The following is a 45,467-nucleotide window of genomic DNA, read 5'->3' on the forward strand; positions in this document are numbered from 1 at the left end:
CTGCACGAAGCCCTCGGCTACGTCCCACCAGCCGAGTACGAGGCCGCCCTCACCGGCACCTCACAACCCGCGAGTCAGCCAACCCCGGCCCTCGCAACCGACTAGGAACTAAACCCGGGGTAGTTCATCTGTTTTAGGGTTCGGGTGTTTTGTTGGGGTGTGTTGGGTGCTGTGCGGGGTTGGTAGTCGCTCGTGGGGTCCAGGGTTAGCTGGCGGATGAGTTGGCCGGTGGCGGCGTTGATGATTCTGATGTTGAGGTCTTGGACGATGAGCAGGATGCGGGTGCCGGCGTGGGTAAACCACCCACGTTGAGATTGTCTAAACAGCCTTTGGGTTAGCGCCTCCACTGATGGCGAGCGAAGCGGCCGTATGACGCAGGTCGTGTCGCGTTACCTCGGGGAACTCCGCGCCAGAAGCCATCAGCCGGTCAAAGGCAGGACCCAACACTAAGGGACGGAAGCGGGAGAGGCGCAGCACGCCACCTTTGGGCGGGCGGTAGGCGACGCACCTGGCGGGCAGCATCCTCCTGACGGCCTGCATTACCTCCCATATTTCAGGTATGCCGACAGCGAAAGGAGAAGGAGAAACAATGCAAACCACGCCAAAGCTCTGATCATGGCGCGTTGGTTTCGTCGCGCTATGTTCCCGGACGCATAGTCGTCGACAATGCGGCGGCTCAAGCCGAATTTCTCAACGAGCGCAAGCCAATCCGCTTCCGTGACTACATATGCGGGTTGGTCCGCATATGCGGGATGCTCGGCGCCACCGTCGATGTCGCGCCAGCTATACCGATAACTGCCCTCCCGATACTCCATCGCATACTTCATCGGGCTGGGCCTAATCCTCAGGGGTTGCATACCCGGAACGGCCACGATCAGAAGGGGGTCAGTGTGTGACGGGTACTCCCCACCTCCGCGTCTGTGCTGAGCTGGTGTCGCCGTCACCTACGCAAGCGAAGTCGAGGCGATGAGCGCATTCGTCTTGGGATCGAGCACCTGGATCGCGTCTTTTGTTCCCATCTCAAGGACCAGGGGCGGCGGATCCGGCGGCGCTTTAGTCCAGAAGTTCCCTGAATAGCCTTGCGGAAGCGGAAAAAGTTCATAGCGGATCAGTTGCTGCGACGCACCCGATTCGTCGTCGACGTGAGCCGCGTCCATAGGCGCACGTTAGCACCGGAGGTTTAGCGCGTCTTGGCCGAACAGACTGCTGAAGGCGATTGAGAACATGCTGCGCCGCTCTCGCGTTGGACACGCGACTCGCGCAACTCAACCAGAGTGTTCGAGTTCTGTTCGGACCTGGTCGATTTGGTCGTATGCGAAGGTCACCATGGCGGCGGTGGTCATCGCCTCGCCCTCGCGGGCGAGCGATTCGTAGGTCGCCTCGCCGAGCACATCGCGGAGGTGGGTGATGGCGGTGGTGATTTGGGGGAATCCCGACGCGGTGAGGGGACTGAATGCGAAACCGGCGATGGTGGCTGCCGGTTCGAAGCGTCCGAGGCGGTCGAGGAACACCGCGAGAGTTGCCAGGGCGGAACGGATAACTGCGACGTTGCCAGAGTCGTAGCAGTTGCGGATGGCCAGAGTGATGTGATCGAGCGCCGCCAGCGGGTCGCCGTGTTCGGCCTCAAGCCGAGACAAAACGATCGCCAGGTTGGATTCGACCAAGCGGTTGCCGCTGTCTTGGGCGATCACCAGGCCCCGGCGCAGGGCTTCCAGCGCGCGGACGGGATCAGCATCGCGGTAAGCCCTGCCGTAGGCGTGAAGCGCGGACGAGAGCGCAAAGGGGTTGTGGGTGGCCTCGGCGGCTTCGATCAGTCCGTTCGCGGCGGCCCGCGCCTCCTCACCGGCCCCGGCGATCGTCAGTGCGACGACCAGGCACATCCGGGTGAGTGTATGGGTGTCTCGGCCGCGTGCGAGCTGGGCGCGACACCACTCGACGGCCCGTCCGGGCTGGCCGGTGGCCGTGTGCGTGATGCCGAGCGCGCCCTCGATACCGAATGGCACCTCGTCGCGGCCAGTGCCGATCACCGTCTGGCCGGCGTCGCTATAGCCGACAGCCTCCTCGATCCGTCCCCCGGCCCAGCACAGCGCCGCGATCACGTACAGGGTCGCGAGCCGGGGATGGTCGACGGCGCGGGCGGGCTCGATGAGCTCCTCGGCCCAGGCTATCGGCTCGGGATTTTCGACCAGATAGCCGAGCAACCCCGCGTAGGTGGCGATGGCGGCGGCATCGTCGAGGTCGCCCCGGTCGGCGGCCCACCGGAAGGCGGTGCGCAGGTTGGGCAGCTCCGTGGAGAACCAGGTGTACGCCTCGCGCTGCCGGGGGCTGTCCCAGAGCGCAAGCATGTCTGCTTCGCGCTCCGCGAAGTAGCGGGCGTGCGCTGCACGGGCCGAGTCAGCCTCACCACTGGCGACGAGCTGTTCTTCGGCGAACTGGCGGATCGTCTCCAGCATCGAAAACCGGGTCCGCCCCGAGGACCGGTCAGCGACTAGCAGCGACTTGCGCACCAGGGCGTCGAGCAGATCCAGGGTGGCGAAGTCATCCTCGGAACCCATGACGGCGCAGGCACTTTCGAGGTCAAATCCCCCCGCGAACACCGAACACCGCTCCAGCAACCGTTTTTCCGCGTCTTCGAGGTGGTCGTAGGACCACGCCACGGCGTGGCGCAGTGTTTGGTGGCGTGACAGGCCGCGCCGGGAGCCGACCAGCAGCCGGAACCGCTGATCGAGACGATCACGCACCTCGCCCGCAGTCATCGCCGCCATCCGCGAGGCCGCCAACTCGATGGCCAACGGGATGCCGTCGAGTCTGCGGCAGATTTCCACGACAGCGTCCGCCTCGCCGTGCTGGGCCAGCGAGAAGTCCGACACGACACTGTGGGCGCGGTCGAGGAAAAGGTTCACGGCGGCCGATTCGGTTCCGGCGTTGACGTCGAGCGAGGGGACACGCCATAACTGTTCGTCGCTGACCCCCAATCCTTCGCGGCTGGTCGCGAGAATCGTGACGGTCGCCGAGGCGACGAGAATCGCCTCGACCAGATCCGCGACGTTGTCGACCACGTGTTCGCAGTTGTCGAACACCAGCAGGCGGACTCGGCCCTCCAACGCGGCCGCGACACTGTCCGCCACGCTCTTCCCGGGCTGTTGGATGATGCCCAGCACCGCGGCCACCGCGTCGGGCACCGCCGCCGGATCGGCGACTGCGGCTAAGTCGAAAAACCAGACCCCGTCGGGGAATTCATCGGCGAGCCGCGCCGCGACTTCGGTGGCCAGGCGGGTCTTGCCGACCCCACCTACCCCGGTCAGCGTGACCAACCGATGCGCCTTCAGCGCGGCCTGCAGCTCGGCGACCTCGGACTCGCGCCCGATGAAGCTCGTGGTCGCAGGCCGCAGGTTCCCCGGACTCGCATCCAGCGCCCGCAACGGCGGAAAGTCCGCCTGCAGGCCCGCCGCTCGGACCTGAAATACCCCGACCGCGGTGGGCAGATCCCGCAACCGCCGCGGCCCCAAATCCACCAGATCAACTCCGGTCAGCAGACCCGCCGTCGACTCGGCCAACAGGATCTGCCCGCCATGCCCGGCGGCCATCACCCGCGCGGCACGGTTGAGCACCGCACCGAAGTAGTCCGCCCCCCGCAACTCGGCTTCGCCCGTCGCGATTCCCATCCGCACCGGCAACTCCAGCGCCCGCTGCGCGGCCACCGCAGCATCAACCGCCGACTTGGGCGAGGCGAACGCGGCACACACCCCGTCACCGGTGTGCTTGAACAACCAGCCCCCGTGCTCCTCGATCGCCGCACGCAACACCTCGTCATGGGCGGCCAGCGCCACCCGCATGCCCTCCGCATCGGCCTCCCACCGACGGGTCGAACCCTCAACGTCGGTGAACACGAACGTCACAACACCCGAAGGAGCGGGCACCTCAGCAGAATGTCACAACGAACCCTATTCCGCCCCGAACATCACAGGACGACCCCGACATCAGATCATGGGATCCACCAAGCCCGTCCGCAGTTAGTCCGCGGATAGCTCACCCCGACCAGCATTAAGACTGGTGACCCCTACGCACCGAGTGACCAATCGGGTTTCAACGTGCCAGCCAGCAGAAACGAGATAATCTAACTGCCGCCGCGTCAGCGTCAGGGGGCCGCACGAACGTAGCCGAGACCGAGGAGTCAACGAATGAAGAACACCGGACGATTCACCGGCCCGCTCGCTGCCGTTCTGGGCGCTATCGCAGTCATCACCACCCCGATCGCGAATGCCGACTCGACGGATGACGGTTACCTGCAAGCGCTCAAGGACAAGGGGATCACGTGGCCCAGCGGCTCGGACCAAACGATGGTCCAATCGGGCATGCGGTTTGTACGGACTGGTCTAGAGGAATGACGTTCGACCAAACCTTCGCCGATGCGAAATCGGGGCTTCCGCAGTTAGCCGACACCTCTATCGCCAAGATCCTGGGTATAGCGACGGGGGCTTACTGCCCGCAATACTCCAACAAATTTGATTGATGACCCCCGGAACCAGGCCAAGCGTCCGGCTCATTCGCTGGCAATCTTGTCCGGGCAGTAGGCCTCGACGCTTGCGCTGACGAAGTAGCCCGCTTCGTTGTAGTCCCAATCCTGGTTGCCGAGCCGGACGCCCTTTATGACATCGTCCGCGGACTTGCCCTGCTGCAACTCCGAGCAAATTTCGTGCGCCGAGGCTATGAGCGCCTGGGAGTCGGTGATCTGTCTGCCCATATTGTCGCGGATGTTTTTGAGGAACTGCGCGTCGTTCGGATCTGCGTGCGCGGTCGCGGCGAGGGCCGTGGCGCTCACCAGGACCGCCGCGATAGATAGAAGCACCTTCATTGCGGACCCCGACTCTGAATTGCTTGGCAAGGCTCACCAACTACAGCCATGCGGTCGGCTGGAGCCTACCGGGTAGGACGCGACACGGCTGCACTGGCGATTCCGATGGACGGCAAGAGCTTTAGCTCTTCTCGTCCGGTCATAACGGATCAAACCGGTTGATGAGCCAGGTTCCGTTTACCTTGGCCAGACCCACCCCTGCTGGAATCGCTCCGGGGCCAGGTAGGCCCAGGTGCCATTGGCCGCGATGCCGAAGTCGATGAGATACGCGAAGTCGTCGTCGGTCACCAAGATGTTCGACGGCTTGACGTCGCGATGCACCAGTCCGATTTGGTGGGCGGCATGCAGCGCCGAGGCGATCTGCTCAATGATCCCAACCGCGCGGGCCGGCGGCAGCGGTCCCGCGCCGAGGAGCTGGTGCAGATCGCGGCCTTGATCAGCCGCATCGTGACATACAGCCGTCCGTCGATCTCGCCGAAATCATGGATCGGGACGATATGCGGCTCGTCGAGCCCGGCCGCAGCGCGGACCTCCTGCCGAAACCGCGTCTGGAAGACCTCGTCACCAGTGCAATTCGCTGGCAGCACCTTCAGAGCCACCACCCGGTCGATGGCGGTGTCGAAGGCCCGCCACACGTCGCCCATGCTGCCGCGGCCCAGCAATTCCACCAATCGGTAGCGTCCGAATTGGGTTCCGTCCACGCAAGCCTCCCCGGGGTGCTTCACCGAAACGATAACTTTGGATACCCTTTTCCTCACTCGCCCGGCTGGTAGTTAGGGATGACGACCACCCTGACCAACTCCGCGATCCGGGGTGCCAGGTGGGGCAGCGTCGTTGGTTCGTGGTCAGCCAGGTATTCGATGATCAACTCGGTACCGGCGGCCACGACCAGGTAACACATTTCGTCGGTGAGCGGCGGCATTGCGGGATCAGTTCGGCTGCGCAGGTCGCACATGGCGGGCGCTATGGCATCGACGAATTCGCGGATGGCTTCGTTGCGGTGGATGCGCACCCGCCGCCCCGCACCGACCGCCTCGAGAAAGAACACGCGGGCAGCAGCGGGCGCCGCGGCGATCACCGCCAGGAGTCTCGCGGCGTAGTCGGCGATTTCACCCGGTTCGATGCGCGGCGCTCCGCCGTTCGGCACGTTGAGCCCCGACTCTCTGACGACCACCCCCACCGCCTGGTAGGCGTCGAGGAACAGATCCTCCTTGCTCGCGTACAGCTGGTAGAAGGTCTTGCTCGATACGCCGGCGCGTTTGGCGATGGTCAAAACGGAGGTCGCCGCGTACCCGTCGGCGGCGAAGAGTTCGATTGCCGCAGCTGTGATTCGAACCCGCTGGACTTCTCGGATGTCATCGCGCGACAGGCCATGGCGGTGGCGCGGCAGCGGTTCTGGGGAGCCACCCGCGAGCAGTCGAAAGACCGCGGTGGCGGTTTCCGGCTTGGTTTCTGCTACCTCGGCCACCGTTGCACCGCTAACGACGCGTCGTCGCGCGCCTGCTCGTATTGATAGTCGTCGAATGGGAATTGGCGATTGGCACGACTGGCCGCGAAGAAGCCCGTCGGGCGGACGTAGGTGCTATCTCCTTGCGAATTGCGGTAATACGTCGGAACGTGGCCGTTGAGATCGTTGAAGTAGTACCGCAGTGCGCGAGAGCGCTTCACGATCAGGTCGTGGTACGCGTGGTGAACCGCTTGCCGGACCTCCACGCGGGTCGCCCGACGGCGGCGAGCCTCGCTGATCGCACGAACCGCGTGATCGGCGGTCATTTCGACGAATGCGTGCCACCCGCTTCCGGTCCACGAGTACGGGCCGACAAGGGTCCATCGGTTGGGCAGTCCGGGCACGGCCACACTTTGGTAGGCCTGCAATCCGTGCTGGCGGTAATAATCAGCCAGGTCGAAGTTGTCGCGGCCCAGAATCGCTCCGGGCCGGTATGTTTCGGGGTCGGAGAAGACCTCGTAGCCGGTGGCCAGGACGATCGCGTCGAAGCCGTGGTCACGACCGTCGCGAGTGCGAATCCCGTGTGGAGTGATCTCGCTGATCGGTGTGGTGACGAGTTCGACGTTGGGCCGGTTGTAGACCTGTAGGTAGTGGTTTGACAACGTTGGCCGCTTCGCCGCGACACCGAAATTCGGCGCAAGCGCGGCAACGGTATGGGGGTCGGAGACGACCCGGTTGAGGTAGCGACGGTAGGCCGCGATGGTGGTCTGGTCGAAGCCGGACAGGACGGGACGGATGACTGGTTGCGGCAATCCGCTGACGGCGCGGAGCACGAGATCGACGACGCTCAAAGCGACGCCGTGCAGAGCAGGCTGGACACCACGAATAGCCAGCATGCGCTGCAAGGACTTTGAGATGCGGTAGTCGGGTTTGGGCAGCGCCCACACCGGCGTGCGCTGGAAGACCGTCAACGACGCCACCTCGGGGGCGATGGCCGGGATGATTTGCACGGCGCTTGCGCCGGTACCGATCACCGCGACCCGCTTGCCGCCCAGTTCATAATCATGGTCCCAACTTGCCGGCCGCTGGATCTTGCCTTCGAATGCTTCCCATCCGGGGATTCCGGGATCGGCTTTGGGCCGGATGAACGCGCCGACGGCGCTGATCAAGAACCGCGCCGTGATGAATTCGCCTGTCTGCGTGTGCAGCACCCACAAGGCGGCCGCGTCATCCCACTGTTCACACACGATGTCGGTGTTGAACAGTACCCGGCGGTAAAGGGCGAACCGTTTGGCCACGTCCACGTGGTAGCGCTTGACTTCCGCACCGCGCGGAAAGACGCGGCTCCAATTTGGGTTACGGGCGAACGAATACTGGTAGGCGATTGCCGGGATGTCGACGCTCAGTCCTGGGTAGTGGTTCTCGTGCCAGCTTCCGCCGATATCGTCAGCGCGTTCGATGATCACGAAGTCGTCGATGCCGGCCGCCGCAACCTTGACGGCAGCCGCGATGCCGCCCGGCCCGGCCCCGATGATGGCGACCTCGAAGTCCGGGTGTGTCTGTGTGTCAGGCATTTTCGCCTGCGCTTGGACGGAACCGCACTCTGGTGCCGCAGCGGGGCGCGAGCATGATCGAGCGCCGCACGATCTTCTCCGGCTTTTCGTCGACGGCGCTGAACTCGCCCTCGCGCAGTAGCACGTGCATGACGGTGATCAACTCCCGCATGGAAAAGCTCGCGCCCAGACACCGTTTGACGCCGCCGCCGAAGGGAATCCAAGCGTAGGTTTGGGGTCGGGTGTCGAGGAATCGCTCGGGACGGAATTCGTGCGGGTGTTCATAGGTGTCGGCGTTGCGGTTGATGGCGATGATATGAACGACGATTCGTGTGCCGGCATCGACGCGGTAGCCACCGATTTCAAAAGTTCGGGCGACGACGCGGGAGGTAAGGGGCGCGGGCGGACGCACCCGCAACGTCTCGTTGATCACCGCCGTCGTGAAGGCTTCATCACCACTGATGGCTTCGGCTTGCACGCGTCGCAGTGCATCGGGGTGGTGCAAAAGCAGATCGAAAACCCACGCCAACGTGGTCGCGGTGGTCTCATGGCCCGCCAGCATCAGGGTGATCAGGTCATCACGGATCTCGCTGTCCGACAACTGTTCTCCGTCGTCCCCGCGGGCACACACGAGCAACGCCAGAATGTCGGCCTGCTCGGCCAAGAGTGGATCGTGTCGCCGTTGAGCGATCAGCGGCATGACGACGTCGTCGATCTCCCTGTTGGCCTGGGCCCGCGCAGGCCATACCCGCAAGGTGCCGAAATGGCGCAGCGCGTAACGAATGGTCAATTGCTCTGAAACACCAAGGTTTAACAGGCGCTCGAATGGCCGGCCCAGCCGCCGGACCTCGTCGGGATCGTCGGCTCCGAAGATGACCTTGACGATCACGTCCAGCATCAGCGAGCGTGCCGCCTGCAACATCTCGAACGGACGGTCAACGGGCCAGCCGCGCATCGCCGCGCGGGTAGAGGCCTCGATGATCGGCACGTAACTGCTCAGCGCATCGCCGTGCAGCGGAGGCGTCAAGAGCTTGCGTCGTCGTAGGTGCTCGGGCTCCTCCTGCACAAACATCGATCCGGACCCGTAAATCGCCGCCGCGGGACCCACGCCCTCTCCCCCGAGTAACACGTCGGTCGGGGCAGTGAAAACCTGCTTCACCAGCTCCGGGCCGGACACGATCGCAACGTCGCCCAGGCTGAGGATGGGCATCGTCATGATCGGCCCGTATCGACGTATCAATCGCAGCATCCGGCGCTCGCCACCCACGAGGTAGGCAACCGCATACGCTGCGGCGAAGGCCGGACGAAGGATGCGGGGGGCGGGCAGACCCGGCGGAGGGCGCAACCCATCCGGCGCAACCTTCCGGCGAAGTGCCGATGCTGGCACGCTGAGGACCCCCATCCCACGAACCAGAAATGGCCCGTTTCTAGTTATAGGAGAGCATGCGTGCGCACATCGGTCAAGACACCGGAGTCGGAGCAGTTCGCGCCACGACCGCTCCGTGGATGAGGGCTAGTTCGGGAACTAGACGCAGTCCGCGCAGATCGGTGGTGCACCGCCGGCGGTGCGTAACCGGCTGCGGTGCTGCACCAGATGGCAGCTCGAGCAGGTGAACTCGTCGGCGCGCGCGGGAATCACCGTCACCAACAGTTCTTCACCCGACAGATCTGCGTCGGGCAACTCGAAAAACGCATCGCTCGCGTCGTCGTCGACGATTATCCCGGACGACTTGGGCAGAGCGGGCGCCAGCTCGCGGAGACCAGACCTGTCCATATTCTCGACGTCGGACACGCGGCGTGCGTCGTAGTCGCTAACGGTCGACATGGGTGTTCCTTTCCTACGCAGGGGCGGGTCGACCGACTTCCCTGTAGTCACCCGTAGGTCAGGCGGTACCCCATCGAGGTGCAATCCACACCCGAGGAAACAAAGAAATTGCAGACGAGACAATCAACGAAACCCGACCGAGCGCGGGTCAGCCAACGGTAAGCGGGACCCCGCCGCCAGCAAAGGGCAGTTGGACATCGTCGGCCCGGAGCCGGGCATGCAGATTCCACGCCAGCCCCAACCAGGGCGCGACCAGGGCCAAAACCACCGACACGGCCGCCACCACCGGATGCCCGACCACCGGCGCAGACACGCCCACCACCAGGCCGACCAGCCAGACCACGGCGGCAACCAGGCCGAGGACGGTGGGACGCTCAACGGGGCCGTTTTCGGTGTAAGCCATCGTCACTCCCAACGAGATAGGTTGCAGGGCAACGCCATTCGCATGGCAGAGATCCTGCCGGCAGCCAAGGTGCCGCCACCCCTGATATAGAGCATCAGTATTCTATAGATACTATTTCTACAAGCGCCAAATTGGCGAGCTCCGCTCGTGCCCGTGGCTAGAACTCGCGTCGCGCAGCAAAAGCGGCATCACCAGCCAGAACACGGTGAAAAGCGCTACCCCGCACACCCCGGCGACCACGCCCGCGGTGCGCCCGGACACCGCCGCGAAAACGATGACCGTCATCCCGGTCAGCGCGGCACCGAGCAGCGCCAGCCCGGCGTAGGCGCATCGGTGTGCCGCCGACACCAGCACCTGCAGCCGGTGCCGTCGGAACAGCAAGCGGTGGGTGGCCACCGGAGCGATCAGCAGCACCGTCGCGCTCACCGAACAGCCGACTGTCGCCAGATAGACCACCCACATGTGCCCGCTGAGCACGTCGAATCGCTGCTGAAACGGCAGCGTCAAGAGGAACCCGGTGAGTAGCTGCACTCCGGTCTGGACTACCCGCAGTTCCTGCAGCAGGCTGTTCCAGTTGCGGTCCAACCGTTCGATTTCGGTTTCGCCGCGCTCGCTTCGGTCCCACCGCTGATCGTCTTCAGGATGATCGACATCCATGGCCGTGATCATCGCACGGCCCAGTCTGTTCAGGTGGCGCTAAGCGCACGGATGAACCGCTCCATGTCGACGCCGGCTTCCCGGCGTGCGTGCGCGTGGTCCTCGGGCCCGCGCCACGTAGAGGGTCGCCTCACGCATCGCCCCCAGCAGCGTTAACGTCGTCGCCTCGACGGGCTGCGGCGGGATACGGGAGGCCTCGATGGTGCTCTTGAGCAGGTCCCGCACCGTCCCGATGTTGTAGCGGTTCCCGATCTCGGTCCACCGCGTCCAGCCCAACACCGCCGGGGCGTCCACCAGGACGATCCGCTGGACCTCCGGGTCGGAGCAGACATCAAGCCAGAAGTCCGCTCCCAGACGCATGACTTCGACGGGGTCCGTCTGGTTGGCGGCCACGATCGCCTCGCCCATGCGCAGGGCTACTTCGGCCTCCACCTGTTCGAAGACCGCCGCGAAGAGCTCGGTCTTGTCGGTGAAGTGGTGATACAGCGCGCCTCTGGTGACGCCCGCCGCGCGCACGATCGTCTCCAATGCGACATCGGCGAAGCCGTGCGCGGCAAAAAGCGGCCGGGCGGCCGCGACCAGCGCCTCGCGTGGGAAGCCTTGGGGGTACAGGCCGAAGGGGACCGATCAACCCTGGATATCGTTCGCCGGCTCAGGGTGTTCTGACTTCCCAGACTCCCTGAGCTTTTGGCAGGACTCGCGCTGATGCAAAGAACCCGGTGAATCGCGCTAGCGATTCAGCTTGCCGTCACGCACGCCGGTCAGGGCGTCGTCCAGGGTCGGATAGAGCGGGAAGGTCTTGTCCAGGCCCGTCAGGTGAATCGGCCTTCGAGTCGCCGGGCCCCGCGCCACCACCCCGAACTCAGCGGAATCACCGAGTTTCTCGTACGTCGCCGCCAGAATCTTGAGTCCCACCGAGCCGAGAAACTCCACCCCGGACAGGTCGATGACCAGCGCGGTCGGGCCTTCAGCCACTACTGCGCCGATGGCTTGTTCCAAGGCAGGAGCGGTAACCAGGTCGATTTCGCCGCTGACACTGACCACGGCGACCCCATCGTGGTCCGCAACCAACGTGGTGATCGAATCGGGAGCTGACAATGGCGATCCTTCGTCCGTGGCTCAAGTCCTTAAGTGTGGTGCAAGCCTAACCCGCCCGACCAACTGCGAGAAGGAGAAGCCCTCAACACGGCGCGCGCCGCCGCCAGGATAGTCTCCCCATAGGACCTGCACCCTGCGGAGCGCTGTACACACTTAGGTGCACTTGGAAGGCCTTGGGAGGCCACATGTCAGATTCTCCGACAGACTCCAACACCAGCGCGACGTCACAGACAGCCGGCATTTCCAGCGAGGGCCTGCTGCCACAGTTGGTCCAACACCTGCGGCGAAATCGAACGGTGCTGCGCGAAGAGTGGGCTCGCCGCATCACGGCGGCCGAACTGCTCACGGCAATGACGCCCGAGGAGATCTTCTCCGAGGCGACTGCCGTCTATGACAACTACGTGGAGGTGCTCGAGACCGGTAGCGTCGAGGCGCTGCAGGACTATGCGCGCGACCTGTCCGAACGCATCATTCCGCGGGGCGTGGAGACCGATGAGGTGCTTGGCATCGTGCTGCTGCTGCGCGACGTGCTGGCGCGCTCGCTGTTCGAGAAGTACCAGACCGAGTTCGACATGCTCAACCGGGTTCTGGACGCATACGAGCCGGCCGCCAACCGCATCGCCAACACCGTGGGCGTCAGCTTCGTCCAGGAACGCGAGCGCATCATCCGCCAGCAGCAGGAGGCGATCCGCGAGCTGTCGACGCCGGTGCTGCAGGTGCGCGAGCAGCTGCTGATTTTGCCGATCATCGGGGTGCTCGACAGTCAGCGCGCCCGCCAGGTCACCGAACAGCTGCTGCGCGCCATCCGGGCGAACCGCGCGAAGGTCGTGGTCATCGACATCACCGGTGTGCCCACCATCGACTCCACGGTGGCAAACCACCTGGTGCAGACCGTCGACGCGTCGGGGTTGATGGGTGCGAGCGTGATCATCACCGGTCTGTCCTCCGAAATCGCCCTGACGCTGGTCACGATCGGACTGGACCTGTCGAAGATGAATGCCGTCGGCGACCTGCAGGGTGGCATCGAAGAAGCCGAGCGCCTGCTCGGTTACGAGGTCACGCGCACCGGCGAGCAGCCCGGCTAAGCACAACTAACGCAACCAGGCTAATGCCAGTACCAATCCTGAAACAGGGCGCGATTCTGATCGCCACGGTGCAAGCCGCGCTCACCGACTCCGACACCGAGCGGCTGCGGTACGACCTCATGGAGCGAGTCAGCCGGTTCCGTGCGCAGGGGATCGTCGTCGACGTCACCGCCATCGACGTGATGGATTCCTTCGCTGCCCGATCGCTGCGCACGATTGCGCATATGACCCGGCTGCGCGGCGCCGTCACGGTGATCGTGGGCCTGCAGCCAGAGGTGGCTTTTGCGATGGTGCAGTTGGGCCTGGCGTTCGACGACATGAACACCGCGCTAGACCTCGAGGAAGGGATAGCGCTGCTGAATCGCAAACTGGGACTGGGCAAATCGACGATCGGGCGCGACGGTGGCGGGTGAGATCGTCGTCGCGATCAACAACCCCGACGACATCGTGGACGCCCGCAAAGCCGGGCACCAGCTAGCACTCCATCTTGGATTTTCCCTGACCGACGTCACGATGATCGCCACGGCGATCTCGGAAGTCGCACGCAATATCACCAGCTATGCCGGCCATGGCGCGGTTCGGGTGGAGGTGGCCGACCGGGAGGGCCGCAAAGCGCTGGTAATACGCGCCGAGGACGAGGGCCCCGGCATCGCTGACATCGAGCGGGCGATGGAAGACGGATATTCGACCGGACGCGGGCTAGGTCTCGGCTTGCCCGGTGCGCGCCGCCTGATGGACCGGTTGATCGTGGAATCCGCACTTGGGCGCGGAACGGTCATCGAGATGTGGAAATGGGTTCCGGCTCGTGCGTGACTTGTTTGGATCGGGAGGCCGATGGGGGCCGATCGAATGGGCGACGGCGGGACGTCCACGTCCCGGCGAGTATGTCTGTGGCGATCAGTCGATCGCGGTCGACATCGAGGGTCAGGGTGCCCTGTTCGGCGTAGTGGACGGCCTTGGTCACGGCCCGTCTGCCGCGAACGCGGCAATCGCCGCGGTGGAAGCGCTCAGGAACGCCCGCGGCGAACGGGTTGAAGTCTTGGTCCAGCTCTGTCACCGCGTGCTGGAGGGGACCAGAGGAGCTGCGATGACCCTGGCGCAGGTCGATTTCCAGGCCGGCCAGCTGCACTGGACCGGGGTGGGCAATGTCACGGCAAACCTGGTCGCCAAGGCGGCCACGGGTGTCAAGGTCCGTTCTTCAGCACGCCTGGCCGCCGGCATCGTCGGCTACCGGATACCGGAAATCTTTCCGGCGCAAGTGGTTCCGATACGCACCGGCGATCTGCTCATCATTGCCAGCGACGGAATCGCCGAAGATCACTTGGACCATATCGACTTCGCCGCCCCCGCCACGGCCATTGCCGAACAGATCTTGGCTAAACACGCGAAAGAATCCGACGACGCCATGGTGCTCGCCGCACGTCACCGGGGGGTCTCGACATGACCGAAACCGACGACTACCGCGCCCACTACCTCGCCGCGCTGCGGACGTACCTGGGCGCCCGCGACGAGGACAGCCTGTCCGTCGGCCATGAACTCGGCCGCCGCGCCCTGCAGGAACGGATAAGCATGCTCGACATCGTCGAGCACCACGTCCGGCTGATTCTCGAACTCTCGCAGGACGTCCGGGTCGACGCGCCGGTCGCATTGGAATTCCTGTTGCAGACGCTGGCCCCGCTCGATGTCGCAACCCGGGGCTTCCTGGACGGCACCAGGCGCTATGCCGAACAGCGGGCCCGCGCCGAGGATCTGGCCGATCGCGACAAGTTCCGCACCGCCCTGGTGAATTCCTTACAAGAGGGGTTCTTTGTCGCCGACCACGACGGCGCGGTGGTCGACATGAACAACGCCTTCGCCGAGATCCTCGGCTATCCCCCAGAGGGTTTGCCGTATCGATGGCCGCACCCGTGGCTGGTCGACACGAACACGGCCGCTCAACAGCAAGCCCGGGTCCGCAGCCACGGCCGTGCCGATTACGAGACACCCATTCGCCGTAAAGACGGCCATCTTGCATGGGTGACGGTGAGCATCAACGCCGTCCGGGGAACCGCAACCGACGAAGATGTCTACGTCGGAACCATTCGAGACATCACCGCGGAACGGGCATTTGCGGCCCGGGAAAGCGCGGTGCTTCGGCTGGCCACGGCCGTGGGGGTGGCCAAGAGCGTGGCCGAGGTGCTGTCGATCACGCTCAACGAATGCCGGTCGGCGGTCGACGTGCAGCGTGTAGTCGCGGTCATGTGGCCGCCTGGCGAGCATTCCCAGGGCGAACCGACCGTCCAGATCGCGGGCGAGCCACACGAATCGACTTGGCGCGAACTGGATCCGTGGTTGCGCATGATATTCGAGTTCGCACGACACCAGCTGCCGCTGACGGTCAAGACGGTCGACGGGCCCGGATCTCCGGGTAAGGCAAAGGGATTGGTCACGGTGCTGTCGGGTGCGGGAGACATCGCGTTGTGGTTGGAGCTTGGCGTGCCTCGGTGGGTCAGCGGCGAGGATCGGCTGCTGGTGACGGTGCTCATCGGCCACCTCAGTCTGGCCATGCGGCACGTCCGTCAGTTCGAGAGTGCGCGCGAAACGTCGCTGACATTGCAGCGGGCGATGTTGCCACCGCTGCAGCCGCCTGCGGGATTTGCGGTCCGCTACGAACCCGCGGTCCCGCCATTGGAGATCGGCGGTGACTGGTATGACGTGCTGCCCGTCGGCGATCACCGCATCGGCATCGTCGTCGGCGACTGCGTCGGCCGTGGTTTGCCGGCCGCCGCGATCATGGGTCAGCTGCGCAGCTCGGCACGCGCACTGTTGCTCACCGGTGCCGAGCCGGCGGTGTTGCTCGAGCAACTCGACGCGGCGGCATCGCTCATTCCAGACGCGTACTGCACCACTGTGTTCCTGGCGATCCTGGACACCGAATCCGGCGTCCTGCAGTACAGCAACGCCGGGCACATGCCCGCAGTACTCGCCGCGGCCGGGCCTGGGACGACCATGTTGACCGATGCACGATCAGTGCCGCTCGCGGTGCGCCGCGACGGACCTCGCCCGCAAGTCTCCCAGGTACTACCGCCCGGCTCGACGCTGATGTTGTTCACCGACGGCTTGGTCGAGCGCAAGCACGAGTCGATCGACGACGGAATCGCCCGTGCGGCAGATGTTTTGGTAGACACAATGAGTTTGCCGCTGGACGCGGTGGCGGATGCGATGCTTGGTGAGTTGGCTCCCACAGCGGGATATGACGACGATGTCGCGATGGTGATCTACCGGCACCAGCTGGTGCCGCTTCGGATCGAAAGCGAAGCCAGCGCTGACAATTTGGCCGGTATCCGGCGTCGGCTGGCCGGCTGGCTACGGGCTGCCGACGTCCCCGATGAGCTGGCCGCCGACATCGTGCTCGTCATCAGCGAGGCGTGCACCAACAGTGTCGAGCATGCATACCGCGGTCACAGCGTCGGGACAATGCTGATCGAGGTCGACGCCGTCGAAGGCGAAGTCCACGCGCGGGTCGGCGATTGCGGCTCGTGGAAAACACCGGCCGCCCAACCCCGCAACGGCGGGCGGGGCCTGCCGCTGATCAGGGCCATCAGCAACTCGGTCGAACTGCACTGCACCGCAGCCGGAACAACGATCGAAATCAGCTTTCAGCTGCCGGCAGCCGCCGAAGCGGTCAATCGCTGACCAGAGCGTTTGCGCGCGCCCTGAACGGGTATGCCCACCCGCGTGACCCGCGCATCGCTCAGCATCGAGCCCGCCCTGCCGTCGGCACACGGACCCCTGTCGATGGCCGTCCGTCGCACCCTGACCGGACCCGCGTCACGCAACCAACTCGCACGTATCACCGCGTCGGTGCGTGATTCGGATCCCTACGGTCTTGATCTGCAGCTCGCCTTATTCATGTGTTATGAGCTGCATTACCGAGGATTCGCGGGCGTGGACGCGACCTGGGAGTGGAACCCCGCACTGCTGCACCTACGCGCCGAACTCGAGCACGCCTTTTTGGCGGGGGTAAGCCGCGACGTCGGGCCGATCGAACCCGACCACACCGCGGCGATCGACATGGAGGCGATCTCTGTCGAGCCCATCGACGGAACCGGTCCTTCGTACTATTTACGCGATACCGGAAGCTGGCAGCAGACGCGTGAGTACTTCGCGCACAGATCGCTCTACCACCTCAAGGAAGGCGACCCACACGCCTGGGCGATTCCGCGCCTGACGGGTACTGCCAAGGCCGCCTTCGTGGCGATCGAATTCGACGAATACGGCGCCGGGCAGGGCCCGCGACTGCACCAGCAGCTCTTCGCCGATCTATTGACCGCGGCCGAACTGGACTCGACGTATCTGGGTTACCTCGACGCCGTCCCCGCCGAATCGCTGACCGTGGTGAACCTGATGTCGCTGTTCGGCTTGCACCGCTGGCTGCGCGGCGCCGCGATCGGACATTTCGCCGCGACGGAAATCACCTCGCCGCCGGGCTCCCGACGGATGGTCCAGGCCCTGCAGCGACTGGACGCACCACCGGCCTGCATCGCGTTCTACAGCGAACATGTCGAGGCCGACGCGGTGCACGAACAGGTGGTGCGCCACGACGTGGTCGGGGATCTGGTTGCCCGCGAACCGAACCTCGACCGCGACGTCGTGTTCGGGATACGTGCCCATGCCGTCGTGGAAAAACGCCTGGCGGACAACATGATGGCGTCATGGAGGCTGGGGCAGTCGTCGTTGCGGCGACCGCTCGCCTAAGAGCCGGCCTGAGCACCGGCCTGAGCGCCGCGCTGATCCGCTGAGATGGACCGGCACCGTCGGTGGCTGGTGTCGCACAACGGATACTCCTTGCTGCGCGCGCAGGTGCAGATCGCCACCATGAACCGGTCGGATTCCACGACACGGCCGCCGGGGACTTCGATCCGGACCGGGCCGGATATCAGCACGGGGCCCTTGGGTACCACCTGTACCCGCGTGACGGTCATGGCTTGTCCGCCCGGATCACCACCAGCTCCTCCTCCCGGCAGCCTCGCCGTACACGACCGGTGTCCTCCAACCACTTCGCTCGCGCCGACAGCACCGGGCCGAATGGAATCCACTGGGACGCAACCACGTCAGCGTCCAAACCACTCCCCCGTAACGAATCCAGCGTTTGTTGCACACCGGCAAACGCCGACTGTACCAACAGCAGGGACCCGTGCTTGCATAACAAGTTTGATGCCGATTCACACAGTGGGTCCAGCACCAGCCTTCCATCGGGACCGGCGTTCCACGCCCAAGACGGGCCGGCATCCGACGCGATGACGTCTCCGTCGTCAACCGGCGGAGTGGGCACGTAGGGCGGATTAGACACCACGACCTCGAAAGGAGCGCAGCCGAAAGCCCTTGTCCACGGACCCTGCCGGACGTCGATTTTCACCCCGGCGTCAAGGGCATTGTCGCGCGAGCATCGCACGGCGTTGGGGCAGATGTCGAAGGCGGTGACGCTGGCGCAGCCCAATTCGGCAGCTGCGATCGCGACATAACCACTCCCGGTGCACAAATCAAGCACCCGACGTCCCGCAACGATCGCGGTTCGTTGCATTGTTTCCACCAGCAGTCGCGAATCTTGTTGCGGCTGATACACCCCGGCGACTGCCGAGGCACCGACCGGGGCGGGATACGTGGTCGTCAAGCGCAGGCCTTTCAGTCAGTTCGCCGCGGCCGATCACGGCGTCACGTGACTAATGCCCGTAAACGACTGGTCTAAACCGAATGGTGTTCGCGACTAGCCCGTAGCGACGGGGGCCAATTGCTCTATCACCGCCGAGCAGAACGCCGGGAGGTCATCCGGCGACCTGCTTGAAATCAAATTGCCGTCGATGACGACCTCCTGATCCACAACGTGAGCGCCAGCGTTGCGCAGGTCGGTGCGAATGCTCGGATACGAGGTCAGCGTCCGCCCGGCCACCATGCCGGCCTCCACCAATGTCCAGGGACCGTGGCATATTGCGGCGACGGGCTTTCCCGAACTGACGAAGTCCTCGACGAATGCGACCGCCGAACTGTCCAGTCGCAGTTTGTCAGGATTCACCGTGCCGCCCGGCAATACCAGCCCGTCGAACTCGTCGACGGACGCATCCGGCACCACCCGATCGACGGGGAATGTGCCCGCCGGCTCCAGATCGTGGTTGCCGCCCGAATCTCACCGGATTTCAGTGACAGCAGCTGGACTTGCGCGCCTGCCTGCTCCAGTGCTGCGCGCGGTTGCTCGAGTTCCACCTTCTCCACCCCGTCCGCCGCCAGGATGGCGATTTTCTTGCCTTGCAATTGATTTGACATCTCAATCGGATGCCCGAGCAAACATCCGCCAAACGCGTTGTCACTTCGAGGCCGCGCGTAACTCCTGAAGCAACGGTTCGGCGGCTTCTTTGAGGAACAACTCCTGTGCGTCGCCGCCGATCTGGACTAGCGCGACATCGGTGAAACCGGCCTCCCAGTACGGCCGGACAGCGTCCACGATCGCGTCCAAGTCCGGCCCGCAGGGAATGCTCTCGGCGACGTCTTCGCGGCGCACAAACTGCGTCGCGCCGGCGAACCCGGCCGGCGTCGGTAGGTCGGCATTGACCTTCCAGCCGCCGGCGAACCAGCGGAACTGGTCGTGGGCGCGTTCGATGGCCGCGTCGCGGTCGGGGTCCCAACACACCGGTATCTGTCCGACCACCCGTCGGGCTCCTGCGCCATTGGTGGCTTGGCAAGCGGCGTGCCACGCGTCGACGAGTTCTCCGTTGGGCTCGACTGCCACCAGATGGTCGGCGAGTTTGGCGAATCTGTCGATCGCCTTTTTGCCCCCCATCGCCACGGCGATGCCGACCGGCACCTCGGGCACGTCCCACAACCGCGCGGAGTCCACCTGGAAGTAGTTGCCGCGCCAGTTCACCAGCCGGCCGCCGAACAACTCACGGATGATCTTGATGGCTTCGCGCAGCATGTCTTGCCGACGCTCGACGGCTGGCCAGCCCTTGCCGACCACGTGTTCGTTGAGGTTTTCACCGCTGCCCAATCCCAGAGTGAACCGTCCGTCGGCAAGGATCTGGACGGTGGCCGCCTGTTGCGCGACGATCGCCGGGTGATACCTCATCGTCGGGCAGGTCACATACGTGTACAGATCGACATGATCGGTCGCTTGCGCCACCGCGCCCAACACCGCCCACGCATTCGGTGCATGCCCCTGCGACGTCAGCCACGGTGAGAAGTGGTCGCTGCAGACCTCGAAGTCGAAGCCGTGCTCTTCAGCCGAAACCGCATACCGGACAAGGTCTTTCGGGCCGCTCTGCTCCGTCATCAGGGTATAGCCGAAGTTGGTCATACCTGCACGGATACCCCGGCGCACCGCGGGCAAACGACGCGGCCAGGGCTTGGGCCGTTACAGGCCGTTACAGGCCGTTACAGGCCGCTGCAGGCCGCTGCAGGCCGCTGCAGGCGGCTACAGGCCGCTGCGGGCGGCTACAGGCGGTCTTTGACCGCCGCGGACAGGCGCGCGCCATCGGCCTTCCCCGCGGCGATCGCGGTGGCCGCTTTCATCACCAGTCCCATCTGCTTCATGGTGGGCCGTTCCCCGAGCGTCTCGGCCACCTCGGCGATCGCGGTGTCGGCCACGTCGGCCAGTTCCGCCTCGGTGAGGGGTGTCGGCAGGTACTCGTCGATGATCCGCGCCTCGGCGTGCTCGTTGGCGGCGAGCTCACCCCGCCCGTTTTGGGTGTAGATCTCGGCCGCCTCACCGCGTTTGCGGGATTCCCTGGCCAGCACCTTGATCACCTCGTCGTCGGAGAGGGCTCTGGCCTGTTTGCCGGATACTTCCTCGGTCTGGATCGCCGCCAGGACCAAGCGAAGGGTCGCGGTTCGCAGCTTGTCCTGGGATTTCATCGCCTGGGTCAGATCCGCCCGAAGCCGGGCTTTCAGTTCTGCCATGGACCAGACGCTACGCGCCACGGGCACTCGAAACGGCCACCTGCGGCCAAGATTGTGAAAATGCCCCCACCACCGACAGGATGGGCAGGATGGACGCCATGACCAACGACGACGGCCGCTGCGCCGAGTGAGCACGCTTCCGCCTGGCTACCCGGTCGGCCCGCCAGCCGGGTCCCCTGGGTACGTGCCGCCGGGGTACAGCGCGCCACCCGGTTATGGCGGTCCGCCACCCGGTTATGGCGGTTGGCCGCCGGGCTCGCCAGGGTATGGGCCGCCACCTGGCTACGGCCCACCACCTGGCTACGGCCCGCCGTCCGGTTACGGCCCGCCGCCCGGTTACGGCCCGCCGCCGGGCTCCCCGTATGGCCCGCCACCGCCCGTCCCGGGAATGGTCCCTTGGGCGGTCAAACCCGGGATCATCCCGCTGCGGCCCCTGACGTTGAGCGACATCTTCAACGGCGCGGTTGGTTACATCCGGGCCAATCCGAAGGCGACGCTGGGTCTGACCGCGATGGTGGTCGTGCTCATGCAGATCATCTCGCTGGCCGCCACGCTGGGGCCATTGGCCGCCTACGGCCGGATCGCAACGCAACGTCCCGACGAGCCGAGCTGGGGGGCCATGGGCACGTTGATCACGTCCCTGGCCGCCGGCCTGCTCGTCACCTGGCTGGGCGGCATGCTGCTGTCCGGAATGCTCACCGTGATCGTCGGGCGGGCAGTGTTCGGGTCGCCGATCACCATCGGCGAAACGTGGACCAAGATTCGTGGGCGCATCCCCGCACTGCTCGGCCTGGCATTGCTGGAAGCCGCCGTGGTGGCGGCGCTCGTCGGGCTGGTCGTGGTTATCGTTGCCATGTTCGCGGCCGTCGGCAACCCGGCAGCGGCGTTCCTGTTGGGATTCCCGCTGGTGCTTCTGATGCTCGCGGTGATGGCCTATCTGTACACCGTGGTGTTGTTCGCGCCCGTGCTGATAGTACTGGAGAGGCTGCCGGTTATGGAAGCCATCACCAGGTCCTTTGCACTGGTCCGCAACAGCTTCTGGCGGGTGCTGGGCATCCGGCTGCTGACGTTTATCGTGGCAACCGTCGTGGCGGATGCGGTCGCCGCGCCGTTCAGCATCGGCGGCCAGCTCATGCTCGCCGGGGCGGCATCCACCAGTGCCATGCTCATCGGCACCACGATCGCGTCCATCGGATCGGCGATCGGCCAAATCATCACCGCGCCATTCAGCGCCGGAGTCATCGTGCTGCTCTATACCGACCGCCGAATGCGCGCCGAGGCATTCGACCTGGTGCTGCAGACCGGCGCCGCCGGCGGCCCCTACGCGACCGAGTCCACCGACCACCTCTGGCTAAGGCGGCCGGTATGAGGACCAGCTGACCGTGCCTTCCATCGACATCGACCGCGATGCCGCGCACCAGGCCGCACAGAACGAGCTGGACAAACCGATTTATTCGAGAGGATCTGCGGCGCAACAACTCGACGAATGGCTCAGCGACAAGTTGTACCGGCTGTTGGAGGCGACCTCCAAAATACCGGGCGGGTGGTTCACGGCGACGGTGCTGCTTGTCCTACTGGCCGTCGCAGTGGCAGTCGCCATCCACCTTGCGCGGCGCACCATGCGCACCAAACGCGGCGGCGACTACCAGTTGTTCGAAACCGCTCCGCTCACCGCGGCACAACACCGCGCTACCGCTGAAGGCTGTGCGGCGGAAGGAAATTGGACCGCAGCGATACGGCACCGGCTGCGCGCCGTCGCCCGCCAGCTGGAAGAGGCCGGCGTGCTCAATCCGAATCTCGGCCGCACCGCCAACGAGCTGGCCCTCGACGCGGGTGCGGTATTGCGGCATCTGGCGGGCGAATTATCCACGGCAGCAACGGCATTCAACGATGTCACCTACGGCGAGCGGCCCGGGACCCAGGCCGCCTACCAGATGATCGCCAAGCTCGACGACCACCTGCGGTCGCGATCACCAGCCAGTGCGCCCGCGGCCGGAGAGGCCGCCGCGGCCGAGTCATGGGCTCAGGTCCGGTGATGACGACCGCCTCAGTACGGCCTCCCGAGTCCGCGACTGTGACCACGCCCCGCCGATGGCGGGCGTGGCGGTGGCCATTGCTCACGCTGATCGTGCTCGCGGCCGTGGCGGCGATCAGCACTTACCTCACCGCACCACGACCCGGCCTCCCGATGGATCCGGAGTCAACCGAACCCGACGGTGCCCACGCGCTGGTGACGCTGTTGCGCGACAACGGCGTCGACGTTGTCGTGGCCGACGGCATCGCCGGCGTCGAGAAGTCGGCGCGCCCCGACACGCTGATACTGGTGGCGGAGAGCGAGTTCTTGACCGATAACACGCTGCTGGACCGGTTGGCGCGAGCCCCCGGCGACCTCCTCCTGGTGGAACCCACGGCACGCACCCGCGAGGCACTGGCCCCAGATCTGAGCAAGGGGACCACCAGCACTTTCGACAATAATCCGAATTGCACTCTGCGCGAGGCTAATCGAGCCGGGTCAGTTCGATTCGGGCCGAGCGACACCTATGAGGCCAAGGGCCGAGTGGTAACGCGGTGCTACGACGGGGTTCTGATTCGCTATCGCGACGGCGGCCGAACCGTCACGGTGGTCGGCAGTACCGACTTCATGACCAACGACGGCCTGCTGCATGCGGGCAATGCCGCGCTGGCGATGAACCTCGCGGGCGATCGGCCCCGCCTCATCTGGTACGCGCCGCACCGCGTCGAGGGTGAGAACTCGGCTCCAACATCGATTTACGACCTGATTCCGGCCAACGTGACCTGGATCGCCTGGCAACTGGCGCTGGTCGTGCTGCTGGTGGCCCTGTGGAAGGGACGACGGATCGGTCCGCTGGTGGCCGAGGAGTTGCCCGTCGTGGTGCGCGCATCGGAGACGGTCGAGGGGCGCGGCCGGCTCTACCGATCGCGCCGGGCACGTGACCGCGCCGCCGACGCGCTGCGCGCCGCGACGCTGCAACGGCTGCTGCCCCGGCTGGGCCTGGGCGCGCGCGCGGCGGCGCCGGTGGTGGTGACAACCGTGGCCCAGCGTAGCGGAGCCGACGCAAACTTCGTGTCCTACCACCTGTTTGGCCCACCACCGGCCACCGACAATGACCTACTACAACTTGCGCGTGCACTCGACGAAATCGAAAGGCAGGTCACCCGCTCGTGACACAGTCCCCTTCCACACCGCAAGCACATCCCGCCCAGACCCCGCACGCTGACTCAGCGCGAGAGGCGCTGCTGGCGTTACGCGCCGAGCTCGCCAAGGCCGTCGTCGGGCAGGACGGCGTCGTCAGCGGCCTGGTGATCGCGCTGCTGTGTCGTGGCCACGTGCTGCTCGAAGGTGTTCCGGGAGTGGCGAAGACGCTGTTGGTGCGGGCTATGGCCGCCGCCCTGCAATTGGAGTTCAAGCGGGTGCAGTTCACCCCCGACCTGATGCCCGGCGATGTGACGGGTTCGCTGGTCTACGACGCCCGCACCGCCGCGTTCGCATTCCGCCCGGGTCCGGTATTCACCAACCTGCTACTCGCCGACGAAATCAACCGCACCCCGCCCAAGACACAGGCCGCGCTGCTCGAGGCGATGGAGGAGCGTCAGGTCAGTGTGGACGGCGAACCCAAGTTGCTGCCCGACCCGTTCATCGTCGCCGCCACGCAGAACCCGATCGAATACGAGGGCACCTACCAATTGCCCGAGGCGCAACTGGACCGATTCCTGCTCAAGCTGAACGTGACGTTGCCGTCGCGCGACTCGGAGATCGCCATCCTGGCCCGGCACGCGCACGGCTTCGACCCGCGCGATCTGTCCGCGATCAAACCGGTGGCCGGGCCCGCCGAGCTGGCGGCCGGCCGCGACGCGGTGCGCCGGGTGCTCATCGCCGACGAGGTGCTTGGCTACATCGTCGACATCGTTGGGGCCACCCGGTCCTCCCCCGCACTTCAGCTGGGGGTGTCACCACGTGGGGCGACGGCACTGCTGGGCACCGCCCGCTCCTGGGCTTGGCTGTCCGGGCGTAACTACGTCACTCCCGACGATGTCAAGGCGATGGCCCGTCCGACGCTGCGCCACCGGATCATGCTGCGCCCAGAGGCTGAGCTCGAAGGCGCCACACCCGACGGCGTGCTCGACGGAATTCTGGCGTCGGCTCCGGTGCCCCGCTAGTGGTCCTGACCGGACGCACCGGCTTGGTGGCGTTGATCTGCATCGTGCCGATCGCGCTATCGCCCTGGCCGGCAAGGGCTTTCCTGGCGTTGCTGGTGGCGCTGGGTGCGGCGGTTGCCGTTGATATCGGGTTGGCGGCCAGCCCCCGCAGACTGCACTACACTCGCTCGCCGGACACGTCGGCCCGGCTCGGCCAGCAGGTGGACGCGGGGCTGCTGATCCACAACGACGGCCGACGCCGATTCCGCGGCCAGATCCGCGACGCCTGGCCCCCGAGCGCGCGCGCACAGCCGCGCACCCACACGATCAACGTCGCCGCCGGACAGCACCAGCACGTCGGCACCGTGCTGCGACCGGTTCGCCGCGGCGACCAGCACGCGGCGGCGGTCACCGCCCGATCGATCGGACCGCTGGGGTTGGCGGGGCGGCAGCGTTCGCAGCCGGTGCCCGGTCAGGTCAGGGTGCTGCCGCCGTTCCTGTCGCGCAAGCACCTGCCGTCGCGGCTGGCCAAGTTGCGCGAGATCGACGGGCTGCTGCCGACACTGATCCGCGGGCAGGGCACCGAATTCGATTCACTGCGTGAGTATGTCGTCGGCGACGACGTCCGCTCCATCGACTGGCGCGCCACCGCCCGTCGCGCCGACGTCATGGTCCGCACCTGGCGGCCGGAACGCGACCGGCGAGTCGTCATCGTGCTGGACACCGGTCGCATGGCGGCCGGTCGCGTCGGTGTCGACCCGACCTCACCCAATTTGGAGGCCGATCCCGCGGGGTGGCCCCGGCTGGACTGGTCGATGGATGCCGCACTGCTGCTGGCCGCCCTTGCGTCGCGGGCCGGTGACCATGTCGACTTCCTCGCCCACGACCGGGTCAGCCGGGCCGGCGTGTTCGGTGCGTCGCGCACCGAACTGCTCGCCCAGCTGGTCGATGCGATGGCCCCGCTGCAACCGACTCTTGTCGAATCCGACTGGCGCGCAATGGTTGCCACCATTTTGCGGCGCACCCGGCGGAGGTCGCTGGTGGTGCTGCTCACCGACCTCAACGCGACCGCTCTGGACGAGGGTCTGCTGCCGGTGCTGCCGCGGTTGTCGGCCAAACACCACGTGATGATCGCGGCGGTCACCGACCCGCGCGTCGACGAATTGGCCGCCGCGCGTTCCGACGCGGCCGCGGTGTACGACGCGGCGGCCGCCGAACGATCACGCAATGACCGGCATGCGATCGCGTCGCGACTGCGCCGCAGCGCGGTGGAGGTCGTCGACGCGGCCCCCGCGGAACTCGCGCCCGCCCTTGCCGACCACTACCTGGCGATGAAAGCGACCGGACGGCTCTAGTTTTCGGTCGTGGCTCAGCGGGTCGGCACGACGTCGGGTGCGTCGTCGATGTCGCCGGTCTCCCCGGCTTTCGCCGCGCGACGACCGAAATACGCGATGTACGACAAGAACGCCAGCTCGGCGACGATTCCAATGCCGACCCGAACCGCCGTCGGCAACGGTGACGGTGTCACCAGCGCTTCGATCAAGCCGGAGACCAGCAACACGCCCACCAACCCCACCGCGACCGACACGACGCCACGGCCGTGCTCGGCGAGCACCTGTCCGCGCGGACGGTCACCGGGCGAGATCACCGACCACCCCAGCCGCATCCCCATTGCCGCGGCGAGGAACACCGCCGTCAGCTCCAGCAATCCGTGCGGAGCCAGCAGCCCCAGCAGTATGTCGCCCTTGCCGGCATGAAACATCAGTCCGGCGATCACTCCCACGTTGGCGGCGTTTTGGAACAGCACCACAGGGATCGGCAGTCCCAGCACGACGGAGAACGCGATGCATTTTGCGGCCACCCACGAGTTGTTCACCCAGACCTGCAGGGCGAACGCCAGGGCGGGGTGTTCGCTGTAATACGACGAGACATCATGGTTGACCAATTCGTCGATATCAGTTGGTGTTCCGAGGGCGGACTGCACCTCCGGATTGCCGGCCACCCAGAAACCGATCACCGCCACGACGGCGAAGAACACGACGGCCGTCGCCAGCCACCACCGCCACGCGCGGTAGGCGACCACCGGGAAGGACACCGTCCAGAAGCGGGTGAACGCACTGCTCAGCGGGGCGTGCGCTCCCGTCACCGCGGCGCGAGCGCGCGCGATCAGGCTCGATAGCCGGCCGATCAGCAGCGAGTCCGACCCGATCGTGCTGGCCGACCGCAGCATCGACAGATGAGTGGACACCCGCTGGTAGAGCTCGACCAGTTCATCGACTTCGGCGCCCGTCAGCGACCGGCGTCGCTTGATCAGCTGGTCGAGCCGGTCCCAGGTGCCGCGATGGGTCAGCACGAACGCGTCGACATCCACCCTGCGCAGCCTAATTGAGCTCCCCCGGGTGTCGTCGCCTGCAGCCGTAAAGCCTGTACCGTTCGGTGGTATGTCCGAGGTGGTGACTGGCGACGCCGTCGTGCTCGACGTGCAGATCGCCCAGTTGCCGGTGCGGGCCGTGAGCGCGCTGATCGATATCACGGTGATATTCATCGCCTACGTGGTCGGGTTGTTGTTGTGGGCGGCCACCCTGACCCAATTCGACGAGGCGTTGACCACGGCAATCGTCATCCTCTTCACGATGCTCGTGATGGTCGGGTATCCCCTGGTGTTCGAGACCGCGACGCGGGGACGCTCATTGGGCAAGATCGCGATGGGTTTGCGGGTGGTGTCCGACGACGGCGGCCCGGAACGCTTCCGGCAGGCGCTGTTTCGCGCGCTGGCGTCGGTGGTGGAGATCTGGATGCTCGCCGGGAGTCCCGCGGTGATTTGCAGCATATTGTCGCCAAAGGCCAAACGTATCGGCGACATCTTCGCCGGCACTGTCGTCGTCAGCGAACGCGGTCCTCGGCTGACGCCTCCGCCGGCGATGCCGCCGGCGATGGCTTGGTGGGCGTCGTCGCTGCAACTGTCGGGACTAGATGCTGGCCAGGCCGAGGTCGCCCGCCAATTCCTCTCTCGCGCATCGCAACTCGATCCGCAACTGCGCCAACAGATGGCCTACCGGATCGCCGGTGATGTGGTGTCGCGGATCGCCCCGCCGCCCCCGCCCGGCGCACCGCCGGAGCTGGTGCTCGCCGCCGTGCTCGCCGAACGACACCGCCGCGAACTGGCGCGACTTCGACCGATGCCCCCTGGCCCATGGCCGCCAACCGGACCGGCACCGTCGCCGCCCATGGGCCCGCCTGCGGGCCCTGCTGGGCCCGCGCCGTGGCCCGCTGCTGTGCCGTCGCCATCTCCGCAAGCGCAGCCACAGACCGCGCCGCGTCCGGAGCCGGGCCCGACGACAGAGACCGGCGGTTTCGCAGCGCCGCACTAAGCTGTTGTAATCGGCGGTGGCATCGTCGGGCTCGCGGTGGCAAGCGGACTGCAGCGAGCCGGCTGGCACACTTGACCATTTGGAGCCGAGCATGTCACTGAGCGCCGCCAAGCGCGTGCCACCCCTCTCCGTGGCGATGAAAGAGGGTTCGACGACAGAGCACGACGCCGCCGAACAGTCGCCGTTTGTGTCGGAACTGCTTGCCGGGCGGATCAACGGACAGGGCTATGCCGATTACCTGCGACGGCTGCGCGTGGTCTACGGCGCGCTGGAAGACGCCGTGCGGGCCCGCCGCGACGACCCGCTGGTCGCCGCCGTGTACGACCCGGCCCTGGAGCGGCTGTCGGCCATCGACGCCGACCTGGAGCATTGGGCGCCCGGCGCCACGCATCAGGTCGAATCCCCCGCTGCCCAGGCCTACCGCGACCGCGTCGCGACCGCATCCTGGGGCGGCGCCCTGGTGGCGCACCACTACACCCGCTACCTCGGCGACCTCTCCGGCGGCCAGGCCATCGGCAAGATCCTCGACCGCACCTTCGATCTCGGCGGTGCCGGGTTGGCCTTTTACGAATTCCCGATGCGGCCGAAGCCGTATAAGGATTCCTACCGGGCCAAACTCGACGGGCTCAGCCTCGACGCCGAAGAGATCGATCGTGCGGTCGACGAGGTGAAGGTCGCCTTCTACCTAAACCGGGCAATGTTCGACGAGCTCGCCGACAATATGTCGGCCTATCGGCGCTGATCGTCGAACTCGTTACTGGGCGGCTTACTGCGCGACCGTCGCCGCCATGATGGCGACGTCAGCGACCAGGAGCGCCCATCCGCACAACGGAACCGCGAGGCCGCCTCGGCGCTTCGCGGTGAAGAACGAGACGAGGATGACGACCAGGGCCACCGCCGGCGCGCCGTAGAACGCGACGCCGAAGTCAAAGAAGTCCGAGCCCCCGCGGCCCAGGCCGGGACAACTGTGATCGCTGCAGGCACCGGTGCTCATTACAGCGCCGAGCGCGAAGAGCATCACGATCGCGGCGGCCGGCACCGTGGTCAGCGCCATCCCCCAGTTGACCCATGGCCAAATGTCCCCCCGGTGGCGGCTTTCGACCTGCGCGGGCTCGGTCGCGCTGCCGGCGCGGTGGTCGATTGCCAGGTTGTGATTATTGCCGTTCACCAGACAGGTGCTACCCGCCCACCGCTGGATGCAAACAGGCCGCCGTCGTTCTCGGTTCCGGGCCGGGATCTGTGCAGGGGGTTGCATCGCGATAGTTTACGATATATCGTGATACGCTTGCGATACACCGGAAGCGCATCACGGCGCTTCCCTGAGACCTAAGGACTACAAACATGACCAACCCATTCACTCCTGGCGGCGGAGAATTCCCCGGCCGACCAGGCTTCGGATTCGGCTTCGCGCCCGGCCCCGTGGACCGACGTGCTCTGCACGCCGCACGGAGGCAAGCCCGACACGAGTTCCGCGAACACCTCCGCGAACACGGCGGTGGCAGGGGCTTCGGACCCGGTTTCGGACCTGGCTTCGGACCCAGTTTCGGACCTGGCTTCGGCCCCGGATTCGGACCCGGTTTCGGACGAGGCGGTCGGCGCGGCGGCTGGGGCCGTGGTGGCCCCGGGCGTGGCAAGCGCGGCGACGTGCGGGCAGCCATCCTGAAGCTGCTGGCCGAGCGGCCGATGCACGGCTACGAGATGATCCAGCAGATCGCCGAACGCAGCAACGGGCTGTGGAAGCCGAGCCCCGGCTCGGTGTACCCGACGCTTCAGTTGCTGGACGACGAAGGCTTGATCACCGCGAGCGAAACCGATGGCAGCAAGAAGCTTTTCGAGCTGACCGACACGGGCCGCGCGGCCGCCGAGAAGGTCGAGACTCCGCCGTGGGAAGCGATCACGGAGGGCGCCGACCCGGGACAGGTGAACCTGCGGGCCGCCATTGGCCAGCTGTTCGGCGCGGTTGCGCAGTCCGCGCACACCGCCACCGAAGAACAGCAGCAGCGCATCGTCGAGCTACTCAACAATGTGCGACGCGAGGTCTACGGCATCCTCGGCGAGGACTGACCCGTAAGTGAAATGCCCGCCGGCGAAACTGCCGGCGGGCATTTTCACGTCGTCCCCGTGCCGCGAGCGTGCGCAAAATGCCAGCCAAACCGGTGTGTCGTTGTACCGACACGCACTCTCGCGGCACGAAAGCTTAGGACACGTCGACCCAATCCAGGGTCCGCTGTACGGCCTTGCGCCAGCCCGCATATCCCGCGGCGCGCTCGTCGTCGTCCCACGTCGGCGTCCAGCGCTTGTCCTCTTGCCAGTTCGCCCGCAGATCGGACGGGTCGGCCCAGAACCCGACCGCCAGACCCGCCGCGTAGGCGGCACCGAGCGCGGTGGTCTCGGCGACCACCGGCCGAACCACGTCCACACCCAGCACGTCGGCCTGAATCTGCATGCACAGGTCGTTGCTGGTGATGCCGCCATCGACTTTCAACACTTCAAGGCGCACACCGGAATCTGCTGCCATCGCGTCCACTACATCGCGGCTCTGGTAGCAAATCGCCTCCAGCGTCGCGCGAGCCAGGTGCGCGTTGGTGTTGAACCGCGACAGCCCCACGATCGCGCCGCGGGCATCCGAGCGCCAATAGGGGGCGAACAAGCCGGAAAACGCCGGCACGAAATACACCCCGCCGTTGTCGTCGACCTGACGGGCCAGCGACTCGCTCTGCGCCGCCCCGCTGATGATGCCCAATTGGTCACGCAGCCACTGCACCGCCGAACCGGTCACCGCGATCGAACCCTCAAGCGCGTACACAGGCTTGGCATCGCCGAACTGATAACAGACCGTGGTCAGCAAGCCATTGTCGGATCGCACGATCGTCTCACCGGTGTTCAGCAACAGGAAATTGCCGGTGCCGTAGGTGTTTTTCGCCTCCCCCGGGCCAAGGCACACCTGACCGACCATCGCTGCATGCTGGTCGCCCAGGACGCCGGTGATCGGCACCTCGCCACCGACGGGCCCACTTTCCAGGGTGACGCCGTACGGCTCCACCGGCGACGACGGGGCGATCGCCGGCAGCATCGCCCGTGGAATGGAGAAGAACGACAGCAGCTCGTCGTCCCAGTCCAGCGTCTCGAGGTCCATCAGCATCGTCCGGCTGGCGTTGGTGACATCGGTGACGTGCACGCCGCCCCGCGGGCCGCCGGTCAGATTCCACAACACCCAGGTGTCGGCGGTGCCGAACAGGGCATCACCGGCTTCAGCGGCCGCGCGCACCCCGTCGACATTCTCTAAAATCCACTGCAGCTTGCCGCCGGAAAAGTAGGTTGCCGGCGGCAGTCCGGCCTTGCGGCGGATGACATCCCCGCGGCCGTCACGGTCCAGCGCGGACGCGATGCGGTCGGTGCGGGTGTCCTGCCAGACGATCGCGTTGTAATAAGGCCTGCCGGTCCGCTTATTCCATACCAGCGTCGTCTCACGCTGATTCGTGATTCCCAGCGCCGCAATGTCTTTCGGAGCCAGATCGGCTCGGTTCAACACCGACATCAGCACCGAGGAGGCACGCTCCCAAATTTCGACCGGGTCGTGCTCGACCCAGCCGGCGCGGGGCAGGATTTGCTCGTGCTCGAGCTGGTGGCGGGCCACCTCGGCACCGTCGTGGTCGAAGATCATACACCGGGTGCTGGTGGTGCCCTGGTCGATGGCGGCTACGAATTCAGCGGAGTCAGCCAACTGCTCTCCTCGGAGTCAGATCGGACACTGCGGGTAATCGTCTCACTTGCGTAACCGACCGTAACCCTGTTGCATCGGCCTTGTGGGCGAAGAGGTCAAGCGCACCACGTACGACCGCGAACACCGTCGCGAATACCGGCGCAAGGTGCAGCTTTGTTTGGACGTCTTCGAGACGATGCTTGCCCACTCCAGGTTCGATTCGGACCGGCCGCTGACCGGCATGGAGATCGAATGCAACCTGGTCGACTCCGACTATCAACCCGCCATGTCGAATCGATTCGTGTTGGACGCGATCGCGGATCCGGCCTATCAAAAAGAATTGGGCGCCTACAACATCGAATTTAATGTGCCACCGCGGCCGCTGTCCGGGCGCACCATTGTGGACCTGGAGGCAGAAATCCGCGCGAGCCTGAACGACGCCGAGGCTAGGGCGAGTTCCGGGGCCGGTCCTGGGGGCGGGGCCCACATCGTGATGATCGGCATCCTGCCAACGCTGATGCCCGAACATCTGCGAGACAACTGGATGAGCGAATCAGCCCGCTACGCGGCGCTGAACGATTCGATCTTTTCCGCCCGCGGTGAGGACATTCCGATCAACATCTTCGGCCCCGAGCCGCTGAGCTGGAATGCGGCGTCCATCGCACCCGAATCCGCTTGCACCAGCGTGCAATTGCATCTGCAGGTCGCTCCGGAGGATTTCGCCGCGAACTGGAACGCGGCCCAGGTGCTGGCCGGACCCCAGCTGGCGCTGGCCGCGAATTCGCCGTTCTTCTTCGGTCACCAACTGTGGTCGGAAACCCGTATCGAGGTGTTCGCCCAGTCCACCGACACCCGCCCCGAGGAACTCAAGACCCAGGGGGTGCGGCCACGGGTGTGGTTCGGCGAACGGTGGATCACGTCGATTCTCGACCTGTTCAAAGAAAACATCCGCTACTTCCCGTCCCTGTTGCCCGAGGTTTCCGACGAGGATCCGGTCGCCGAGCTGGCCGCGGGCCGCAGCCCGCGGCTTTCCGAATTGCGTCTGCACAACGGCACGGTCTACCGGTGGAACCGGCCCGTGTACGACGTTGTCGGCGGGCGTCCGCATCTGCGGCTGGAGAACCGGGTCTTGCCCGCCGGACCAACCGTCGTTGACATGCTGGCGAATTCGGCCTTCTACTACGGCCTGCTGCGCAACCTCTCCGAAGCCGACCAACCGCTGTGGAGCATCATGAGTTTCTCTGCGGCACAACGAAATTTCCTGCAGGCCGCCCAGCATGGCATAGACGCGCGGCTGCAGTGGCCGGGCCAGGGCGAGGTGACGATCCAGCGACTGGTGCTGGACACGCTGCTGCCGATGGCGCACGATGGGCTGCGCCGCTGGAACGTCGACGCCGATGTACGCGACCGGCTCCTCGGAGTCATCGAAGGACGCGCCAAGACGGGCCGCAACGGCGCGTGGTGGCAAGTGTCGACCGTACACGCCCTGCAGGACCGCGGGATGACCCGACCGCAGGCACTGGCGGAAATGCTGCGCCGGTACTGCGAGCACATGCACGCCAACGAGCCGGTGCACACCTGGTAGCCGCGGGTAGGTTGGGAAACATGAGTTTTGAGCTACCCGACTGGGACGATGCGTACCGGGAACAAGGCGCGTTCGAGGGACCGCCACCGTGGAACATCGGCGAGCCGCAGCCCGAGCTCGCCGCGCTGATCGCGGCCGGCAAGGTCCGCAGCGACGTGCTGGACGCCGGCTGCGGGGTTGCCGAGCTGTCGTTGTCGCTCGCCGCAGACGGCTACACCGTCGTCGGCATCGACAACTCACCCACGGCCATCGCCGCGGCCACCAAGGCCGCGCAGGAACGCGGGCTGAGCACGGCCAGTTTCGAGCGGGCCGACATAACAGAGTTCTCCGGGTATGACGGCCGGTTCAACACGGTGATCGACAGCACCCTGTTTCACTCGCTGCCGATCGAGGGACGCGACGGCTACCTGAGCTCGGTGCACCGCGCGGCCGCCCCCGCTGCCGGCTACTACGTGCTGGTATTCGCCAAGGGCGCCTTTCCGGCGGAGTGGGACACCAAGCCCAACGAGGTCGACGAGGACGAACTGCGCTCGGCGGTGAGCAAGTATTGGGAGGTCGACGACATTCGGCCGGCCTACGTCCACGCCAACATTCCGTCCGGACCGGAGGGGCCTTTCCCGCCGCACGACCGCGACGACAAGGGCCGGATGATGCTGCCCGCCTACCTGCTCACCGCGCACAAGGCGTAGCGCGCTCGGCTACAGCGCGTCACTCGGTGTCCCAGCAACCACACCAGCACCGGTGGCCCGGTCATTACCCAGTTCCGAAAACCGATGGCACATGTGATATCAGGAGCCCGCTAGTCGAAATCGAACAGGCCGCCCAGTCGCGTGTCAAACCGCCCCGAAAGTTTCTGCACCACCCACTGATTCATCGACACATTCTGCTCAGCGGCTTCAATGACGAGCCGCGCGTGCAACGCCGGCGAGGTCCTAACTACGAACTTGCCGCTGTATTGCCGTTCGGTAATTGGCGCCGGCACTTCTTCACCATCTGCTTTCCGCTCGGCGATGAACTCGTCGACGGCTTTCTCGATAGCCGCGGTGGCCTCTTGCAGGGCCGGTGCCCATCGCGACAGCCACGGCAATTCGATACATTGGACAACGTATTCGCCGTGCTCAGGCCACCATTCGGCGCGGTAGGTGTAGTGGTTCATCCTTGCGTGATATCGCATGCGCCATCAGGTTGGAAAAGGCAGCACCTCCTCGCTGAGCGACTCAAGTGACTCTTGAGCCTCGTGAGGTCCAATGCTCTTGACAATGCCACCCCTCATAAATGCCCCACGACGGAGCGTCGCACCAAGCGCGACGAACGTCACTTCACCGCCGCGAATTACGTCACTACGTCAGTCCCGACCCCGCCCTCCTGGACCTGAGCCTGTCGCTAAGGCAGCGGTGAGGGAGCGCACGTAGCCCCCCGGTCGAAACCGTCTTGCCGCGGCGTCACGTAGCCACCGCCGCGGTCGCGGCGATCAGCGCTTCGGCGAAGGTCTCCAGATCCTGCGCCGTGGTGTCCAAATGCGGCGAGATCCGCAGCACCGGCGCGGTCATCTCCATCGGCGCGCGCTGCACCCCGGCACAGGTTGTCACTATCCGCCGCTCGACGAGCAACCACTCGCGCACCGCCAGCGGGTCGGCACTGTCGACCGGCGCAAGCGTCGTGATCGCACTGGGCTCCTCGCCCTCTTCGACCACCCGCCACCCGGGCACGTCGACCAGTGTGGCCCGGCTGGCGGCGCCCAGCTCGGCCAAGTGGGCTCGTACCGTCTCCGGCCCGTAGGCCAAATGTTCGCCCAGTGCCACCGAAAACCCCACGCGCGCAGCGATATTGGCTTCACCGAACTCGAGCTGCTGGGCGACCGTCAGCGACTGTGCCCACTTCGGGGCCGGCAGCCTGGGAGTCAACCGCTCCAACAGCTCGGGCCGCACGGCAAGCGCGCCCACACCGCGCGGCCCCGCGATCCACTTGCGCGACGACGAGTAGGTGACATCGGCGCCCACCGCGCAGTCCACCTGCCCCAGTGCCTGGGCTGCGTCGACGACCAACGGCAACCCCAGCTCGCGGCAGAGTTGCGCCACCATCGCCAGCGGTTGCACCACGCCGCTATGGCTGGCCACCGGGGTGAGATGCACCAGATCGGGCGGCTCTTCGTTCAGCTGGTACGCCGCGTCATCGAGCGCCAGCCTGCCGTCGTCGCGGGTCGGCAGCGTGCGCACGGTGAATCCGTGCGCGGACATCACCGCCAGGTTGGGGCCGTACTCGCCGGGAAGGCAGGCCAGCGTCCGGTGTTCCGACGGCCAGCTGCCCAGCAGCAGGTCCAGCGCGTTGAGTGAGCCGGTGGTGAACAGCACCTCGATATTGGAGGCATCCGGACCCCAGCACAGCGCGGCGAACGCGGCGCGTCCGGCGTCCAGCACGGGCGCGGCGGCCTCGGCCGCAACGTATCCGCCGACCTCGGACTCGTGCACGGCGTGCCGGGCGGCCGCGTCCATCGCGGCGAGGCTCTGACGCGAGCATGCGGCGTTGTCCAGGTGCAGACCGGCGAACGGCGGACGCGCCGCCCGCCATCGGTCGGCCAGCGCCTCGCTCACTTGGCGGCCAGCGACAACCCGAAGTCGCCGGCGTCGTCCGTCCAACACCGGGACCGACGCAGCCCCGCGCCGGCCAATTCGGCGCTCACCCCGTCCGGACGGAACTTGCACGACACTTCCGTCAGCATCTCTTCACCGGCCGTGAACTCGACGGTCAGGTCGAGCGCACCGACTCGCACCCGCTGACGGCGCTGCGAGCGCAGCCACATCTCGATCCGCTCCTCTTCGGTGTTCCAGCGGGCGACGTGCTGATAGGCGTCGATGTCGAAGTCGGCGTCGAGTTCCCGATTGATCACCGCGAGCACATTGCGATTGAACTGGGCCGTCACCCCCGCGGCATCGTCGTAGGCGCGCACCAGCCGGTCGGTGTCCTTGACCAGGTCGGTGCCCAGCAGCAGGGTGTCCCCCGGTCGCATCACCGCGGCCAGGGTCGCCAGGAACTCCGCGCGCGGTTCGGGTGTCAGGTTGCCGATCGTGGATCCCAAGAACACGAACAAACGCCGTCCGCCTTCGGGAATCTCGGTCAGGTGTTCCTCGAAATCGCCGCAGACGGCCTTGATTTCGACGCCCGGGTACTCGCGCTGGATGGCGGTCGCGGTCGCCGATAGTATGCCGGCGTCGACGTCGAACGGCACGAATCCGCGCAGCGATCCGCGGCCGCGCAGCGCGTCCAGCAGCAGCCTGGTCTTCTCCGAGGTCCCGGCGCCCAGTTCGACGAGGGTGTCGGCTTGGCTTGCGGAGGCGATTTCGGCCGAGAAGGCCCGCAGGATCTGCGCCTCGGCGCGGGTCGGGTAGTACTCGGGCAGCCGGGTGATCTGGTCGAACAGGTCGCTTCCCACCGAATCGTAGAACCACTTGGGCGGCAATGACTTCGGCGTCTTCTGCAGGCCTTCGAATACATCGCGGCGCAATGCGCGATGCGCCGAGTCGGCGCCGAGGTGGTTGGCCAGCGACAGCGTCATCAAGGTCCTTTCGGTGGTCCGGTGAGCTCCAGCGGCGTCAGGGAAATCAGGGTGACACCTTGTGCGGTGACTTCGACGAGGTGACGGTCCGGCACGTCCTCCCAGTCGTATTCGTCGTCGTACGGCTCGCTGGCCAGCACGACACCGTCGTCGCGGCGCAGAATGGACAAGGTGTCCCCCCAGACGGTGGCGAGTAGCCGAGAGCCGTTGGTGGCCAACACATTAAGCCGGGCATCCGGGTCGGCTTCTCCGATCTGCGTGATGGTCTCGCCCAGCACGTCCAGCCCGCGCGCGAAGATGGTGGCCGCGAGTATCGCGCTGTCGCAGACTGATTCGGCGGACGAGCCGGCCGGGAGCACGGCGCGGTCGACGACACCGTTGTGCGACAGCAGCCATCGGCCGTCGGTGAACGGCGCGGTCGCGCTGGCTTCGATCGGCATGCCGACGGTCGCCGAGCGCACCGCGGCCACCACGCAGTGGCTGCGCAGCGCGGGCGCTATCGAGTCGAACGACACGTCGCCCCACAGCGGCGCGGGGCTGCGCCAGCGCCGGGGTACCTCCGCATCGAAAAGGCCGACACCCCAACCGTCGGCGTTCATCAGGCCGTGCTTTTGCCGGCGAGGGGCGTAGGACTGCACCCGCAGCGAATGCGGCGGATCGAGCACCAGCGAGGAAAGCGTGACCTCGCGCCCGAGCCAGCCGAGATGACGGCACATCAGACGTCCTCAATTGACCAAGCCAACCGGACGCCCGAGAAGATCTGCCGGCGGTATGGGTGGTCCCAGTTGCGGAAGCTGGGCCGCAGGATCGCGGACTCCACCGCCCACGATCCGCCCCGCAACACCCGGTAGTCGCCGTCGAAGAACGGTTGCGAGTATCGCTCGTAGATCATCGGGACGAACCCGGGCCAGGGCCGCAGCGGTGAGCTGGTCCACTCCCAGACGTCGCCGAGCATCTGCTCGACCCCGTAGGCCGAAGCTCCGTCCGGGTAGGCGCCGACCGGCGCCGGACGCAGCGAGGTGCCACCGAGGTTGGCTCGGGCTTCCGACGGCGCCTCGGCTCCCCACGGGTAGCGGCGACGGGTGCCGGTCGCCGGGTCCCAGGCGCAGGCCTTCTCCCATTCCGTCTCGGTGGGTAGCCGGGCACCGGCCCAGGCCGCGTAAGCCTCGGCCGCGAAGTAGCTGACGTGCTGTACCGGCTCGTCGGGCGGAACGTCTTCGACGCGGCCGAAGCGGGTGCGGCTGTCGGAACTCCAGAATTGCGGGGCGGTCAGGCCCGCGGCCTGGCGGTGTTCCCAACCGCGCGTGGACCACCAGCGCGAGTCGGAGTAGCCGCCGTCGTCGATGAAGTGGCGCCACTCGCCGTTGGTGACCGGGACCCGCCCGATCCGAAACGCCGGCAGATCGACGACGTGGGCGGGACGTTCGTTGTCCAGTGAGTAGGGTTCGGTCGCGGCGTCGACGCCCAGGACGAACGGGCCGGCGGGCACCACAACCGACGTTCCGGCCAGTCCCGGCCGGCCCGCGGGCAGCGCGACGGTATCGGACAACAGCGGCGCACCGGTGCGCAGGTTCAATGCCTGCAGCATGGTTTCGTCGTGCTGGTTTTCGTGGCTGACCACCATGCCGAAAACAAAGTCGCCGTTATCGTCCGAGAGCGCGTCGAGGGCGTCGAGCACGGCGGATCGCACTGTGCGGCAATACGACTGCGCACGCTTCGGAGACAGCAGCGGTAAATCGACCCGGCTGGCGCGGGAGTGTTCCAAGGCGTCGTAGAGACCGTCGACGGCCGGCGGCAAAATCCCGGGCCGGTTCGGGTCACCGCCACGCAGCAGCCACAGTTCTTCCTGCTGACCGATGTGCGCGAGGTCCCACACCAGCGGGCTCATCAACGGGTCGTACTGACGACACAGTTCGGCGTCGTCGAAATCGACCAGCCGCAGCGTGCGCGTGCGCGCCCGCGCCAAATCGTCGGCAAGCCTTTCCCGGGACGTCACAGCCCCCCTTGCGCTAGCTGCGCGACCCTCGAAACCTCAGCCGCGATGCCGTGCTCGATCACCCGGTCGGCGAAATCGTCGCCGGGGCAGCGGCCCTTTGCGACGCAGCGGACTAGCCGCTCCATCGCGTCGCTGAGCTCGGCGGGCGCCCTCTCCGCGGCGACGGCCACGCATCGGTTCGCCGCCTCGTACAGCCGCCGATCACAAAGACCGAGCCGGGCCGCGTTGTCCCACGCGGTGGCCACCGGTTCGACGGCCTCCGCTGCGGTGTCGGCGGCGGCCGGGTCGTCGAGTAGGGCGACCAGCGTGAACACCACTGCGGGCCAGAACTCGTCCGGCATGCTGTCCAGGTAACGGATTTCCAGCCACTGCCGTGGGCGCACCGGCGGGAACAGGGTGGTCAGGTGGTATTCCAGGTCAGCGATGGTGGGGCGGCGATCGCCGAGCGACTGCCGGCCGTCCGCCCAGTCGGCGAAGGGCACCCAATGGGTGACCGCTGCACAGTCCGGGGCGTCCGGCTTGTTCACCAGCATCACCGGTGCCTTCAGCGCGTAGCGCGCCCAGTCGGTTCCCGGCTCGTCGCCGCTGGCACCCAGGATCGGGCCGCAGCGCGCCGAGTCCATCTGGCCCCACACCCGCTGCCGGGTGGAGACCCAACCGGAGAACTCGCCACCCAGCATCGGGGAGTTGGCGGCGATCGCGATCATCGTGGGCCCCAGCGCGTGCGCAAGCCGGACCCGCGCCGCCCAGCCAGCCTGCGGCCCGGCGTCCAGATTGACCTGGACCGAGGCCGTCGACGTCATCATCGCCGCACCCGCCTCCCCGGAATCGCTGGCGGCGAAGAATTGCTCCATGGCGCGGTAGCGCGCGCCGGGGTTGATCCGCTGGGGCGACCGCAGCGGGTCCGCGCCCAGAAAAACCAGCCCGAGCCCGGAGTTGGCGAAGGCCTTTCGCAACACGGCCTGGTCGTTTTTCATCGCAGCGATGGCCGCGACGACGCCGTCTTCGGGCGCGCCGGACAGCTCGACGGCGCCGCCGGGTTCCACGGTGACCGCGCTGCCGCCGGGCAACGGAGGTAGCAGCTCGAGTATCTCGGTGATTTCCTCCCACCGCGGCCTGCGGTACGGATCGGCCGGGTCGAAGCAGTGCGCCTCCAGCTCCAGGCCAACGCGGCCCAGCGGGCCATCGGTCAGGCAACCGTCGGCGATGTACTGCGCGGCCGTCGCGGAACAGGCCACCTCCGCTTCGGCGGGGCAAGCCAGGGAGGCCGCGGCGCTGCTGGCGGCGAGCGTCATATCACGATCCCTCCGGGTGCGCAGCTAACCGAACGATAGCCGCCACCAATTCATCTAGCAGACGGCACCGACATATTCCCGTTCCCGCCCACTTTGGCTGCACGGCTCAGATGGGTACCCAAAGTCATTCGCTACTGACCCAACGCGTTCTGCATGGCGCCGGCCAGCACGTTGACCGCAGGCCCGGCGTTGCCAGATTGGCAGACCTTGGCCTGCAACAACACATTTTCACGCAGCCGGGTTTGATCGAAGCACCGGCGATCGGTGCCCGCTTCTTGCTTCGTCCAGTTCGCATCGGCACCGGCCGCCGGCCCGCCGTCGAACGACCACACCTGCGTGATCCCGTTATCCAGGTGCATTGCGGTGGTCTGTCCCGCGCACCCCGCGGTTCGGTCCACCACCCGATGGAAAGCCCGTCCCGCGGCGTCGCTGGTGGCGAATACCCCGACCGCCTGCCTGACAAGGTGGGTTTGGTCGGTTGCCGACGTCTGTGCGGTGGCTCCGTTGAACGACGCCAGGTCGGGGTCGTTGTACACCTCCGGCAACCCGATGTCGGCCCAGTTGTTGCACACCGGGAGATCGACCCAGAACCCCTGGAACGGCTGGGTGAACACCGACTCCCACCCCATCGGGCCGCCGACGATGTTGCCGACCGATCCCTTGCCGAGGACCGCGTAGGACACCACTCCCGGGTCCGACGGGTGGGCTTCCGCAATGGGGACTGCGCCCGGGATCCCGAACGCTCCGCCAAGGCCCAGAACGACGCTCGCCGCCGTCGCAGGGACCCCCGTGATCCGCATCACGCGATCCAACCGCGCTAGACCTTGGCCGAGACTTCGACGTGGATGTTGCCCCGGGTGGCTTTCGAGTACGGGCACACCTGGTGAGCCTGCTCCACCAATTCCTGGGCGGCGCTTTCGTCCAGGCCCGGCAAATAGCCGAGGATCTTGCCGGTGAGCCCGAATCCGCCCTCGGAATCCTTGCCGAATCCGATCTCGACGGTGACGCTGGTGGCGGATAAGTCTAGATCGAGCGCCACCTTTGACTTGCCGGCCACCAGGCGCAGCGCACCCAGGAAACAGGCCGCGTAACCGGCGGAGAACAGTTGCTCGGGATTGGTGCCCTCACCGCTGCCGCCCAGCGCCTTCGGAGGCCGGGTGTCCGTGTCGAGGCGGCCATCCGCTGACTTCACGTGGCCGTCGCGGCCGCCACCGGTCGCCGTGGATTCCGTGGTGTAAACGACGTCAATGGTCATGGGTTCGATCATGCCAGGCGCGCCCGCCGCCTTCTACTGCCCCAGGTTGGCCCGCACTCCCTCTTCGACCTTCTTACCGAGATCGGCGTCGACATTGCGCCAGTACTCGAACACCCGCGACAGCACCGGCTCCTTCACGCCCTTGGAGACGTGCCCAATGATGTTGTGCGCCAACCTGTCCCGTGCGGCGTCGTCCAGCACCTCACGCACCATGGTGCCGGGCTGTCCCCAGTCGTCGTCATCGGGACGCAATGTGTAGGCGGCGCGGACCATCTCGCCGTCGGCCATCCACCGCACCTCCGCAGCACGCGCCGGGTCGGCCTTCGGCCCACCATAGGAGTTCGGCGCATAGACCGGGTCCATCGCGTTGTGCATCCGCATCGCCCCGTCTTTGGAGTAACTGCGCACCTCCACCTTCGGCGAATTAACCGGGATGTGCTTGTAATTGGTCCCCAGCCGGGCCCGGTGCGCGTCGGAATAGGAGAACCCGCGAGCCAGCAGCATCTTGTCCGGGCTCAACCCGGTGCCGGGCACGATGTTGTTCGGCTCGAACGCTGCCTGCTCGATCTCGGTGTGGTAGTCGGTGACGTTGCGGTCCAGCGTCATCTTGCCGACGTCGATCAGCGGATAGTCGCCGTGCGGCCACACTTTCGTCAGATCAAACGGGTTGAAGCGGTAGGTCTTGGCCTCCTCGAACGGCATGATCTGCATCTTGAGCGTCCAACTCGGGTGATCACCGCGCTCGATGGCCTCATACAGATCCCGCTGGTGGTAGTCACCGTCCTCGCCGGCCAGCCGGTCGGCATCCTCCTGGGTCAAATAGTCGACACCCTGGTCGGTGATGAAGTGATACTTCACCCAGAAGACCTCATCGGCAGCGTTGATCCAGCTGTAGGTGTGGCTGCTGTAGCCGTTCATGCGCCGCCAGTTTTTGGGGATGCCCCGATCGCCCATCAGCCAGGTCACCTGATGCGCGGACTCCGGTGAGAGGCTCCAGAAGTCCCACTGCATGTTGTTGTCGCGCAAATTCGTTGCCTGCATGCGCTTTTGCGACCGGATGAAGTGCTGAAACTTCAGCGGGTCGCGCATGAAGAACACCGGCGTGTTGTTGCCGACCAGGTCGAAGTTGCCCTCGGTCGTGTAGAACTTCAGCGCGAACCCACGCGGATCCCGCCAGGTGTCCGGGCTGCCCCGCTCACCGGCGACGGTGGAGAACCTGGCCAGCATGTCGGTCTTGGTGCCGGGCTGAAATACCGCGGCCCGCGTGTATTTGCTGACGTCGTTGGTCACCTCGAAGCGGCCGAAAGCGCCGCCACCCTTGGCGTGCGGTTGGCGTTCGGGGATGCGTTCCCGATTGAACATGGCCATCTGTTCAATCAGGTAGTGGTCCTGCAGCAGGATCGGACCGTCGGGTCCGATCGTCAACGACTGGTCATCACTGGGTGCGGGGCTGCCGCCGTCAGTGGTGGTATAGGAGTCGGTCATTGGCTATCTCCTTGCAAAACGGGCTGATTTGCCTGGCTGAGTCCACGAAAATCGCAAGGCGGCATGCTAATTGGGCTGTGCACACACCACCTCTACGCAGAATTACGCGGAACCTGCGGTTCGCGACGAATGTGTATGGGCGTCAAGCACTTTCAGGTCGGCACCGCACGACCCGGCGCCCCCCAGTAGGACACCGGATTGGTAGTCGCGTGACCCTAGAGCCACACAACTCAGTATGCCCTCGTTCTTGAACCGGTCAAGGAAGAAGTGGACGGGCTTGCGCCCGACTATCTAGGGCCGCGGCGCCGGACTGCCCGGAGTCGGAGCGGTGCTCGTCGGCAACTGGCCGGGGCCACCCGGACCGGCCGGCCCCGCGAATGGGCCGCCCGGACCACCGGGGCCGCCGGGGAAGGGTGGAGGAGCCATGCCAGGTCCGCCGGGGAAGCCCGGCTGCCATGGTCCGTACCCTGGCGGCGGCGGTCCCCACGGGCCACCCGGACCGCCGGGCCTGAACATGCCGTGATGATAGCGATGGCATTGGTGGTGCCCGAAGATTATGGCGCCGGAAAAGAATACGACCGACAAGATGAAGATGATCCCGGCGACAATCACCACCCACGCCGCGGCTGCGTAGAGCCTGGGTGGCTTGGCCCGCGGTGGCGGCGGAGGAGGCGGCGGAGCCGCGGCGACGGTAGTCGGCTGGGTCGAGGGTTCGGGCGTTTCGCTCATGTTTTGAATATTGCCCATGCCTATAACCGCCGTAACACGTTCGGGCAACAAACTTGCTGTGAATCCAGGCGCGACAGTTCGGTCCCCGAATGACGCGTAGCCCGGCACTCAGGGAGCGCCGGGCTACTAGTTGTGGGTTATTGGCCCGCCGGGGTCCTCCTACCACCCCGTGAGCACGTTTATTACTGGGAGTCCCCCTACGGCGTTGCTGTCCGCGACGGGAGCACCGACGACGGAATCTGGCCAGGTCCAGGCGCACCTGGAACCGCGGACGCGGGCCCACCCGGCGGGATTGCCCCGGGCGCACCGCCCGGTCCGCCCGGTCCGCCGGGTCCACCCGGACCACCGAATCGGTGCGGATGCATCATCATCGCGTGGTGCTTGTGGTGACCGTGGTGGCCGCCGTGACCCGAATGCTTCCCGAGGGCGTAGCCGGAGAAGAAGATGACCGAGACGATGAACACGATCCCGGCGACGATCGCGACCCAGGCCGCGAATTGAAAGACCCTGGGGGGGGTCCGGTGTACCACCTCGGCTGGCGGCAGAGGCGGCGGCGCTGTTGCGGTAGCAGTCCGCACTGTTGGGGTTTCTGATGTTTCACTCATGAGACACATGATGCGGGGGTAAACAATAGCTGCGGCTATGCGCTACTTAAGTACCAGCTATGAGCTAAAAACCCCGTCCTACCTGGCAAAATCGCCAAGCCCGTCGGCTAATCCGCCGTTGTTGACTTGACCTTCGTCCGGATCGTTGTGGCCGACCATGATCTCGATGACCTGCCCTTCGGAATGTTGTACCCGGCCGTCCTACGAAAGGGCGGCGTAGTAGTTAGCCGCCAGCGGAGTAGGGTGGCGGGTGCGGTTGGGAGACGCTAAGAACACCCCCAGGTGCATCGCGGATAGACAGCTGGACGGCATCAGATTTCAAGCCTGGCTATACGAAAGTCCGAGCGTCTCAGTAAATCCCTGCCACGGGAAGAAATCATGCCTACCTTTGAGGCGCAGCTCCGCCAGGACTTGCGCAACTACGCCGTCGAGTTACGGCAACTTGCCTACACCCTGCCCGAAGGTGTGGGCGAGCACGACCTGCTTCGATTGTCTGGTCGGATGCGCGCTACTGCCGATCAAGTGCAGCGTCGGCGGAGCGTTGATCATGGTTGATCGCGTCATGAGAGGCAGTCGCCTCGGATTCGTGAGCTATGAGACTGAGCGCAACCACGACCTAGCGCCACGTCAGATCGCGCGATATCGGACCGAGAACGGCGGGGAGTTCGAGGTCCCCTTCGCCGACGACGCTGAGATCCCCTGCACCTGGCTGTGCCGCAACGGCATGGAGGGCACCCTGATCGAGGGTGGGGTCCCGGCCGAACCCAAGAAGGTCAAGGTGCCGCGCACACCCTGGGACATGCTGCGGGAACGCCGCTCGATCGAGGAACTCGAGGAACTGCTCAAGGAACGCCTCGAGATCATCAAGTCAGGCCGCCGC

General features: G+C 66.0%; 50 protein-coding genes and 2 pseudogenes. 20 read left to right on the plus strand and 32 right to left on the minus strand.

The features are described from left to right. Nucleotides 1-539: 539 nt before the first annotated feature. From ACLP9N_RS33090 to ACLP9N_RS33100, 3 genes are all read right to left on the minus strand, one after another. On the minus strand, nucleotides 540-827 hold the full coding sequence (locus ACLP9N_RS33090; protein ID WP_442411348.1) for a hypothetical protein: 288 nt from the start codon (nucleotides 825-827) through the stop codon (nucleotides 540-542). A 117-nt stretch (nucleotides 828-944) separates the two neighbouring features. Then, on the minus strand, nucleotides 945-1,157 hold the full coding sequence (locus ACLP9N_RS33095; protein ID WP_442411349.1) for a hypothetical protein: 213 nt from the start codon (nucleotides 1,155-1,157) through the stop codon (nucleotides 945-947). A 108-nt stretch (nucleotides 1,158-1,265) separates the two neighbouring features. Next, complete coding sequence (locus ACLP9N_RS33100) at nucleotides 1,266-3,920, minus strand: ATP-binding protein (RefSeq protein WP_442411350.1); 2,655 nt, start codon at nucleotides 3,918-3,920, stop codon at nucleotides 1,266-1,268. A gap of 261 nt (nucleotides 3,921-4,181) precedes the next feature. Here ACLP9N_RS33100 and ACLP9N_RS33105 point away from each other — a divergent pair, with 261 nt between their 5' ends. Both ACLP9N_RS33105 and ACLP9N_RS33110 read left to right on the plus strand, forming a co-directional pair. Beyond that, nucleotides 4,182-4,388 (plus strand): hypothetical protein, encoded by a 207-nt coding sequence (locus ACLP9N_RS33105; protein WP_442411351.1) that lies wholly within the window; start codon nucleotides 4,182-4,184, stop codon nucleotides 4,386-4,388. After that, nucleotides 4,385-4,513 (plus strand): hypothetical protein, encoded by a 129-nt coding sequence (locus tag ACLP9N_RS33110; RefSeq protein WP_442411352.1) that lies wholly within the window; start codon nucleotides 4,385-4,387, stop codon nucleotides 4,511-4,513. Before ACLP9N_RS33105 ends, ACLP9N_RS33110 begins: the two co-directional genes overlap by 4 nt. 30 nt (nucleotides 4,514-4,543) lie before the next feature. Here the strand turns inward: ACLP9N_RS33110 and ACLP9N_RS33115 are convergent, their stop codons facing one another. From ACLP9N_RS33115 to ACLP9N_RS33160, 10 genes and pseudogenes are all read right to left on the minus strand, one after another. Beyond that, on the minus strand, nucleotides 4,544-4,822 hold the full coding sequence (locus tag ACLP9N_RS33115; protein WP_442411353.1) for a DUF732 domain-containing protein: 279 nt from the start codon (nucleotides 4,820-4,822) through the stop codon (nucleotides 4,544-4,546). A 237-nt stretch (nucleotides 4,823-5,059) separates the two neighbouring features. After that, a pseudogene (locus ACLP9N_RS33120) lies at nucleotides 5,060-5,556 on the minus strand (serine/threonine-protein kinase); the annotation flags it as partial. Between the two features lie 53 nt (nucleotides 5,557-5,609). Then, nucleotides 5,610-6,323, minus strand: coding sequence for a TetR/AcrR family transcriptional regulator (locus ACLP9N_RS33125; protein WP_442411354.1), 714 nt, complete (start codon nucleotides 6,321-6,323; stop codon nucleotides 5,610-5,612). Beyond that, entirely contained in the window at nucleotides 6,311-7,876 is a 1,566-nt protein-coding gene (locus ACLP9N_RS33130; protein ID WP_442411355.1) for a flavin-containing monooxygenase, read from the minus strand. Before ACLP9N_RS33130 ends, ACLP9N_RS33125 begins: the two co-directional genes overlap by 13 nt. Continuing rightward, nucleotides 7,869-9,257 (minus strand): cytochrome P450, encoded by a 1,389-nt coding sequence (locus ACLP9N_RS33135; RefSeq protein ID WP_442411356.1) that lies wholly within the window; start codon nucleotides 9,255-9,257, stop codon nucleotides 7,869-7,871. The genes ACLP9N_RS33130 and ACLP9N_RS33135 overlap by 8 nt, the downstream gene beginning before the upstream one ends. A 123-nt stretch (nucleotides 9,258-9,380) precedes the next feature. Continuing rightward, the gene (locus tag ACLP9N_RS33140; protein WP_442411357.1) at nucleotides 9,381-9,680 is read right to left on the minus strand and encodes a DUF4193 domain-containing protein; all 300 of its coding nucleotides are present in this window, start codon (nucleotides 9,678-9,680) and stop codon (nucleotides 9,381-9,383) included. A gap of 148 nt (nucleotides 9,681-9,828) precedes the next feature. Next, on the minus strand, nucleotides 9,829-10,083 hold the full coding sequence (locus ACLP9N_RS33145; protein WP_442411358.1) for a hypothetical protein: 255 nt from the start codon (nucleotides 10,081-10,083) through the stop codon (nucleotides 9,829-9,831). 117 nt (nucleotides 10,084-10,200) lie between these two features. Continuing rightward, the gene (locus ACLP9N_RS33150) at nucleotides 10,201-10,740 is read right to left on the minus strand and encodes a DUF6328 family protein (RefSeq protein WP_442411359.1); all 540 of its coding nucleotides are present in this window, start codon (nucleotides 10,738-10,740) and stop codon (nucleotides 10,201-10,203) included. A 39-nt stretch (nucleotides 10,741-10,779) separates the two neighbouring features. Then, nucleotides 10,780-11,268: a TetR/AcrR family transcriptional regulator gene (locus ACLP9N_RS33155; protein ID WP_442411360.1), complete on the minus strand. Its 489-nt coding sequence runs from the start codon at nucleotides 11,266-11,268 to the stop codon at nucleotides 10,780-10,782. A 201-nt stretch (nucleotides 11,269-11,469) separates the two neighbouring features. Next, nucleotides 11,470-11,838 (minus strand): STAS domain-containing protein, encoded by a 369-nt coding sequence (locus tag ACLP9N_RS33160; protein ID WP_442411361.1) that lies wholly within the window; start codon nucleotides 11,836-11,838, stop codon nucleotides 11,470-11,472. A gap of 185 nt (nucleotides 11,839-12,023) precedes the next feature. Between ACLP9N_RS33160 and ACLP9N_RS33165 the strand changes: the two genes are divergently transcribed. The 6 genes from ACLP9N_RS33165 to ACLP9N_RS33190 are packed head-to-tail and all read left to right on the plus strand — an operon-like array spanning nucleotide 12,024 to nucleotide 17,660. Then, nucleotides 12,024-12,923, plus strand: coding sequence for an STAS domain-containing protein (locus tag ACLP9N_RS33165; protein WP_442411362.1), 900 nt, complete (start codon nucleotides 12,024-12,026; stop codon nucleotides 12,921-12,923). Nucleotides 12,924-12,946: 23 nt separating this feature from the next. Next, entirely contained in the window at nucleotides 12,947-13,336 is a 390-nt protein-coding gene (locus ACLP9N_RS33170; protein ID WP_442411363.1) for an STAS domain-containing protein, read from the plus strand. Then, nucleotides 13,326-13,736, plus strand: a complete 411-nt coding sequence (locus ACLP9N_RS33175; protein WP_442411364.1) for an anti-sigma regulatory factor — start codon at nucleotides 13,326-13,328, stop codon at nucleotides 13,734-13,736. Before ACLP9N_RS33170 ends, ACLP9N_RS33175 begins: the two co-directional genes overlap by 11 nt. Before the next feature lies 1 nt (nucleotide 13,737). Further along, a complete protein-coding gene (locus tag ACLP9N_RS33180) occupies nucleotides 13,738-14,367 on the plus strand; it encodes a SpoIIE family protein phosphatase (RefSeq protein WP_442411396.1) in 630 nt (209 codons plus the stop codon). Then, the gene (locus tag ACLP9N_RS33185; protein WP_442411365.1) at nucleotides 14,364-16,598 is read left to right on the plus strand and encodes a SpoIIE family protein phosphatase; all 2,235 of its coding nucleotides are present in this window, start codon (nucleotides 14,364-14,366) and stop codon (nucleotides 16,596-16,598) included. Before ACLP9N_RS33180 ends, ACLP9N_RS33185 begins: the two co-directional genes overlap by 4 nt. Before the next feature lie 30 nt (nucleotides 16,599-16,628). Next, nucleotides 16,629-17,660: an iron-containing redox enzyme family protein gene (locus ACLP9N_RS33190; RefSeq protein ID WP_442411366.1), complete on the plus strand. Its 1,032-nt coding sequence runs from the start codon at nucleotides 16,629-16,631 to the stop codon at nucleotides 17,658-17,660. Here ACLP9N_RS33190 and ACLP9N_RS33195 read toward each other — a convergent pair. The 5 genes and pseudogenes from ACLP9N_RS33195 to ACLP9N_RS33215 form a co-directional block, all read right to left on the minus strand. Then, entirely contained in the window at nucleotides 17,657-17,887 is a 231-nt protein-coding gene (locus ACLP9N_RS33195) for a CDGSH iron-sulfur domain-containing protein (RefSeq protein ID WP_442411367.1), read from the minus strand. The two genes, ACLP9N_RS33190 and ACLP9N_RS33195, sit on opposite strands and share 4 nt — an antisense overlap. Then, a complete protein-coding gene (locus tag ACLP9N_RS33200) occupies nucleotides 17,884-18,576 on the minus strand; it encodes a HemK2/MTQ2 family protein methyltransferase (RefSeq protein WP_442411368.1) in 693 nt (230 codons plus the stop codon). Before ACLP9N_RS33200 ends, ACLP9N_RS33195 begins: the two co-directional genes overlap by 4 nt. Nucleotides 18,577-18,669: 93 nt before the next feature. After that, nucleotides 18,670-19,223 (minus strand): annotated as a pseudogene (locus tag ACLP9N_RS33205) (type 1 glutamine amidotransferase domain-containing protein). A 40-nt stretch (nucleotides 19,224-19,263) separates the two neighbouring features. Next, nucleotides 19,264-20,250: an LLM class F420-dependent oxidoreductase gene (locus ACLP9N_RS33210; RefSeq protein WP_442411369.1), complete on the minus strand. Its 987-nt coding sequence runs from the start codon at nucleotides 20,248-20,250 to the stop codon at nucleotides 19,264-19,266. A gap of 137 nt (nucleotides 20,251-20,387) precedes the next feature. Continuing rightward, nucleotides 20,388-20,852 carry a GatB/YqeY domain-containing protein gene (locus ACLP9N_RS33215; protein ID WP_442411370.1) on the minus strand — a complete coding sequence of 155 codons (465 nt, stop codon included), beginning with the start codon at nucleotides 20,850-20,852 and terminating at the stop codon, nucleotides 20,388-20,390. 127 nt (nucleotides 20,853-20,979) lie between these two features. Here ACLP9N_RS33215 and ACLP9N_RS33220 point away from each other — a divergent pair, with 127 nt between their 5' ends. Genes ACLP9N_RS33220 through ACLP9N_RS33240 form a run of 5 tightly spaced genes read left to right on the plus strand, consistent with a single transcriptional unit; the run spans nucleotide 20,980 to nucleotide 26,365 of the window. Beyond that, entirely contained in the window at nucleotides 20,980-22,221 is a 1,242-nt protein-coding gene (locus ACLP9N_RS33220) for a DUF7847 domain-containing protein (protein ID WP_442411371.1), read from the plus strand. 13 nt (nucleotides 22,222-22,234) lie between these two features. Next, nucleotides 22,235-22,888, plus strand: a complete 654-nt coding sequence (locus ACLP9N_RS33225; protein ID WP_442411372.1) for a DUF4129 domain-containing protein — start codon at nucleotides 22,235-22,237, stop codon at nucleotides 22,886-22,888. After that, on the plus strand, nucleotides 22,870-24,039 hold the full coding sequence (locus tag ACLP9N_RS33230; RefSeq protein WP_442411373.1) for a DUF4350 domain-containing protein: 1,170 nt from the start codon (nucleotides 22,870-22,872) through the stop codon (nucleotides 24,037-24,039). The genes ACLP9N_RS33225 and ACLP9N_RS33230 overlap by 19 nt, the downstream gene beginning before the upstream one ends. Beyond that, nucleotides 24,036-25,031: an AAA family ATPase gene (locus ACLP9N_RS33235; protein WP_442411374.1), complete on the plus strand. Its 996-nt coding sequence runs from the start codon at nucleotides 24,036-24,038 to the stop codon at nucleotides 25,029-25,031. Before ACLP9N_RS33230 ends, ACLP9N_RS33235 begins: the two co-directional genes overlap by 4 nt. After that, nucleotides 25,031-26,365, plus strand: coding sequence for a DUF58 domain-containing protein (locus ACLP9N_RS33240; protein WP_442411375.1), 1,335 nt, complete (start codon nucleotides 25,031-25,033; stop codon nucleotides 26,363-26,365). Before ACLP9N_RS33235 ends, ACLP9N_RS33240 begins: the two co-directional genes overlap by 1 nt. A 14-nt stretch (nucleotides 26,366-26,379) precedes the next feature. Here the strand turns inward: ACLP9N_RS33240 and ACLP9N_RS33245 are convergent, their stop codons facing one another. Further along, nucleotides 26,380-27,381 carry a stage II sporulation protein M gene (locus ACLP9N_RS33245; protein WP_442411376.1) on the minus strand — a complete coding sequence of 334 codons (1,002 nt, stop codon included), beginning with the start codon at nucleotides 27,379-27,381 and terminating at the stop codon, nucleotides 26,380-26,382. Nucleotides 27,382-27,451: 70 nt separating this feature from the next. On the opposite strand from ACLP9N_RS33245, the gene ACLP9N_RS33250 reads away from it, so the two are divergent. Both ACLP9N_RS33250 and ACLP9N_RS33255 read left to right on the plus strand, forming a co-directional pair. Continuing rightward, nucleotides 27,452-28,381, plus strand: a complete 930-nt coding sequence (locus tag ACLP9N_RS33250) for an RDD family protein (RefSeq protein WP_442411377.1) — start codon at nucleotides 27,452-27,454, stop codon at nucleotides 28,379-28,381. 91 nt (nucleotides 28,382-28,472) lie between these two features. Continuing rightward, complete coding sequence (locus tag ACLP9N_RS33255; protein ID WP_442411378.1) at nucleotides 28,473-29,123, plus strand: heme oxygenase (biliverdin-producing); 651 nt, start codon at nucleotides 28,473-28,475, stop codon at nucleotides 29,121-29,123. A gap of 24 nt (nucleotides 29,124-29,147) precedes the next feature. Here the strand turns inward: ACLP9N_RS33255 and ACLP9N_RS33260 are convergent, their stop codons facing one another. Next, on the minus strand, nucleotides 29,148-29,522 hold the full coding sequence (locus ACLP9N_RS33260; protein WP_442411397.1) for a hypothetical protein: 375 nt from the start codon (nucleotides 29,520-29,522) through the stop codon (nucleotides 29,148-29,150). A gap of 200 nt (nucleotides 29,523-29,722) precedes the next feature. Between ACLP9N_RS33260 and ACLP9N_RS33265 the strand changes: the two genes are divergently transcribed. Beyond that, nucleotides 29,723-30,445, plus strand: coding sequence for a PadR family transcriptional regulator (locus ACLP9N_RS33265; RefSeq protein ID WP_442411379.1), 723 nt, complete (start codon nucleotides 29,723-29,725; stop codon nucleotides 30,443-30,445). Nucleotides 30,446-30,578: 133 nt separating this feature from the next. On the opposite strand, the gene glpK is transcribed toward ACLP9N_RS33265, so the two are convergent. Beyond that, entirely contained in the window at nucleotides 30,579-32,105 is a 1,527-nt protein-coding gene (glpK, locus tag ACLP9N_RS33270; protein ID WP_442411380.1) for a glycerol kinase GlpK, read from the minus strand. 82 nt (nucleotides 32,106-32,187) lie between these two features. Between glpK and ACLP9N_RS33275 the strand changes: the two genes are divergently transcribed. Continuing rightward, nucleotides 32,188-33,669 carry a glutamate-cysteine ligase family protein gene (locus ACLP9N_RS33275; RefSeq protein ID WP_442411381.1) on the plus strand — a complete coding sequence of 494 codons (1,482 nt, stop codon included), beginning with the start codon at nucleotides 32,188-32,190 and terminating at the stop codon, nucleotides 33,667-33,669. Between the two features lie 20 nt (nucleotides 33,670-33,689). Continuing rightward, nucleotides 33,690-34,358, plus strand: a complete 669-nt coding sequence (locus ACLP9N_RS33280; RefSeq protein ID WP_442411382.1) for a class I SAM-dependent methyltransferase — start codon at nucleotides 33,690-33,692, stop codon at nucleotides 34,356-34,358. A 110-nt stretch (nucleotides 34,359-34,468) separates the two neighbouring features. Here ACLP9N_RS33280 and ACLP9N_RS33285 read toward each other — a convergent pair whose 3' ends face one another. The 11 genes from ACLP9N_RS33285 to ACLP9N_RS33335 form a co-directional block, all read right to left on the minus strand. Next, the gene (locus tag ACLP9N_RS33285) at nucleotides 34,469-34,825 is read right to left on the minus strand and encodes a type II toxin-antitoxin system HicB family antitoxin (RefSeq protein WP_442411383.1); all 357 of its coding nucleotides are present in this window, start codon (nucleotides 34,823-34,825) and stop codon (nucleotides 34,469-34,471) included. Between the two features lie 286 nt (nucleotides 34,826-35,111). Next, nucleotides 35,112-36,260, minus strand: a complete 1,149-nt coding sequence (egtE, locus tag ACLP9N_RS33290; protein ID WP_442411384.1) for an ergothioneine biosynthesis PLP-dependent enzyme EgtE — start codon at nucleotides 36,258-36,260, stop codon at nucleotides 35,112-35,114. Continuing rightward, nucleotides 36,257-37,222, minus strand: a complete 966-nt coding sequence (gene egtD / locus ACLP9N_RS33295; protein WP_442411385.1) for an L-histidine N(alpha)-methyltransferase — start codon at nucleotides 37,220-37,222, stop codon at nucleotides 36,257-36,259. Before egtD ends, egtE begins: the two co-directional genes overlap by 4 nt. Further along, nucleotides 37,222-37,938: an ergothioneine biosynthesis protein EgtC gene (gene egtC, locus ACLP9N_RS33300; RefSeq protein WP_442411386.1), complete on the minus strand. Its 717-nt coding sequence runs from the start codon at nucleotides 37,936-37,938 to the stop codon at nucleotides 37,222-37,224. Before egtC ends, egtD begins: the two co-directional genes overlap by 1 nt. Next, the gene (egtB, locus tag ACLP9N_RS33305) at nucleotides 37,938-39,218 is read right to left on the minus strand and encodes an ergothioneine biosynthesis protein EgtB (RefSeq protein WP_442411387.1); all 1,281 of its coding nucleotides are present in this window, start codon (nucleotides 39,216-39,218) and stop codon (nucleotides 37,938-37,940) included. Before egtB ends, egtC begins: the two co-directional genes overlap by 1 nt. Further along, nucleotides 39,215-40,513, minus strand: a complete 1,299-nt coding sequence (gene egtA, locus ACLP9N_RS33310) for an ergothioneine biosynthesis glutamate--cysteine ligase EgtA (RefSeq protein WP_442411388.1) — start codon at nucleotides 40,511-40,513, stop codon at nucleotides 39,215-39,217. Before egtA ends, egtB begins: the two co-directional genes overlap by 4 nt. Before the next feature lie 131 nt (nucleotides 40,514-40,644). Continuing rightward, entirely contained in the window at nucleotides 40,645-41,313 is a 669-nt protein-coding gene (locus tag ACLP9N_RS33315) for a sensor domain-containing protein (RefSeq protein WP_442411389.1), read from the minus strand. Between the two features lie 17 nt (nucleotides 41,314-41,330). Then, complete coding sequence (locus tag ACLP9N_RS33320) at nucleotides 41,331-41,768, minus strand: organic hydroperoxide resistance protein (protein WP_442411390.1); 438 nt, start codon at nucleotides 41,766-41,768, stop codon at nucleotides 41,331-41,333. Between the two features lie 33 nt (nucleotides 41,769-41,801). Next, the gene (locus ACLP9N_RS33325) at nucleotides 41,802-43,253 is read right to left on the minus strand and encodes a catalase (RefSeq protein ID WP_442411391.1); all 1,452 of its coding nucleotides are present in this window, start codon (nucleotides 43,251-43,253) and stop codon (nucleotides 41,802-41,804) included. A gap of 291 nt (nucleotides 43,254-43,544) precedes the next feature. Continuing rightward, nucleotides 43,545-43,982: a hypothetical protein gene (locus ACLP9N_RS33330; protein WP_442411392.1), complete on the minus strand. Its 438-nt coding sequence runs from the start codon at nucleotides 43,980-43,982 to the stop codon at nucleotides 43,545-43,547. A gap of 197 nt (nucleotides 43,983-44,179) precedes the next feature. Next, on the minus strand, nucleotides 44,180-44,587 hold the full coding sequence (locus ACLP9N_RS33335) for a hypothetical protein (RefSeq protein ID WP_442411393.1): 408 nt from the start codon (nucleotides 44,585-44,587) through the stop codon (nucleotides 44,180-44,182). Between the two features lie 378 nt (nucleotides 44,588-44,965). Here ACLP9N_RS33335 and ACLP9N_RS33340 point away from each other — a divergent pair, with 378 nt between their 5' ends. After that, a complete protein-coding gene (locus tag ACLP9N_RS33340) occupies nucleotides 44,966-45,142 on the plus strand; it encodes a hypothetical protein (protein ID WP_442411394.1) in 177 nt (58 codons plus the stop codon). Beyond that, nucleotides 45,135-45,467: RNA polymerase-binding protein RbpA (locus ACLP9N_RS33345; RefSeq protein ID WP_442411395.1), on the plus strand; the 333-nt coding region annotated here is incomplete at its 3' end. The genes ACLP9N_RS33340 and ACLP9N_RS33345, both read left to right, overlap by 8 nt.

This window comes from Mycobacterium sp. (assembly GCF_052144515.1).
Classification (GTDB): domain Bacteria; phylum Actinomycetota; class Actinomycetes; order Mycobacteriales; family Mycobacteriaceae; genus Mycobacterium.

What these genes read in the sequence shown, in the direction of transcription:
- ACLP9N_RS33105 (WP_442411351.1), top strand. Translation starts at nt 4,182, where the DNA reads ATGAAGAACACCGGACGATTCACCGGCCCGCTCGCTGCCGTTCTGGGC.
- ACLP9N_RS33315 (WP_442411389.1), bottom strand. Translation starts at nt 41,313, where the DNA reads ATGCGGATCACGGGGGTCCCTGCGACGGCGGCGAGCGTCGTTCTGGGC.
- ACLP9N_RS33320 (WP_442411390.1), bottom strand. Translation starts at nt 41,768, where the DNA reads ATGACCATTGACGTCGTTTACACCACGGAATCCACGGCGACCGGTGGC.
- ACLP9N_RS33335 (WP_442411393.1), bottom strand. Translation starts at nt 44,587, where the DNA reads ATGAGTGAAACATCAGAAACCCCAACAGTGCGGACTGCTACCGCAACA.
- ACLP9N_RS33330 (WP_442411392.1), bottom strand. Translation starts at nt 43,982, where the DNA reads ATGAGCGAAACGCCCGAACCCTCGACCCAGCCGACTACCGTCGCCGCG.
- ACLP9N_RS33170 (WP_442411363.1), top strand. Translation starts at nt 12,947, where the DNA reads ATGCCAGTACCAATCCTGAAACAGGGCGCGATTCTGATCGCCACGGTG.
- ACLP9N_RS33185 (WP_442411365.1), top strand. Translation starts at nt 14,364, where the DNA reads ATGACCGAAACCGACGACTACCGCGCCCACTACCTCGCCGCGCTGCGG.
- egtC (WP_442411386.1), bottom strand. Translation starts at nt 37,938, where the DNA reads ATGTGCCGTCATCTCGGCTGGCTCGGGCGCGAGGTCACGCTTTCCTCG.
- ACLP9N_RS33090 (WP_442411348.1), bottom strand. Translation starts at nt 827, where the DNA reads ATGAAGTATGCGATGGAGTATCGGGAGGGCAGTTATCGGTATAGCTGG.
- ACLP9N_RS33210 (WP_442411369.1), bottom strand. Translation starts at nt 20,250, where the DNA reads ATGACCAACTTCGGCTATACCCTGATGACGGAGCAGAGCGGCCCGAAA.
- ACLP9N_RS33265 (WP_442411379.1), top strand. Translation starts at nt 29,723, where the DNA reads ATGACCAACCCATTCACTCCTGGCGGCGGAGAATTCCCCGGCCGACCA.
- ACLP9N_RS33130 (WP_442411355.1), bottom strand. Translation starts at nt 7,876, where the DNA reads ATGCCTGACACACAGACACACCCGGACTTCGAGGTCGCCATCATCGGG.
- ACLP9N_RS33255 (WP_442411378.1), top strand. Translation starts at nt 28,473, where the DNA reads ATGTCACTGAGCGCCGCCAAGCGCGTGCCACCCCTCTCCGTGGCGATG.
- ACLP9N_RS33095 (WP_442411349.1), bottom strand. Translation starts at nt 1,157, where the DNA reads ATGGACGCGGCTCACGTCGACGACGAATCGGGTGCGTCGCAGCAACTG.
- ACLP9N_RS33280 (WP_442411382.1), top strand. Translation starts at nt 33,690, where the DNA reads ATGAGTTTTGAGCTACCCGACTGGGACGATGCGTACCGGGAACAAGGC.
- ACLP9N_RS33340 (WP_442411394.1), top strand. Translation starts at nt 44,966, where the DNA reads ATGCCTACCTTTGAGGCGCAGCTCCGCCAGGACTTGCGCAACTACGCC.
- ACLP9N_RS33140 (WP_442411357.1), bottom strand. Translation starts at nt 9,680, where the DNA reads ATGTCGACCGTTAGCGACTACGACGCACGCCGCGTGTCCGACGTCGAG.
- ACLP9N_RS33165 (WP_442411362.1), top strand. Translation starts at nt 12,024, where the DNA reads ATGTCAGATTCTCCGACAGACTCCAACACCAGCGCGACGTCACAGACA.
- ACLP9N_RS33135 (WP_442411356.1), bottom strand. Translation starts at nt 9,257, where the DNA reads ATGGGGGTCCTCAGCGTGCCAGCATCGGCACTTCGCCGGAAGGTTGCG.
- ACLP9N_RS33250 (WP_442411377.1), top strand. Translation starts at nt 27,452, where the DNA reads ATGTCCGAGGTGGTGACTGGCGACGCCGTCGTGCTCGACGTGCAGATC.
- egtA (WP_442411388.1), bottom strand. Translation starts at nt 40,513, where the DNA reads ATGACGCTCGCCGCCAGCAGCGCCGCGGCCTCCCTGGCTTGCCCCGCC.
- ACLP9N_RS33195 (WP_442411367.1), bottom strand. Translation starts at nt 17,887, where the DNA reads ATGACCGTCACGCGGGTACAGGTGGTACCCAAGGGCCCCGTGCTGATA.
- ACLP9N_RS33145 (WP_442411358.1), bottom strand. Translation starts at nt 10,083, where the DNA reads ATGGCTTACACCGAAAACGGCCCCGTTGAGCGTCCCACCGTCCTCGGC.
- ACLP9N_RS33285 (WP_442411383.1), bottom strand. Translation starts at nt 34,825, where the DNA reads ATGAACCACTACACCTACCGCGCCGAATGGTGGCCTGAGCACGGCGAA.
- ACLP9N_RS33215 (WP_442411370.1), bottom strand. Translation starts at nt 20,852, where the DNA reads ATGGCAGAACTGAAAGCCCGGCTTCGGGCGGATCTGACCCAGGCGATG.
- ACLP9N_RS33190 (WP_442411366.1), top strand. Translation starts at nt 16,629, where the DNA reads ATGCCCACCCGCGTGACCCGCGCATCGCTCAGCATCGAGCCCGCCCTG.
- ACLP9N_RS33230 (WP_442411373.1), top strand. Translation starts at nt 22,870, where the DNA reads ATGGGCTCAGGTCCGGTGATGACGACCGCCTCAGTACGGCCTCCCGAG.
- ACLP9N_RS33150 (WP_442411359.1), bottom strand. Translation starts at nt 10,740, where the DNA reads ATGGATGTCGATCATCCTGAAGACGATCAGCGGTGGGACCGAAGCGAG.
- ACLP9N_RS33110 (WP_442411352.1), top strand. Translation starts at nt 4,385, where the DNA reads ATGACGTTCGACCAAACCTTCGCCGATGCGAAATCGGGGCTTCCGCAG.
- ACLP9N_RS33325 (WP_442411391.1), bottom strand. Translation starts at nt 43,253, where the DNA reads ATGACCGACTCCTATACCACCACTGACGGCGGCAGCCCCGCACCCAGT.
- egtD (WP_442411385.1), bottom strand. Translation starts at nt 37,222, where the DNA reads ATGACGCTGTCGCTGGCCAACCACCTCGGCGCCGACTCGGCGCATCGC.